Origin of the sequence: Saccharothrix sp. S26 (assembly GCF_021390395.1) — a bacterium.
In the GTDB taxonomy this organism is placed as follows: domain Bacteria; phylum Actinomycetota; class Actinomycetes; order Mycobacteriales; family Pseudonocardiaceae; genus Actinosynnema.
Window position 1 is genome coordinate 1 of the sequence record NZ_JAJUWT010000005.1, and the last position, 57671, is coordinate 57671.

Annotated in this window: 46 protein-coding genes and 1 pseudogene (1 of these 47 running past the window's edge); 26 read left to right on the top strand and 21 right to left on the bottom strand. The window is 73.1% G+C overall.

The genetic code is table 11. The features are described 5' to 3' along the window. Positions 1-123: 123 nt before the first annotated feature. Positions 124-735: an NAD(P)H:quinone oxidoreductase gene (gene wrbA / locus LZG04_RS09035; RefSeq protein WP_233815201.1), complete on the bottom strand. Its 612-nt coding sequence runs from the start codon at positions 733-735 to the stop codon at positions 124-126. 201 nt (positions 736-936) lie between these two features. On the opposite strand from wrbA, the gene sigJ reads away from it, so the two are divergent. The 7 genes from sigJ to LZG04_RS09070 all read left to right on the top strand — a co-directional run bounded on the left by sigJ (position 937) and on the right by LZG04_RS09070 (position 7607). Further along, a complete protein-coding gene (gene sigJ, locus LZG04_RS09040) occupies positions 937-1893 on the top strand; it encodes an RNA polymerase sigma factor SigJ (RefSeq protein WP_233815203.1) in 957 nt (318 codons plus the stop codon). Positions 1894-1971: 78 nt separating this feature from the next. Then, the gene (locus LZG04_RS09045) at positions 1972-3042 is read left to right on the top strand and encodes an acetylserotonin O-methyltransferase (RefSeq protein ID WP_233815205.1); all 1071 of its coding nucleotides are present in this window, start codon (positions 1972-1974) and stop codon (positions 3040-3042) included. Positions 3043-3166: 124 nt separating this feature from the next. Further along, positions 3167-3646, top strand: a complete 480-nt coding sequence (locus tag LZG04_RS09050; RefSeq protein WP_233815207.1) for a carboxymuconolactone decarboxylase family protein — start codon at positions 3167-3169, stop codon at positions 3644-3646. Between the two features lie 103 nt (positions 3647-3749). Beyond that, positions 3750-4646: an LLM class F420-dependent oxidoreductase gene (locus tag LZG04_RS09055; protein WP_233815210.1), complete on the top strand. Its 897-nt coding sequence runs from the start codon at positions 3750-3752 to the stop codon at positions 4644-4646. Between the two features lie 152 nt (positions 4647-4798). Then, the gene (locus LZG04_RS09060; protein ID WP_233815212.1) at positions 4799-5653 is read left to right on the top strand and encodes an SDR family NAD(P)-dependent oxidoreductase; all 855 of its coding nucleotides are present in this window, start codon (positions 4799-4801) and stop codon (positions 5651-5653) included. A 634-nt stretch (positions 5654-6287) separates the two neighbouring features. Continuing rightward, on the top strand, positions 6288-7076 hold the full coding sequence (locus LZG04_RS09065) for an alpha/beta fold hydrolase (RefSeq protein WP_233815214.1): 789 nt from the start codon (positions 6288-6290) through the stop codon (positions 7074-7076). 138 nt (positions 7077-7214) lie between these two features. Further along, positions 7215-7607 carry an STAS domain-containing protein gene (locus tag LZG04_RS09070; protein ID WP_233815216.1) on the top strand — a complete coding sequence of 131 codons (393 nt, stop codon included), beginning with the start codon at positions 7215-7217 and terminating at the stop codon, positions 7605-7607. Positions 7608-8224: 617 nt separating this feature from the next. Here LZG04_RS09070 and LZG04_RS09075 read toward each other — a convergent pair. Beyond that, positions 8225-10078, bottom strand: coding sequence for a DUF2264 domain-containing protein (locus tag LZG04_RS09075; RefSeq protein ID WP_233815219.1), 1854 nt, complete (start codon positions 10076-10078; stop codon positions 8225-8227). Between the two features lie 29 nt (positions 10079-10107). After that, positions 10108-12837, bottom strand: a complete 2730-nt coding sequence (locus LZG04_RS09080) for a Tat pathway signal sequence domain protein (RefSeq protein WP_233815221.1) — start codon at positions 12835-12837, stop codon at positions 10108-10110. A gap of 273 nt (positions 12838-13110) precedes the next feature. Between LZG04_RS09080 and LZG04_RS09085 the strand changes: the two genes are divergently transcribed. The 3 genes from LZG04_RS09085 to LZG04_RS09095 all read left to right on the top strand — a co-directional run bounded on the left by LZG04_RS09085 (position 13111) and on the right by LZG04_RS09095 (position 17086). Further along, on the top strand, positions 13111-14199 hold the full coding sequence (locus LZG04_RS09085; RefSeq protein WP_233815223.1) for a LacI family DNA-binding transcriptional regulator: 1089 nt from the start codon (positions 13111-13113) through the stop codon (positions 14197-14199). A gap of 247 nt (positions 14200-14446) precedes the next feature. Next, on the top strand, positions 14447-15787 hold the full coding sequence (locus tag LZG04_RS09090) for a glycoside hydrolase family 43 protein (RefSeq protein WP_233815225.1): 1341 nt from the start codon (positions 14447-14449) through the stop codon (positions 15785-15787). Positions 15788-15943: 156 nt separating this feature from the next. Further along, positions 15944-17086: a cytochrome P450 gene (locus LZG04_RS09095; protein ID WP_233815227.1), complete on the top strand. Its 1143-nt coding sequence runs from the start codon at positions 15944-15946 to the stop codon at positions 17084-17086. Between the two features lie 9 nt (positions 17087-17095). Here the strand turns inward: LZG04_RS09095 and LZG04_RS09100 are convergent, their stop codons facing one another. Together LZG04_RS09100 and LZG04_RS09105 are read right to left on the bottom strand one after the other, a co-directional pair. Continuing rightward, entirely contained in the window at positions 17096-18241 is a 1146-nt protein-coding gene (locus LZG04_RS09100; RefSeq protein ID WP_233815230.1) for an oxygenase MpaB family protein, read from the bottom strand. 169 nt (positions 18242-18410) lie between these two features. Next, complete coding sequence (locus LZG04_RS09105) at positions 18411-19559, bottom strand: Cmx/CmrA family chloramphenicol efflux MFS transporter (protein WP_233815232.1); 1149 nt, start codon at positions 19557-19559, stop codon at positions 18411-18413. Positions 19560-20043: 484 nt separating this feature from the next. On the opposite strand from LZG04_RS09105, the gene LZG04_RS09110 reads away from it, so the two are divergent. Then, positions 20044-20397 (top strand): hypothetical protein, encoded by a 354-nt coding sequence (locus tag LZG04_RS09110; protein WP_233815234.1) that lies wholly within the window; start codon positions 20044-20046, stop codon positions 20395-20397. A gap of 4 nt (positions 20398-20401) precedes the next feature. Here the strand turns inward: LZG04_RS09110 and LZG04_RS09115 are convergent, their stop codons facing one another. Further along, positions 20402-20584, bottom strand: coding sequence for an aromatic amino acid ammonia-lyase (locus LZG04_RS09115; RefSeq protein WP_233815237.1), 183 nt, complete (start codon positions 20582-20584; stop codon positions 20402-20404). A 279-nt stretch (positions 20585-20863) separates the two neighbouring features. Between LZG04_RS09115 and LZG04_RS09120 the strand changes: the two genes are divergently transcribed. Further along, complete coding sequence (locus tag LZG04_RS09120) at positions 20864-22345, top strand: cellulose binding domain-containing protein (RefSeq protein WP_233815240.1); 1482 nt, start codon at positions 20864-20866, stop codon at positions 22343-22345. A gap of 99 nt (positions 22346-22444) precedes the next feature. On the opposite strand, the gene LZG04_RS09125 is transcribed toward LZG04_RS09120, so the two are convergent. Next, positions 22445-23335, bottom strand: coding sequence for a hypothetical protein (locus LZG04_RS09125; protein WP_233815242.1), 891 nt, complete (start codon positions 23333-23335; stop codon positions 22445-22447). Between the two features lie 130 nt (positions 23336-23465). Between LZG04_RS09125 and LZG04_RS09130 the strand changes: the two genes are divergently transcribed. Further along, on the top strand, positions 23466-24323 hold the full coding sequence (locus LZG04_RS09130; RefSeq protein WP_233815244.1) for an aminoglycoside phosphotransferase family protein: 858 nt from the start codon (positions 23466-23468) through the stop codon (positions 24321-24323). 4 nt (positions 24324-24327) lie between these two features. Here the strand turns inward: LZG04_RS09130 and LZG04_RS09135 are convergent, their stop codons facing one another. Both LZG04_RS09135 and LZG04_RS09140 read right to left on the bottom strand, forming a co-directional pair. Continuing rightward, positions 24328-26310, bottom strand: a complete 1983-nt coding sequence (locus tag LZG04_RS09135; RefSeq protein WP_233815247.1) for an amino acid transporter — start codon at positions 26308-26310, stop codon at positions 24328-24330. 702 nt (positions 26311-27012) lie between these two features. Continuing rightward, positions 27013-28194 carry an MFS transporter gene (locus LZG04_RS09140; protein WP_233815250.1) on the bottom strand — a complete coding sequence of 394 codons (1182 nt, stop codon included), beginning with the start codon at positions 28192-28194 and terminating at the stop codon, positions 27013-27015. A gap of 141 nt (positions 28195-28335) precedes the next feature. Here LZG04_RS09140 and LZG04_RS09145 point away from each other — a divergent pair, with 141 nt between their 5' ends. The 4 genes from LZG04_RS09145 (at position 28336) to LZG04_RS09160 (ending at position 31463) form a co-directional block, all read left to right on the top strand. After that, the gene (locus LZG04_RS09145; protein WP_233815253.1) at positions 28336-28794 is read left to right on the top strand and encodes a MarR family winged helix-turn-helix transcriptional regulator; all 459 of its coding nucleotides are present in this window, start codon (positions 28336-28338) and stop codon (positions 28792-28794) included. A gap of 66 nt (positions 28795-28860) precedes the next feature. Beyond that, a complete protein-coding gene (locus tag LZG04_RS09150) occupies positions 28861-29637 on the top strand; it encodes a DeoR/GlpR family DNA-binding transcription regulator (protein ID WP_233815255.1) in 777 nt (258 codons plus the stop codon). Continuing rightward, positions 29634-30818, top strand: a complete 1185-nt coding sequence (locus LZG04_RS09155; protein WP_233815257.1) for an MFS transporter — start codon at positions 29634-29636, stop codon at positions 30816-30818. The genes LZG04_RS09150 and LZG04_RS09155 overlap by 4 nt, the downstream gene beginning before the upstream one ends. Before the next feature lie 24 nt (positions 30819-30842). Next, the gene (locus tag LZG04_RS09160) at positions 30843-31463 is read left to right on the top strand and encodes a DUF4062 domain-containing protein (protein WP_233815259.1); all 621 of its coding nucleotides are present in this window, start codon (positions 30843-30845) and stop codon (positions 31461-31463) included. Positions 31464-31641: 178 nt separating this feature from the next. On the opposite strand, the gene LZG04_RS09165 is transcribed toward LZG04_RS09160, so the two are convergent. Then, complete coding sequence (locus LZG04_RS09165) at positions 31642-32100, bottom strand: hypothetical protein (protein WP_233815262.1); 459 nt, start codon at positions 32098-32100, stop codon at positions 31642-31644. Positions 32101-32221: 121 nt separating this feature from the next. Next, complete coding sequence (locus LZG04_RS09170) at positions 32222-32497, bottom strand: hypothetical protein (protein WP_233815264.1); 276 nt, start codon at positions 32495-32497, stop codon at positions 32222-32224. On the opposite strand from LZG04_RS09170, the pseudogene LZG04_RS42945 reads away from it, so the two are divergent. Beyond that, positions 32424-32714, top strand: a pseudogene (locus tag LZG04_RS42945) (tetratricopeptide repeat protein); the annotation flags it as partial. The gene LZG04_RS09170 and the pseudogene LZG04_RS42945 overlap by 74 nt on opposite strands. Positions 32715-32831: 117 nt before the next feature. Here the strand turns inward: LZG04_RS42945 and LZG04_RS09175 are convergent. Next, positions 32832-33728: a DUF4231 domain-containing protein gene (locus tag LZG04_RS09175; RefSeq protein ID WP_233815267.1), complete on the bottom strand. Its 897-nt coding sequence runs from the start codon at positions 33726-33728 to the stop codon at positions 32832-32834. 110 nt (positions 33729-33838) lie between these two features. Beyond that, on the bottom strand, positions 33839-39514 hold the full coding sequence (locus LZG04_RS09180) for a CHAT domain-containing protein (protein ID WP_233815269.1): 5676 nt from the start codon (positions 39512-39514) through the stop codon (positions 33839-33841). Positions 39515-39582: 68 nt separating this feature from the next. Between LZG04_RS09180 and LZG04_RS09185 the strand changes: the two genes are divergently transcribed. The 3 genes from LZG04_RS09185 (at position 39583) to LZG04_RS09195 (ending at position 42538) form a co-directional block, all read left to right on the top strand. After that, entirely contained in the window at positions 39583-39981 is a 399-nt protein-coding gene (locus LZG04_RS09185; RefSeq protein ID WP_233815271.1) for a hypothetical protein, read from the top strand. Continuing rightward, positions 39978-40793: a hypothetical protein gene (locus tag LZG04_RS09190; RefSeq protein WP_233815273.1), complete on the top strand. Its 816-nt coding sequence runs from the start codon at positions 39978-39980 to the stop codon at positions 40791-40793. Before LZG04_RS09185 ends, LZG04_RS09190 begins: the two co-directional genes overlap by 4 nt. A gap of 92 nt (positions 40794-40885) precedes the next feature. Then, the gene (locus tag LZG04_RS09195) at positions 40886-42538 is read left to right on the top strand and encodes a glutamate--tRNA ligase (RefSeq protein WP_233815276.1); all 1653 of its coding nucleotides are present in this window, start codon (positions 40886-40888) and stop codon (positions 42536-42538) included. Between the two features lie 425 nt (positions 42539-42963). Here the strand turns inward: LZG04_RS09195 and LZG04_RS09200 are convergent, their stop codons facing one another. Beyond that, positions 42964-44403, bottom strand: coding sequence for an RICIN domain-containing protein (locus LZG04_RS09200; protein ID WP_233815278.1), 1440 nt, complete (start codon positions 44401-44403; stop codon positions 42964-42966). A gap of 317 nt (positions 44404-44720) precedes the next feature. Here LZG04_RS09200 and LZG04_RS09205 point away from each other — a divergent pair, with 317 nt between their 5' ends. From LZG04_RS09205 to LZG04_RS42390, 4 genes are all read left to right on the top strand, one after another. Further along, positions 44721-45095 (top strand): hypothetical protein, encoded by a 375-nt coding sequence (locus LZG04_RS09205; protein WP_233815280.1) that lies wholly within the window; start codon positions 44721-44723, stop codon positions 45093-45095. A gap of 61 nt (positions 45096-45156) precedes the next feature. After that, positions 45157-45783 (top strand): glyoxalase, encoded by a 627-nt coding sequence (locus LZG04_RS09210; protein WP_233815282.1) that lies wholly within the window; start codon positions 45157-45159, stop codon positions 45781-45783. A 138-nt stretch (positions 45784-45921) separates the two neighbouring features. Next, the gene (locus tag LZG04_RS09215) at positions 45922-47319 is read left to right on the top strand and encodes a family 43 glycosylhydrolase (protein ID WP_233815284.1); all 1398 of its coding nucleotides are present in this window, start codon (positions 45922-45924) and stop codon (positions 47317-47319) included. 16 nt (positions 47320-47335) lie between these two features. After that, on the top strand, positions 47336-48787 hold the full coding sequence (locus LZG04_RS42390; RefSeq protein WP_233815287.1) for a glycoside hydrolase family 43 protein: 1452 nt from the start codon (positions 47336-47338) through the stop codon (positions 48785-48787). 49 nt (positions 48788-48836) lie between these two features. Here the strand turns inward: LZG04_RS42390 and LZG04_RS09225 are convergent, their stop codons facing one another. The 6 genes from LZG04_RS09225 to LZG04_RS09250 all read right to left on the bottom strand — a co-directional run bounded on the left by LZG04_RS09225 (position 48837) and on the right by LZG04_RS09250 (position 55970). Next, on the bottom strand, positions 48837-50021 hold the full coding sequence (locus LZG04_RS09225; protein ID WP_233815289.1) for a glycoside hydrolase family 88 protein: 1185 nt from the start codon (positions 50019-50021) through the stop codon (positions 48837-48839). Between the two features lie 40 nt (positions 50022-50061). Continuing rightward, positions 50062-50748, bottom strand: coding sequence for a hypothetical protein (locus tag LZG04_RS09230; RefSeq protein WP_233815291.1), 687 nt, complete (start codon positions 50746-50748; stop codon positions 50062-50064). A 4-nt stretch (positions 50749-50752) separates the two neighbouring features. Beyond that, positions 50753-51661, bottom strand: a complete 909-nt coding sequence (locus LZG04_RS09235) for a carbohydrate ABC transporter permease (protein ID WP_233815293.1) — start codon at positions 51659-51661, stop codon at positions 50753-50755. Continuing rightward, positions 51661-52587: a carbohydrate ABC transporter permease gene (locus LZG04_RS09240; protein ID WP_233815295.1), complete on the bottom strand. Its 927-nt coding sequence runs from the start codon at positions 52585-52587 to the stop codon at positions 51661-51663. The genes LZG04_RS09235 and LZG04_RS09240 overlap by 1 nt, the downstream gene beginning before the upstream one ends. An 80-nt stretch (positions 52588-52667) precedes the next feature. Next, positions 52668-53972 carry an ABC transporter substrate-binding protein gene (locus LZG04_RS09245; protein ID WP_233815297.1) on the bottom strand — a complete coding sequence of 435 codons (1305 nt, stop codon included), beginning with the start codon at positions 53970-53972 and terminating at the stop codon, positions 52668-52670. A gap of 57 nt (positions 53973-54029) precedes the next feature. Beyond that, positions 54030-55970: a DUF2264 domain-containing protein gene (locus LZG04_RS09250; RefSeq protein ID WP_233815300.1), complete on the bottom strand. Its 1941-nt coding sequence runs from the start codon at positions 55968-55970 to the stop codon at positions 54030-54032. Between the two features lie 280 nt (positions 55971-56250). Here LZG04_RS09250 and LZG04_RS09255 point away from each other — a divergent pair, with 280 nt between their 5' ends. Continuing rightward, entirely contained in the window at positions 56251-57363 is a 1113-nt protein-coding gene (locus tag LZG04_RS09255; RefSeq protein ID WP_233815303.1) for a substrate-binding domain-containing protein, read from the top strand. Positions 57364-57366: 3 nt separating this feature from the next. Here the strand turns inward: LZG04_RS09255 and LZG04_RS09260 are convergent, their stop codons facing one another. Continuing rightward, positions 57367-57671, bottom strand: partial view of an SDR family oxidoreductase gene (locus LZG04_RS09260; protein WP_233815306.1) — the 3' portion only. Its footprint extends 466 nt past the window's final position; the window shows 305 of its 771 coding nt (coding positions 467-771); its start codon lies off the right edge, out of view; it ends in the stop codon at positions 57367-57369.

Below are 57671 nucleotides of genomic sequence, written 5' to 3' on the forward strand. Positions count from 1 at the left end.
TCAGCAGGTCGTCGGTTCTGACATAGAGTGCGGTCGCGAGGGTGTCAATGTCGGTCGTCACAACCCGTACATCGACACCCTCGCCCCACGTCTCCAGGCGTCCTAACCCTTGGAATCAATCATCTAGGAGGCGGCGCGGCCGGCCTTCAGGGCCGCGGCGGTCTCCGCCACGCGCTTGGCCTGGTAGCGGACCGCCTCCAGGGCCACGTCGTTGGGTGCCTCGCTGCCGCCGACGTGGGAGGCGCCGTAGGGGTTGCCCGACTGGAACTGGATCGGGTCGGTGTAGCCGGGGGGCACGATGATGCCGCCCCAGTGGTAGAACGTGTTGCCCAGCGCCAGCAGGGTGGACTCCTGGCCGCCGTGGGCGGTGTTGGAGGCGGTGAACGCCGAGTACACCTTGTCCGCGAGCTTGCCCGCGAACCACAGCGGACCGGTGGTGTCGATGAACGCCCGGAGCTGGCTGGAGGGGTTGCCGAACCGGGTCGGCGTGCCGAACAGCACCGCATCGGCCCAGTCGAGGTCGTCGTGCGCCGCCTGGACGACGTCGGCGGAGTCCTGCACGTGCTGGGCCCACGCCGGGTTGGACGCGATCGCCTCCTGCGGCGCCGTCTCGGCCACCTTGCGCACGCGCACCTGCGCGCCGGCCTTCTCCGCGCCTTCCGCGGCGGCCTGCGCCAAGGCGTGTACGGTGCCGGTGGCGCTGTAGTAGATGATGGCGACGTTCACGGATTCCATGATCGGTTCTGGTTCCTTAGGTTGATCGTCTGGGCGGTGCCGGAGCGCGCGGCCGGACGAGCGGGGACGGGTGGCCCCGACCCGGGCTGGAGCCGGTCTCCACCACTACGACGACGCGAGCCCTCGCTTTGTGAGGTGACGCGCGCCACTCGGTGCGTTGCCTCAGACTGGCGGGAGGCGACCGAGGGGGTTGGCGACACCATGAGCACGCACACCGAGCGGGAAGACGACGGGCTCGACCCCGGCCTGAGGGCGATCATGGGCGAGCGGCGCCTGTTGATCAACCTGGCCTACCGGCTCCTCGGCTCCCTGGCCGACGCCGAGGACGTGGTGCAGGAGACCTACGCCCGCTGGTACGCCCTGTCGCGGCAGGAGCAGGAGGCCATCGACTCCCCCGGCGCCTGGCTGACCAAGGTCGCCAGCCGCATCTGCCTCGACCAGCTCCGCTCGGCGCGGGCCCGGCGGGAGCGCTACGTCGGCGAGTGGATCCCCGAGCCGCTGCCCGACCACACCGAGTGGGTCGGCGGTCGACCGGGCGGCGCGACCGGCGACCCGGCCGACCGGGTCACGCTCGACGAGTCGATCACCATGGCGCTGCTGGTCGTGCTCGACGCGATGACGCCGGCCGAGCGCGTGGCGTTCGTCCTGCACGACGTCTTCCGCTACCCGTTCAACGAAGTGGCCGAGATCGTCGGCCGCACGCCCGCCGCGTGCCGCCAGCTCGCCACGTCGGCCCGCCGCCGCGTGCGCGCCGCGCAAACCCCCGACGCGGCGGCGGCACGGCGTGCGGACGTCGTCCGGGACTTCAGGCAGGCGTGGGAGGCCAAGGACATCGACGCGCTCATCGGCCTGCTCGACCCCGAGGTCGTGACGGTCGCCGACGGCGGCGGCCTCGTCAGCGCCGAGCCGCGCCCGGTCCGCGGCGGCGAGCGGGTCGCGCGCTACTTCGTGGACCTGCTCGACCGCGTGCCCGGCCTGACCGTCCTCGAGCGCACGGTCAACGGCCAGCCCGGGCTGGTGACGCAGCACGACGGCGTGACGGTGACCGTGATGGCGTTCGACGTGGCGGGCGAGGTGATCAAGCACATCTGGGCGGTGCGCAACCCGGAGAAGCTGCGGCCGTGGCCGGGTGCCGCCAAGCCGGCGCCAAGCCGCTGACCAGTCCGGGCCAAGTCCGGTGGCCGATGCTGCGACCCAACCGGCGGTGGACACAACGGACTCGAAGGATCGAGCTTGATGACGCCTGAAGCCACGCTCGCGAAGTTCCGCGAACACATGGTCGGACCCGCGCGTTTCATGAACCTGCTGTCCTGCTTCGAGCTCGGCGTGATCGACGCGCTGCGGGAGAGGCCGGGACTGGACGCGGTCGAACTGGGCCGCGTGGTCGGCGCCAAACCGGACGCCGTGGAACAGCTCCTGCACCTGCCGGTCAAGGAGGGCTTCGTCGCCTACGACCCGGCGACGGGCGGCTACTCCCTCGACGCGCTGGCGGACCTGCCCCAGGCCGACCTGGACCGCGTGCTCATCTTCATGGACCTGGTCAAGGTCACCATGCTCCGGCAGCTCTACTACCTCACCGAGAGCGTCAAGGCGGGCACGGTCGTCGGCCTCAAGGAGTTCTACGGCTACGAGGGCAACCTGTTCGGCGCGGTGGCCGAGCACAAGGACCTGCGCGAGTCGTGGGCCACGGCCATGGACGCGGGCACCGCCCGGGTCGACCCGTGGTTCTTCGACAACGTCGAGATCCCGGCCGGCGCGCGGGTGCTCGACCTGGCCGGCAACACCGGCCTCGGCGCGATCAACACCTACCGGCACAAGACGTCCCCCGGGCTGCACGTGACGACGTTCGACCTGCCCGAGAAGGAGCAGGAAGCCCTGGAGAACTTCCGGGCCAACGGCGTGGCCGAGCACTGCTCGTTCATCGGCGGCGACGTGTTCCGCGAGGTGCCGACCGGGTTCGACGTCGTGCTGATCCGGCACTTCCTGACCCTGTGGGACCGCAGCGAGGTGCTCAAGATCCTGCACAACGTCAACAAGTCGCTCGACGTCGGCGGCCAGGTCAGCGTCCTGGTGCCGGTGTACCAGGACGACGTCCGCGAGCACGACTCCCGTTCGGTCGACTTCTACCCGGCGTTCTTCCTGGGCTGCGCGATGGGCCAGGGCGGGCCGCAGAAGCTGTCCACGTGGAGCGGCTGGCTGGAGGAGTGCGGCTTCGAGGTGACCGAGGTGGTCGTCGAGAACCCGACCGACATCCCGGCGGACGCCCTGCCGCTGCAAGCCGTCGTGTCGGCGCGGAAAACCGCCTGATCGACCGCGCCGGCGGGACCGACGACCGCGGGCGGGTCGGACGTGGGCGCAGCGGCTCCTCACATCCGACCGCCCTGCCTCGTCGGAAGAGGTGTCAACACCGCACCAACCTGAGGAGCACACCGTGGAAGCTCGCCTGGACCTCTTCGGCAACCAGGTCGCGACCAAGGTCCTGAAGTACATCACCTCGGCGCACAACGTGGTCGCGAAGTCGAGCCTGCCCGCCGGGACGGCGGAGCTGATGAGGCTGCGCGCCAGCCAGATCAACGGCTGCGCGTTCTGCGTCGACATGCACACCAAGGAGGCCCTGCACGCCGGGGAGACGCCGGTGCGGCTGAGCCTGGTGGCGGCCTGGCGGGAGGCCACGATCTTCACCGAGGCCGAACGCGCGGCGCTGGAGCTGGCGGAGCAGGGCACCCGCATCGCCGACGCGGCGGGCGGCGTCACGGACGAGGCGTGGGCCAACGCCGCCAAGCACTACGACGAGGAGCAGCTCGCCGCGATGGTGGCGCTGGTCGCCATCATCAACGCCTTCAACCGCATCAACGTCATCACCCAGCTGCCCCACGCCGGCGACTACCACGCCGGCCAGGTGCTCCTCTGAGGACGAGGGCACGGCCGGGACCGCCGGTGCCGTCCCACCCGAGCAGCAGGACATCGACACCGGCGGACTCGACGTCCGCGACGGGAAGCAGAGGTTTGGAACAATGAAGTTCGGTGTGTTCTCCATGAACTCCGACGAGGGCCTCGACCCGCTCGAGCTCGCCCGCGAGGCCGAGGGGCTGGGCCTGGAGTCGGCGTTCGTGCCCGACCACAGCCACGTGCCGGTGACCCGTTCTATCCGCTTCGGCGCGGGCAACGAGCAGACCGTCAACATCGCCGAGCGCAAGGACCTCAGCGAGGGGTTCGAGGAAGCGGGCAGCGACATGCCCCGCGACTTCTACCGCAACCGCGAGCAGTTCGTGACGCTGACCGCGATGGCCGCGGTCACGTCGACCCTGCGCATCGGCACCGGGATCTGCCTGGTGGTGCAGCGGGACCCGATCTGGCTGGCCAAGCAGGTCGCCACCCTCGACCGGTTGTCGAACGGGCGGTTGATCTTCGGGGTCGGCATCGGCTCGCCGTGGAACCACGAGGAGATCCGCAACCACGGCGTCGAGTACCGCAAGCGGGTGTCGGTCATGGCCGAGCGGATGGAGGCCATGCGGCGGATCTGGACGCACGAGAAGGCCGAGTACCACGGCAAGTACGTCGACTTCGACCCGATCTACTCGTGGCCGAAGCCGGTGCAGCAGCCGGCGCCGCCGGTGTTCGTCGGCGGTGACGGCCCGACCGTGCTGGACCGGGTGCTGGCGTTCGGCGACGGGTGGATGCCCGGTCACCACGCCGACCCGGGCCTGTTCAAGGCGCGGGTCACCGAGCTGCGGGAGCGCGCGGCCGCGGCCGGTCGCGCGCACGTGGAGGTCACCGTCTTCCTCGCCCAGCTCGACTCGCTGGACGACTACCAGGAGGCGGGCGTCGACCGGGTCGTGGTGATGCTCCCGACCGGGGTGGAGCGGAAGTTCCTGAAGGACGTCGCGGACGCGATGTACAGCTCGTCCTGACCGGCGCGGCCGAACCCCCGTCGGGCGCAGGCCCGACGGGGGTTCGGCCGTGCGCGCGGACCTGTGGTCCAGGTCACGCGCGCACGCTGTCACAACGACGGGCTCTCCGGTGCCTTCATGTCGTCAACCCCGGACGGCAGGAGGAAGAGACAGTGGGCAAGACCTGGTTCGTCACCGGTTCGTCGCGCGGCCTGGGCCGCGAGTTCGTGAAGGCCGCCCTGGCGCGCGGCGACCGGGTCGCCGCGACCGCCCGGAGCACCGCGGGCTTCGCCGACCTGGTCGCCACCTACGGCGACGCGGTGCTGCCGCTGGAGTTGGACGTGACCGACAAGGCCGCCGTCTTCGAGAACGTGCGGCGGGCCGTCGAGCACTTCGGTCGCCTCGACGTCGTCGTGAACAACGCGGGCTACGCGCAGATCGGCGCGATCGAGGAGCTCGGCGAGCGGGAGCTGCGCGACCAGCTCGAGACCAACCTGTTCGGCGCGGTGTGGGTCGTCCAGGCCGCGCTGCCGCACCTGAGGGCGCAGGGGTCCGGGCACGTCGTGCAACTGTCGTCGGCGGCCGGGCTGGTGGCGATGCCGCTCGGCGGCGCGTACCACATGTCCAAGTGGGCCGTCGAGGGCTTCAACGAGGCCCTGGCCCAGGAGGTCGCCGAGTTCGGCATCAAGGTGACCGTGGTCGAGCCCGGCGGCTTCGCCACCCGCGACGGCAAGAACCCGGACCCGCTCGCCAACGGGCACCTGGCCGAGCGCAGCCCGGTCTACGACGGCCTGCGCCGCCGGCTCGCGGGTGCGATGGCGAACCAGCCCGCCGGGGACCCGGCCGCCGCGGCACAGGCGCTGCTGGCGCTCGTGGACGCCGACAACCCGCCGCTGCGCGTCCTGTTCGGCCAGGGGTTCTACCCGATGATCCAGCGGGCCTACGCCGCCCGGCTGAAGACGTGGGACGAGTGGCAGCACCTGTCGGCGCGGGCGCACGGCCCGCTCGAACCCGCGACCGGCGCCTGAGCCTCTCCTCCGGACCGTCACGCCCGACGCGGCACGCGCGCACCCGGCGACTCCCCGGGTGCGGCGGCTGCGGTCCTCGTGGCGCCGGTGCTGGTGGCGTCGCCCGCCCACCAGCCCGCCCGGCCCTGACGCACCCGTCAACTCCTGGCAACGGGTGCGCTACGGCAACACCACGAGCCGCTGCGGTGGACGTGGGCCACCCCTCCACCGCAGCGGGCGCGCGAACCCTCGTCCGGACCGCCACACCTCCGGTCGGGCACTGCCGTCCGCAACGTCCACCCCGGACCGTGCCCGAACGCTGACGTGACCGCCGCCCCGACCCGCCGCATCCCACGATCGGGTGAGACGGACGGCACTCCCGGACGGGAACACCGGGCCGCCCCGAGCCGTTGTGCCCAGTGGTCGGTGCGGTCCGTGTCCCCGGGCCTCACCTATCGCCTTCGCGGAACACCGTTCGGCTGGAGCCGCGTCGAGCCACTCGCCGAGAGGCGACCGCCGCGCCGACCCCTGAACCCGCCTCCGGCCGTCGCCTCCCCCAGCGCGGCCGGAGGCTGCTCGTGGTTCGGTCGCGCCGGTGCGGGTACGTCCCCGGCATGTGCGCCAAGATCCCCGACGTGACGCCGGCCGGGTGCCGATGAACCGGCCGGACGCGTTCACCGCCGAGTACACCGCCGCCGCGGGCACCCTCGTCCACGCGGGCGTGCTGGGACCGCGCGGCGCGCCCGAGGTGGTGTGCGTGCCCGGGCTGGGTTGCTCGCACCGGTACTTCCTGCCGCTGGCCCGACGGCTGGCACCCCACTCCCACGTCACCGCGGTCGACCTGCCGGGCTTCGGCCGCACGCCCGGTCCGCCCGAGCCGCTGGACGTGCGGGGGCTGTCCCTGGCGCTGGCCGACTGGCTGCGCGCCACGGGGCGGGGCGGCGCGCTGCTGGTGGCCAACTCCGGCGGCTGCCAGGTCGTCGTGGACCTGGCCGTGCACTCCCCCGACCTGCTCGGCCCGGCGGTCCTGGTCAGCCCCACGGTCGACCGGCACGCCCGCTCGCCGCTGCGGCAGGTCGCACGGCTGGTGGCCGACATCCCCCGGGAACGGCCCTCGCTCCCCTTCGTGGTCGGCCCGGACTACCTCGCCTGTGGCCCGCGCCGGATGGCCGCGACGTTCCGCCACCTGCTGGACGACCCGGTCGAGCGCAAGCTCCACCACCTGCGCACACCGGTCGTCGTCGCACGGGGCAGCCGCGACCCGATCGTGCCCCACTCCTGGGCGGCGGAGGTCGCGGCGCTGCTGCCGCACGGCAGGCTGGCCGAGGTGCCCGGCGCGGGCCACGCCCTGAACTACTCCGCCGCCGACGCCCTGGCCGCCGTCACGCTCCCGTTGCTGCGACGCCGGGGCACCGTGCCGTCGTGCGACCGCGGCGGCAGGTGACCTGCGCGGTTGTGGTTCGGCCGTCCGAGACGTACCGTCGGAGGTGTCCGACCGCCACACCACGTTGCGCGCGGAGCGACGAATCGAGTTGAGCAGAAGCTCGGTTGTTGGTTCTCGTACCAACCCGAGGAGTGCCCCATGGGCGAAACCTGCACCGACAGCACCGACACGACCACCCGGATCCACCACCACGGCGGCGTCGCCGTGGTCGAGGTGACCGGCGAGGTGGACACGGCCTGGGACGCGTCGATCCGGGCGGCCGTGGCCGACCAGCTCGACCGACGACCCGCCGGCCTCGTGCTCGACCTGACCAAGGTCGACTTCTTCGGCTCCACCGGCATCCAACTGCTGGTGGAAGCCGCCCTGCGGGCCCGCGAGCTGGGCGTGGCGCTGACCGTGGCGACCGACCGGCGCCTCGTCCTGCGCCCCCTGGAGATCACGATGGTGATCGGGATGCTGGACATCCGGCCCACGCTGCGGGACGCGTTGGCGGCCCTGCGGTCCGACGACCTGTCCACGTCCCACCGCTGACCCACGCACCGACCCCTCACCGCGCCCCTCGGAGGCGAGGTGAGGGGTTTTTCGTGCCTTCCCGAATGCCTCCCGCTCCCATCCACAACATCGCCTCACCCTGCCGCGCGACCCGTGGTGCACGATTCAACCCGCCGACTCGCCACCGTCGCAGGGTTCGCCGCCGAACACCTGCCTAACCGGTAACGAGCTTTCGGGACGGGACCGTGATGTCCGCCGCGCTGACGACCGGGGCGTTCGCACCGGCCGTCCACGCCGCGACGGCCCGGTACGAGGCGGAGTCCGCCACCTGCGAGGGGGACCATCGCGTCGAACCACTCGGGGTGCCACCGCGGAACTGCTCAACGACAGCCAGGGCGAGAAGCGGAACCCGACCAGCCCGACCACGACCGACAGCGTGCCGCGGCTGCTCACCATGGTGTAGACGGCCGCTGCGCGCCAGTCGCCGAAGATGTCGCCGTAGGGGGTGGGCGAGTTGCCCCGGCCGCTTCGACCGCGCCGTAGTCCGAAGTGCGGGCGCGGGCATGGCCGCCCCGCCCCGAACGAACATCGCCTGCCCCGCGCCAGGCCCGTCGTGCCCGCCCGGTCGCGAACCCCCGCGGCCGGGCGGGCACCGGTCAGGTCGAACGCTCGCAGGTCGGGACGTCACCCCAGCGGATCGTCACCGCCCCGTCGGGCAGCGCCAGCTCCACCAGGTCGTCCTCGACGCGCACACCGACCACCGGCGGATCGTCGCCCGCCACGGCGAGCCGGACGAGGCTGACGTAGACCGCCGTGCCCCCGGGATGGCTGTCGGCGATCACGTGAGGCGTGGCGGAGTGGCTGCCGAACGCGTTCGCGCCCTTCGCCGCCACCACACCCGCCCGCGTGAAGCCGTGCAGGGCGCGCACGGCGCTGGTCAGCCCGTCCGGACGCCGCGCCAGCGCGACGCCGTCGGCCGCACGCGTGTCGAGCGGCACCGGCGCCGCCAAGGCGTGACCACCGTCGCGCACCCGGCGACCGGTCGGCGCGGTGACCCGGTGGACCCTGATCTCGGCCGCGCCGCGCACCACCGACGCCGTCACCACGTGCACGTCACCGTCGCGATAGGCCGAGGCGGCGAAGCGGTCCCCCACCGCCAGCGGTTCGATGCGCCGGCGCGCGGACGCCGTGCCGTCCGGCGCGATGACGGCGAGCTGGTTGTCCACACCGCCGTGGTCCGGCCCGGTGTGGCTGGTGTAGCCGAGCCTGAGGTAGTGCGGGTCCGGCACGCCGTCCGCGGGCTGGACGCGATCGCGGTCGCTGCCGTGGTTGACCAGCCGCACGACGCCGTCCGCACGGGTGGCGTGGAGCAGCCAGCCCGGCGCGGGCATCGCCACGACCTGGTCGGCCAGCTCGACGGGCGCCGGTTCCTCGGGGTCGGTCCACACCGGGTGGTCGGGCGGCACGAGCAGGCCGAGGAACGCCTTGCTCGCCCAGTACGGCGACGCCGGGCCCGAGTAGTCCTGCACGACCGGCGGGAACGGCTCGTACCAGCCCGGGGTCAGCAGCCCCCGCGCGTCCGGGGCACCGCGGTCCGCGAAGTGGCGCAGCACGCCGCTCGCGATCCGCCGGGTGCGGCCGGGTGGCAGGGGCGACGCGCCGGTCAGCGCGCCCAACCACAGCGGCGCGACCGCGGCGAACCGGTAGGTCAGGGAACGCCCCTGGTGCACCGGCCCGCCGTCGGCGGCGAAGAAGTGCTGGTACTGCTCCAGGAAACGGCCCAGCCGCGCCGCGTAGAGCTGCTGCCGGGCGGTGTCGCCCGCCATCCGCGCCCACAGCGACGGGTACAGGTGCAGCGCCCAGCCGCAGTAGTAGTCGAAGTTCTTGCCCTTGCCGTCGGAGTACCAGCCGTCGCCGACGTGCCAGTCCTCGATCCGCGCCAGCCCGCCGGTGATCTCGTCCGGCTCGTGCGGCCCGCCGACCTCCGCCAGGAACTGCTCCACGACGACCCGGAACAGCACCCAGTTGTTGTCCGGCGTGCACTTGCCGACGAACCCGGCCAGCCACGCCACCACCCGTTCCCGCTCGGCGGCCGACAACCGGTCGAACAGCCACGGCCGCGTCTCGTGCAGCGCGAGTGCCACCGAGGCCGCCTCGACCAACTGCTGGGACATGTCGACCAGCGGCGGCCACGCGTACGGGTGCGCCGGATCGGTGCCGGCGACCAGGCCCCGCGCGTACCGCTCGACGAGCGCGGGCGGCACGTCACCGCCCGCGCCCGCGATCCGGAACGCGGCGAGCAGGAACGTCCGGGCGAAGCCCTCCAGCCCGTCGCTCACCACGCCCGCCCGGCTCGCCCGGCCGGGCAGCCGGTACTGGGCGAAGTCGTCCGTCGCGTACGGCTCCACGGACGCGAGCAGGTGGTCCGCGACGGCCTCCCAGTGCGCCCTGGTCCAGCCGGTGCGCGGGGACCGTCGCGGATCGGGCGGCGGGAACGCGGGGTGGTCCACCGTGGGTCCTCCTGCGGTGAGGTGCGGTGCTACGCCGGGAGGTGGTCGCCGACCAGGGCCAGGCACTGGACGGCGGCCAGGCCGTACTGGGCGGAGGCGTTGACCGAGGCGAAGGCCGCCTCGTCGACCGGCTTGAGCACGGCCGGGCCCTCCACCCACGCCGACGCGAACGCCAAGGACTTCGGGTAGCCGGCGTGCCCGGTGTCGAACTCCTTCCACGCCCGCGCGGCCAGGGCAGCGTCACCGAGCTTGGCCGCGGCGTAGGCGGTGAGCCGGGAGTGGGCCTGGCGCAGGTTGAGGCTGCCCCAGGACTGCCCGGTCTCGGCCTGCTGCTCGGCGGCCGTGCCGTTGTAGAGGCGGCAGTACTGCAACCACGCCCTGGTGAACGCCTCGTCACCGGTCAGCGCGATCAGCTCGCTGCACACCTCGACCAGGCCGAACACCGATCCGAGCGAGCCGACGCTCACGGCGGGCGGCGCGGGCGCGAACTCACCGTTGTCGAGGTCGTAGAGGCCGCTGCCCTGCGCGAACCCGTTGGGCATGGCGGCGATGGTGCGCATGCCGTTGAGGAGCTTCTCGCGGGCGACCGGGTCACCGCCGCGTTCCCACTCGGTCAGCCAGGCCAGCGCGAGGCCGCTCCAGTCGGTCCCGGTGCCGACGCTGAGCGCGTGCGGGTCCGGCTCGTACGGCCCGGTGCGGATCTTGCGGATCAGGTCCAGCGCCAGGAACGTCCGGTCGGCGTCCACGAGGTCGCGCATGAGGTCGCCGGTGCGCTCGTCGGCGGTGAGGAAGTACAGGAAACGGCGGTAACCCGCGTTGCTGATGCGCAACTGCTTGGCGCTGTCGGCCCAGTGCTGCACGCCGTGCCGCGTGCCGAGGTCCTGCCACTTGCCCAGGTGGTAGACGTCGACCTCGCCGGTGTGGCGGGTCATCGCCTCGGCGAAGCGGAACACCTCGGCCCGGCCGGTGCGCAGGTAGTGGTACCACAGCCACAGGTCGGTGGACAGCTCCGAGTTGTCCCACGCATAGCCGCCGACGTCGTAGCGCCACACGTGCCGGTCGGGGTCGTAGCTGTGCATCACGTCGCCGTAGTCCCAGAAGCCGTACCAGGACCGCTGCTCGACCTGCCCGCTGTGGTACTCGAACAGGAAGTCCAGCCGATCCTCGATGCGCGCCCTGGCCGGGGTCGAGCGGTCGACCGGCGACCAGTCGCCGAACACGCCGGCCGCGTGCAGGTGCGCCGGTGGCGCCACCACCAGCGGCGGCGTCCGCACCGCCTGCGCCAGCTCCGCGAAACGCGCGGCGGGCGGGGTCGCGTCCAGGGCCCAGAACAGCAGCTCGGTCGTGCGCGCGATGCCGTACGGGGTGCCGAAACCCGGCTCGTAGTCCTCGTAGGTGATCTCCAGGCCCTCCAGTTGCTCCGCGTAGGTGTCCTGGCCCAGGCCGTCGTGGTAGAAGCGCAGGTCCATCGGCCCGGCGTCGGGCGACCACAGCCACACCGTCACCTCGGCGGTGTCGCCCGCCGCACCACGGACGTCGAGCTGGGTGGGGTGCAGTTGCCAGAAGTTGCGCATGCCGAACGCGAACCCGCCGCCCGGACCGCCCACGTACCCGAGCCCGCCCGCGCGACCGGCCGAGTCGACCGGGATCCAGCCGTGCCCGGCCTCGGTGCGCTTGCGGATCTGGAAGCCGTCGGCGGTCACCTGGCGCAGCGAGTAGTCGCCGAAGGTGGGGATGAGGTGCAGCCGGGAGCTGACGCGCGTGTCCCAGGTGGCCACGGGCGGGGTGGCCCGGCCGGCGACCTGGGCCTGGCGGACCGCCGCGCCGGGGTCGCGGCGCAGGCCCGTGACGCCGCGCACCGCCTCGGCCAGCACGCCGTCGCCCGGACCGGCGAAGCGCACGTGCCGGTCGTGCGGCTCGTCGCGCATCGGCACCTCGAACCGGATGCCCAGGCCGCGGATGAAGTCCTCGGTCTCGTCGCCGTCGTAGACGAACGTGTGCACGGCGCGGATGCCGTCGCTGCCGGCGTAGAAGTACAGCCGCAGGGTGAACGGCAGCCAGGTCCGGTTGCCGTGCCGGTGCCCGCCCTCGACCTTGACCACGGCGCGGACCGGGCCGGTCTGCTCGACGGTCAGCTTCTCCACCCGGCCGGTGAACCGCTCCACCTTGGCCGAGCCGACCTCGTCGTCACCCGCCTCGCCCTGCCGCAGGCACACCAGCCGCCCGTTGCGCGCGATCTCGCGGTCACCCCGGAACAGGGCGCGGACCACGTGGTCGCCCTTCTTCGGCAGCACGCACCGCAGGACGCCCGTGCTCACCTCGACCTCGTTGCGGCCGTCCCGGACGGTCACGGCCGCCGCCGACGCGGCGGGCGTCCCGCCGGTGAGCACGTACTGCTCGGCCGGCGGCACGTCCGCGCCCAGGGCGTGCGCGGTCCACTTCAGCGAGCCGTCCGGCCAGTACGCCGTCGCCCACGACTGCACGGGCACCTGCTGCCCCGCCGCGGTCCGCAACGCGAACGCCTGGCCCTTCGGCACGGTGCCCTTCGGCCACGGGACGCCCCACGTGGACCCGCCCGCCAACTGCGGGGGCGCGCCGCCCTCCAGCCACTTGAGCGCGACACCGTCGTCGAGCCGGCCGCTCGCCGTCGCGGGCCACGTGTTCTCGACCGGTGCGGCCTGCGCCTCGCCGGGACGGCCGAGCTGGGTGGCGGCACCGACCGCCGCCGCGCTGAGCAGGAGGTTCCGTCGGGAGATCATCGCCATGAAGGGCTCCACAAGGGTGGGCGTCGCTCCGGGGATCGCGGTGCGTGTAACCGTTTACTGTCGGCTAGATCGCAACACCACCTGGGAAATGTGTCAAGACCGTGCGGGCTTGGTGGTATACGGTTACGCCGATCATCGGCCGAGGAGTGACCTGGCGGGTCGAGCACCGCACCCCGATCCCGGCGAGGTGATTTGACAGCCCGGCGGCCGGCCGGAAACATCGCGTGTAAGCGATTACGCGGGGTTGCACGGCAAGGTGGAGGCGGGATGGTCCGGCGCGCGGCGTCCGACAACGGGGAACCGCGACCGACGACGATCCGCGACGTGGCCGCGCACGCCGGCGTGTCCGTCGCGACCGTCTCCCGGATCCTGTCCGGGAACTACCCCAGCGCGCCCGCCACCCGCACCAGGGTGCTGCGGGCCGTCCGCGAGCTGGACTACGTCGCCAACGCCCACGCGCGCGGGCTGGCCGGCGCGAGCAGCCGCAGCGTCGCCATCATCGTCAACTCCGTCGTCTCACCCCACTACGCCCACGTGGCCCAAGGCGTGCAGACGCAGGCCGCGGTCGAGGGCAAGCTGTGCATCGTCGGCACCACCGGCGGCGACGCCGAGCGTGAGCTGGCCACCGTCCAGCTCATGCGCCAGGAGCACGCCGAGTGCGTGATCCTGGTGGGCAACGTCGTGGCCGACGACGCCTACCGGGAGCGCATGGTCGAGTACGCCCGCGCGCTGGCGCTCGCCGGTTCGCGGCTGGTGCTGTGCGGACGCCCGACGCTGGGCCCCGACGTGCCCGCCCTGGTGGTGGAGTACGACAACACCGGCGGCGCGCACGCCATCACCAGCCACCTGCTCTCGGCGGGCCACCGGCGCATCCTGTTCCTGGGCCGCCGTGACGGCTACAGCACGCAGGAGAGCCGCATCGCCGGCTACCGCAAGGCCCTGGCCGACCACCACGTGCCCCACGACCCCGGCCTGGAGGTCGAGGGCACCATGGAGCGCGGCGAGGGCTACCGCATGATCCGCGAACGGCTCGCCGCCGGGCCGCGCGACTTCACCGCCGTGTTCGCGGGCAACGACCTCATCGCCGCCGGCGCCCGCCAAGCGCTGCGCGAACACGGCCTGCGCGTCCCGGACGACATCTCGCTGGTCGGCTTCGACGACCTGCCGCCCGCCGCCGACATCGACCTCACCACGGTGCACGTGCCGCACGAGGAGCTAGGCCGCACCGCCGTGCGCATGGCGCTGCAACGCGCCCGCGACAAGTCGGGCGCACCCGAGCACGTCATGCTCGGCACCCACATCGTCATCCGCGACTCGGTCCGCCCGCTCATCCACGCCGACCCTCCCGCCCGGTAGCGGTCACCGGCCGACGGGTTCCGACCCGGCTCATCCACCACCGCCTCCGGTGCCGCCCTCCCCCTGGGGCCGCCGTGGCCACCTCGCGGGGATGTGAGCGCTAACAGGTTGCCGTCGCGAACCGCGAGACCGCACCTCGACTTGGTCTCATTACGCAAGGTCGACCCTTGAAAGATCGCCGCGCGGGCTGTTAGCGTTCACACGCCCTGTGTGGCACCGGTCACACCCGCCGTTCCGAGGAGAGACGATGACGTCCCCCCGCAAGAGGATCACCGCCGCGGCGGCGGTCCTGGTGACCGCGCTGGCGGCCTCCCTGCTGGTGCACCAGCCCGCCGCGCAGGCCGCCGGTCCCGTGCCGCACTACGTGATGACGGCGTTCACCAACAGCAGCGAGTCGAACATGTACGTCTACGACTCGGCGAACGCCACGAACTTCAGCCTCGTGCGCTCCAACGCCTACACGCCACCCTCGGGCCTGATCCGCGACCCCAGCGTCATCCGGCACACCGACGGCTACTACTACATCGTCTACACCACGGGCTGGACCGGGAACACGATCGGCTTCGCCCGCAGCGCGGACTACACGACGTGGACGTTCCTGCGCAACGTCACCGTCGGCCTCAACGGCTCCACCGGCAGCACGTGGGCCCCGGAGTGGTTCAAGGACTCCGACGGCAGCGTGCACATCGTCTTCTCCGCCTCCACCACCGGCACCGCGGGCCAGTTCCGCCCCTACCGGATCACCGCGACCAACAGCTCGCTGTCCGCGTGGACCTCGCCCGTCCCGCTGGGCATCCCGGCCAACTACATCGACAGCTTCCTGGTCAAGGTCGGCGGGACCTACCACAACTTCCTCAAGAACGAGACCACCAAGTACATCGAGCACGCCACCGCCACGTCGCTGAACGGGCCGTGGCAGTTCGTCGGCACCGGCAACTGGGCCGGCTGGGGCTCCGGCCTCGAAGGCCCGGCGCTCGTGCAACTGCCGGACGGCCGGTGGCGGATCTACTTCGACCAGTACGGCAACAAGCGCTACTTCTACGCCGACAGCGCCGACCTGAACTCCTTCGGCGCCAAGGTGGAGCTGCCGGGCCTGTCCGGCACGGCCCGGCACTTCACCGTGCTGCGGGAGAACGTCGGCGACAGCACGGCCGTGCCCACCGGCAGGCGTTCGCTGCGCTCGGCCAACTTCACCGACCGCTACGTCCGGCACCGCGACAACCTGGCCTACGTCGACCCGGTCAGCACCGCCACCGACCGGGCGGACGCGACGTTCACCGTGGTGGCGGGGCTGGCCAACGGCAACTGCTACTCGTTCGAGTCGGTCAACTTCCCGGGTTCCTACCTGCGGCACAACAACATGCGGCTGGTGTTGAACACCAACGACGGCTCGGCGGTGTTCCGCGCCGACGCCACGTTCTGCGGACGGGTCGGGCTCGCCGGCGGCGGCACCACGTCGTTCGAGTCCTTCAACTTCCCCGGCCGCTACCTGCGCCACTACAACTACGAGATGCGCCTGGACCTCAAGGGCTCGGACGCGGTGTTCGCGGGCGACGCGTCGTTCACGGTGACCACACCGCTGGGCTGACCGACGCCGAACGCCCGCCTGACGGATTGACGGTCGCGCGACCCGCTGGAAATACTGGCCCTTCCCCCACTCAGGGATGGTGCTCATGAGATTCCTGCACAGGATCCTCCGGCGTCGACGCTTCACCAGCACCGGCTACTACGCCTACCCGTCGGTGTGATCGGTTCCGCCCGGACCACCGTGCTGCGGTGGTCCGCGGCGGCGCGGTCCGGCGACGGGATCGTCGAGGTCGAGCCCGGGGTGTGGCTGGTCACCGATCCGGGCGAGACCGAACGGCTGCTGGCGAGCCGTGACGCGACCACCGCGAGGACCGGCGGCCGCACACCGCCCACCTCGTGGGGCCCGGACGGATTGGCCACCTGGATGGCGGTCCGAAGCGCGATGCGCCCCGTCCTGGCCGTGCCCGGGATCGCCGCGGCCGCGGACCAGGCCCGGCGGATCGTGGCCGGCACGCCGGCACCGGGTGAGGTCGACGCGGTGGCCTTGTCCGTGCGCCTGGTGTCCGCCGTCACCGCCCGGCACCTGCTGGGCGAACCGTCCGACGTCCTGCCCCCGTTGGTGGAACGCGAACTGGTCCTCGCGGGGCGGGCGCGCTCGCCGTTGGGCCGGCTTCGCCTGCGGCACGCCCAACGCGCCACCCGCACCGCCATCCTCGCGCACGTCCGGAACACCAGCTCCCCCGACGGCCTGCCGGCGGTCCTGGCGGAGCGGGGGTTCGACGAGCACACGGTGACGTCGGCCGTGCGCACCATGCTGCTGTCCGGTCACCACGTGCCGGCCACCGCGCTGGCCTGGGCGCTGCACGAGCTGGCCACCCACCCCGACGTCCAGCGCGACGCCCGCGCCGAGGCCCTGGCCCACGCCGGGCCGACGGCGGACCTGCCGCTGTGCCGTGCGGTGCTCCGCGAGACCCTGCGCCTGCACCCGCCGGTCTGGCGGCTGCGCCGTCGGCTCGTCGCACCGGTCCGCGACCTGCCGGCGGGCGCGGACCTGCTGTTCAGCCCCTACCTCAACCACCGCGCACCGGACCGCTGGTCCGAGCCGTCGCGGTTCCGGCCGCGGCGTTGGACCGGCGACTTCCGCCCGGCTCCCGGCACCTACCTGCCCTTCGCGCTCGGCCCGCGCACCTGCCCCGCGGCACGGCCGGCCCTCGCGCAGCTGACGGTCGTGCTCGCGGCCGTGCTGCGCGCCCACCACCTGGACCCGCACCGCGCACCCGTGCCGACCTTCGACGTCCTGCACGCCCCCCGCCGCCTCCGGCTGCGCCTGCGCCCGGTGGCGGCCGAGCCCCGCACGTGAGCGGGGTGGTCAGACCGGTTCCGCGGGCGTGACGACCGGGCACGTGCCGGCCGCCTCCCAGCGCTCGCGCAGGTCGGTCGGGATGCTGAGGGTGGTCGACTGGCCGTCGGTCAGGGTGCGGACGCTGCCGCCGAGCAGGAGGGCACCCGCCTTGTCCAGGATGGTGTTCGCCAAGGCGCTGTTGTCCTCCGAACGCTCCAGGGCGCGCACCAGGCGGGTGCCGGTCCGCACGACGCCGGCCCACGCGCGGGAGCGCGGCACCTCCATCCAGTCGGCCACCTCCGGGTCGACCACCTGGCGGATCATGGCCGCGATCACGCCGTCGAAGAGCTTGCCGGGGAACAGCTTCTCGTACGTGGTGAGCAGGTTGCGGGTCAACGTCACGCCTTCGGGTGACGGGCCGTAGGCCGCTCGCACCATGACGGCGTTCAGCTCGCGGGCGTCGTCGAGGGTTTCTGGCAGCGCCTGCACCGGGATGCCGAGCATGGCCCCGGTGACGCGCCAGACGTAGTAGTAGTCGGCGGCCTCCTGCTCGGTGACGGAGATGCCGATGCGCCGCATCCCCTCGATCACCTGCACGGAGAAGATGAGCAACGCGCCGACCATGTCCTGCTGGCAGACCGGGACGCCTTCGGCCTCGACGTCCCACCGGCCGGAGGCGGTGAGGAAGTGCCGGACGGCGGCGTGGATCAACCGGGTCTTCTGGATGGCAGGCACGAACGACCCGCCCGAGCCGAACGCGTCGCGCCCCATCATGTTCAGCACGAACTGCGAGGTCTCCGAGAGCCTGCGGTGCGGCTGGTTGAGGCCGTGGGTGAGGGTGAGGGCCCGCGAGGCGCGCGGCTGGGCGTAGCAGTTGACCATCGCGCCGAAGGTCAGCACGGAGGCGACGTGCACGCCGTCGTCCACGAAGAAGTCGTAGGCGCGCGCGACGCGGTCGGGGTCGGCCCAGTCCGGCGGGTTGTCCGTGGCGATCAGGAACTCGCGCACGACGGTGGGCAGGTCGTCCGGGATGGGCTGGTCGTTGGCGCGGAAGTGCGTCAGCACGCGGTTGACCTCGCCGACCCGGCCCGTCGCGATCAGCTCCGCGACGACGGCGTCGGCGAGCGGGTCGCCCTGGTGCTTCAACGCGTCCACCGCGGCGGTGTCGATCATGGTGTGTCCCCTCGCTGCCGGTGGCACCAGTCCACTCTCCGTCGCACACCGGCACTAGAGACACGATCAGGTGACACCTTCCGGCGGGACGTGCGCACGGTGGACTCTCCGCACTCGGCGGCCACCGTTCGGTGGCCGCCCGCGGACGTCGTGCGACCGGCGCCGACGGTCAAGCGCTCCGGCCGGGTCTGAACCTCAGCGCGACGAGCAGCGCGACCGCGACCAGCAGCGCGCTCGTCCACAACGGCCCGAGGTTCCCGGTGTGGAGCGTGGTGGCGGCGAGGAGCGGCCCGGCGGCCGCACCGACGTTGAGCGCCGCCGTGGCGTAGGAACCCGCCATCGTGGGTGCTCCGGCCGCCTCGTAGAGGACTCGCGTGATCAACGTGCCGCCCAACGCGAACGACAGCACGCCCTGCGTGAACGCCAGGACGAGCAGGGCGGCGGGCCGGTCCGCCAGCACGGCCAGCGCGACCCAGCCGAGCAGCAGCGCCGGACCACCGGCCGCGAGCACCAGGCCGGGCCGCCGGTCGGCCAACCGCCCGGCGGCCGTGACACCGGCGAACGACCCGAGGCCGAACAGCACCAGCACGACCGGCACCCACAGCTCGTCCAGCCCGGCCGTGCCGGTCACGACCGGGGCGAGGAAGGTGAAGGTGGCGAAGGTCGCCGCGTTCACCAGCGCGCCGAGCACCAGGACCAGGACCAGTCGGGGACGCCGGAGCTGCCCGAGCTCCGACCGCAGGGCGGGCCGTCCGGCCGCGCGTCCCCCTCCACCGGCCGCCGGCAGTCCGGTGAGGACGCCGAGGGCGGCGGGCACGCAGAGGAGGGCGACGGCCCAGAACGTGGCCCGCCACCCGAGCAGCGCGCCGAGCGCCGCGCCGCCGGGCACCCCGGCGATCGTGGCCGCCGTCGTGCCCGACAGCAACACGGCCAGCGCGCGTCCCTTGAGGTCGGGGCGGACCAGCGCGGCGGCGGTCGTCAGCGCCACGGCGAGGAAGCCCGCGTTCGCCAGCGCCGCGACCACCCTGGTCACCACCAGGACGGGGAAGTTCGACGTCAGCGCGCCGACGACGTGGGCGGCCAGGAACGCGACGACGAACCCGGGCAGGCTGAACCGGCCCGGCCGGTCACGGGCGAGCGCGGCCATCAGCGGCGCGCCGACGACCAGGCCGACCGCGAACGCCGACGTGAGCAGGCCGGCCGTCCCGACGCTCACGTCGAGGTCGGCGGCGAGGTCCGGCACGAGGCCGGCGAGCATGAACTCCGAGGTGCCCATGGCGAACACGGCCAGGGCGAGCAGGTACAGCGGGACGGGCATCGAGTGGGCTCCGAGGTGGGAGAAGCACGAGAAGGGACCTCTCGTCACCGCGGTCAGCGCCCGAGGCGCACCGGTCGCGGCCGCGCGCACGCGGCGTCACGGACCTGCGATCAGGGGTTCAGGGGGCTGACGGCGTGACCGAAAGCCCCCACCGTGTCCGCCTCGGGACTCGACATGGCGCCCACCCTAGCCGACCCCGTCGCCGGACCGGGTGTCGAACACCCGCCCGCGGCCTTCCCGGTGACGGGGAATTCGGCACCCCGCAGGTTCCGCCGCACCTCCGGCGAACCGGGCGGTCATCGACGCACCGGCCGCGTTCGCCCTAATCATCCCGCACGTCCGGGTCGGCTCGCCCGTGCCGCCGCGTGCCACCGGCCACCGCCGCCGGGCACCAGTCGACCGGGCGGCACCTGGCTGCTGTCACCGCCCTGATCAACAGGAGCGCGCAGGACCGGTGGGGCACGGGGCCGAGCGGGCGCGCCCGGTGAGCGGAGCCGAGTTGGCCGCGGCCCGTGCGGGCCGGCTCGACCACGACTACCTGCCCGGCCTGGGCGTCGCCTCGGTCCAGCCCTACCTCGACCGGTACGCCGAGCGGTCCGCCGCCGCACGGGCCGCGCTGACCTGGCGGGCGCTGCCCTACGGCGCGGACCCCGCCGAGCAGGTGCACTTCTTCCCGGCGACCGCGCCGCTGGTGGTGTTCGTGCACGGCGGCTGCTGGCAACTGCTGGACGAGTGGTCCTCGGCCTGCGGCGCGCCGGGGCTGGTCGCCGCCTTTGCGGCCGTGGGCCAGCCCCTCTCCCCGCACGCGCGGGTCGCTGCGGGCTTGACGTCCGATTGACCAGCTACAGGATCCGGTCGACGTACTCCGGCCGCACGCGCGTCGTCCCGCGCGCCATCGTGTTGGCCCGCAACACCAGCGCCAGGCGTGCCACCCGGTCCGACAGCGCGCTGGTCCTTCGACGGGCCCAACGCCTGGTTCCAGCCGTGGACCCGCTGCCGGCCGCCAACCGCCCCTGGACCGGCATTCGCGCTCCCCCGTCGTCTCACGCCACCGGGCTGGGAGGTGACAGATCCTGACACCGGGTCCGGTGCCGGGCCGGGCGTGCGGGATCGGACCCGGTCATCGGGTGACGGTGGCTCGCCCGGTAACGCGTGCGGGAAGTCCTTTCCGGACCTCCCGGTGCGGGCCGCCAATCGATACGCACCGCACCCGTACCCAGGTCGGCCCTTCTCGTGGCGCAACTTCTTCGCTACCGTCCGGGAGCGTTCCCAGAACCGTTGTCCCACGTCCCGTGGAGGATCAGGTGCACACCACGCGTCATCGTTCCCGGTCGGCGGTGGCCGGCGCGGTCGTCGCCGCGGTGGCCGCGGCCCTGACCGCCGCGACCGTCACCACCGCGCCCGCCCAGGCGGCCGTCGGCTGCCGGGTCACCTACCAGGTGGCCAACCAGTGGACCGGTGGTTTCGGCGCGAACGTGACCGTGACCAACCTCGGCGACCCCGTGCCGAGCTGGCGGTTGGCGTGGTCGTTCGCGGCGGGCCAGCAGGTCACCCAGATCTGGAACGGCACCGTTCGCCAGTCGGGTGCGCGGGTCGAGGTCGACAACGTGAGCTGGAACGGCAGCCTCGGCACCGGCGCGAGCGCCGGGTTCGGCTTCAACGGCTCGTGGACCGGCTCGAACCCGGTGCCCACCCAGTTCACGCTCAACGGCACCTTGTGCACCGGGACCACCAGCACGACGACCACCACCACGACGACCACGACTTCCACGCCGCCGGTGCCCGGTGTCCTCGACCGGGCGCACACCGTGGGCCGGGTCCGGGCCGCCGAGGGCGTCGCGCGGTACACGTGGCCGGGCATCTACTTCGAGAGCCGCTTCCGCGGTACCGGCGTCGGGATCGTGCTCAACGACGCCGCCAACGACTACGACGTCCAGGTCGACGGGACGACCGTCGCCTCCCTGGTCACGCCCGGCCGCGTCACCCGGTGGATCACCGGCCTGACCAACGCCGAGCACACCGTCCGGCTGGTGAAGCGGACCGAGAGCGCTTGGGCCGCCGGTGAGTTCGGCGGGTTCCTGCCCGCCGCCGGCGGCGCGATCCTGGACAAGCCCGCCGCGCGCACCCGCCAGATCGAGTTCATCGGCGACTCCCTGACCGCCGGCTACGGCAACCTGTCCACCACGCGCGACTGCTCGGCCAACGGCGGCGTCGACCGCAACACCAACACCGACCTCACGTTCGGCGCGCTCACCGCGCGCGGCCTGGGGGCCGACTACCAGGTCAACGCCCACTCCGGCCGGGGCATGGTGCGCAACTACAACGGCGGTGAACCGGACACCACCTTCCGCACGTTCTACGAGCGCGGCCTTCAAAACGTGCCCGGAGACGTGTGGCGCAACCCCGCCACCTGGCGGCCGCAGCTGGTCGTGGTCGGCCTGGGCACCAACGACTTCTCCACCGCCATCAACCCCGGCGAGCCGTGGACCGCCGACAGCCTGGTCGCCGCGTACAAGACCGCGTACCAGGGGTCCATCGACAAGCTGCGCACCCAGTACGGTCCCGACACGGTGATCGTGGTCAGCGCCACGAACCTGTTCGCCCAGACCGCCCAGCAGGTGGTGACCGAGCGCAACGCCCGCGGCGACAACCGGGTCCGCTTCTGGAACTACGACAACCCCGGCCTCGACCGCCTCGGCTGCGACTGGCACTTCTCCCTCGCCGACCACCGCCTGATCTCGGGCCTGCTCAACGACTACATCGCCACCCTGCCGCTGGACTGGTGACACCGCCCACGGGCGGTAGACGGTCAGCGTCGCCTGACCACCGACGTCGCTGAGCGTCCAGTCGTACGTGCACGTCCGCGTGCCGCCACGGCTTCCTCCCTATTCGCAACCAACACCGTCGTGGTCGGCGTCCAAGCGGTACTCGTCCGGTCCGATGACCTTGATCGGCCCGGTCACGTAGGCGGGACCGTCGCCCTTGCCCGGCTTGCAGTCGACGTCGCTCGCGATCGGCACGCACGGGTCGTAGCTGGGGTGGCAGCCCGGGTTCGGGGCGGGCGGCGGTGCCTCGGTCGTCGGGTTCGGCCGTGGTTCCGGCTGTGGCTGCGGTTGTGGCTGCGGTTGTGGCTGCGGTTGTGGCTGCGGTTGTGGCTGTGGCTTCGGTTCCGGCGAGGGCTCGGCGACACTGGTGGTCGGTGTGGTCGTGGTGGTGGTGGTGGTCGTCGTGGTGGTCGTCGTCGTTGTGGTGGTCCTGGTCGGCGCGACGGTTGTGGTCGTCGTGCGGGACGCGGTCGTGACCGGCCCAGCGGCCGAGTCCTTCGTGTACTGACCGGCGTCCACCACCGCGGCGATGACGACGATCAGGAACGCCACGACGCCGGCGGCGATCCACACAGGACGGTGCGACTTCTCCCCCGCCCGGTGTCGCGGCAGGAAGACCACGACTTCCAGACCGCGTCGGCCGACCGTGATCACCGCCTCGCACCCCGGCGTGTCACCGGCGTCGATCACCCGGCCCATGAGGTCGGCGTAACGCCGTGACGCCAGGTACGTCAGCTCGCCGACGCGCCGACCGTCCAACCGGACCTCGATCGCGTACTGGCCGCGGTACTCGCCCGAGGTGATGGTGCACCACGCCAGGGCGACCACGACGCGCCACTGCCCGCCCGGCGCGACGGGGTACCTCGCCAGCCACGCCTGGTGCGCCTGTACACCGGTCACCTCGACCGGGACCGCGGCCTCCAGCATGGACAAGCCTGATGTCGGGTCCATCGCGCACCCCCTTCGTCAGATGGATGCACTCACGTCATCGGCGCGGTTCGGGCGGCTGTTACCGCGACGGACGTCGGCGTGTGAGGCTGGGGTCATGCGGATGCACGCCGATCAGTTGACCGTGTCCCCGGTGACCGTGCGTCGCCTCGTGGACGCCCAGTTCCCCGAGTGGCGGGGCCTGCCCGTGACGCGGGTCGCGTCGGAGGGGACGGTCAACGCCATCTTCCGGGTCGGCGAACGCCTCGCGGCCCGGTTCCCGCTGCGGCCCGGGGACGTCGAGCCGGTGCGCCGGTCGTTGGAGTCCGAAGCAGAGGCGGCCCGCGAACTCCTGGGCCGCACGCGGTTCCGGACGCCGGAGCCCGTTGCGATCGGGGAACCCGGTGAGGACTACCCGCTGCCGTGGTCGGTGCAGACGTGGCTGCCGGGGGTCGTGGCCACGGCCGAGGACCCGGGCGGTTCGGTCGCGTTCGCGCTCGACCTGGCCGAGTTCATCCGGGACGTGCGGGCGATGGACACGCGCGGGCGGGCGTTCGGCGGCTCGGGCCGCGGCGGTGACCTGCGGTCCCACGACGGGTGGATGGAGGTGTGCTTCGAGCGCAGCGGACGGCTCCTGGACGTGCCGGGGTTGCGCCGGCTGTGGCACGAGCTGCGCGACCTGCCGCGGCACGACGACGACGTGATGACCCACGGCGACCTGATCCCCGGCAACGTGCTCGTGGCCGGGGGCAGGCTGAGCGGGGTCATCGACGTCGGCGGCCTGGGGCCCGCGGATCCCGCGCTGGACCTCGTGAGCGCGTGGCACCTGCTCGAACCGGGGCCGCGGCGGGTGTTCCGCGACGCCCTCGGGTGCGACGACCCGCAGTGGCAGCGCGGCCGGGCGTGGGCGTTCGAGCAGGCGATGGGGCTCGTCTGGTACTACGTCGAGAGCAACCCGACCATGAGCCGGTTGGGCCGGCGCACCCTGGCACGCGTCACGGCCGACACCTGAGCCGTCACCCGCCGACGTGGATGCGGGGACGGCGGGCTTCGTCCCGTTCGTGGGTGCGGATGATCTCGCGGACGACCGGGGCGGTGTCGCCGCGGCCCAGCAGCAGGTAGCGGAACAGGTGGCCCACCGGGTTGCCCTCACTCCACGCGAAGTGGCAGTGCGGCAGGACGCCGGTGGTGTCGCGCAGGACGAGCAGGATCGCCGCGATGGCGTTGGGCGCGGCCGGGCTGCCGGCGCGCAGCACGCGGTGCCCGCCGACCTCGACACCGCGCACCTTGAGCACGTCGCTGAAGTCCGACGGGTCCACCACGTCGATCTCCAGGAACAGCACGTCGGCCTGGCCGGGCACCGGGTTCGCGCCGCGCTGCTCGGCTTCCTTGTCCGCGTACTCCGCGGCGTCACCCGCCTGGCGGCGGTTGGCGATGATGGTGAGCGCGCCGTCGTGGGCGATGGAGTCGGCGATGAACCGGCGCGCCTCGTCGTCGAACTCGATGTGGTCGGCACGCAGCTCGGTGGTGCGGGTGACGCGGGAGACCAGCGAGACGGCGATGATGCCGACGATGAAGAAGAACGAGATGGTGATGCCGTCCGGCTTCTCGATCACGTTCTCGACCAGCGCGTACAGCATGATCAACGTGAGCGCGGTGAACGCGATCGCCGGGCCCTTGCGGCCACGCCGCGCGCACGACAGCGTCACGGCGGCCGACGCGGAGACCATCATCGCCAGGATGCCGGTGGCGTACGCGCCCGCCTGGGCGTTGACGTCGGCGCGGAAGACGATCGTGATCAGGACGCACACGGCGGTGTAGACCAGCACGACCGGCCGCACGGCGCGGGCCCACTCCGGGGCCATGCCGTAGGAGGGCAGGTAGCGCGGCACGATGTTGATCAGGCCGGCCATCGCGGACGCCCCCGCGAACCACAGGATCAGGATGCTGCTGATGTCGTAGGCGGTGCCGAGCCACTCGCCGAGCAGGTCGTGCGCGAGGTAGGCCAGGGCGCGGCCGTTGGCCTGCCCGCCGGGCTGGAACTGCTCCACCGGCACCAGGACCGTGGTCACGAAGCTGGTCGCGATCAGGTAGACCGACATGATGACCGCGGCGGTGGTGAGCAGCTTGCGGGTGTTGCGGATGCGGCCGGCCAGCCGCTGTTCGGGCGTCCGGCCGTCGGAGGCCACCAGCGGCATCATGCTCACGCCCGTCTCGAACCCGGACAGGCCCAGCACCAGCAGCGGGAACGCCAGGATCGCCGGGCCGACGACACCGGCCGGCCCGCCTCCGCCGGCGGTCAGGGCGTCCAGCCAGCGGTCCAGCGCGACCGGCTCCGACACCACCTCCACCACGCCCGCCACCACGACCACCGCGTTGAGCAGCAGGAACACCGCGACGAGCGGGATGGCCACACCGACGGCCTCGCTGAACCCGAGCAGGAACACCCCGCCCAGGACCAGCAGCAGCACGACGGTGACCAGCACCTCCTGGCCGTGCAGGAACTCCGGCGTGCGCGGGTTCTCCAGCGCGTGCACCGACGCGTCGGCGGCGGACAGCGTGATCGTGATGATCCACGACGTGGCCACGAAGCCGAGCAGGACCAGCACGAACAGCTTGCCCCGCCAGAACGGCAGCAGGTCCTCCAGCATCGCCACCGAACCCTGGCCGTGCGGGCTCTCCTTGGCCACGCGCCGGTACATCGGCAACATCCCGAACAGCGTCAGCGCCACGATCAGCAACGTCGCCAACGGCGAGAGCGCGCCGGCGGCCAACGCGGCGATACCGGGCAAGTAGGACAAGGTGGAGAAGTAGTCCACCCCGGTCAGGCACATGACCTTCCACCACGCCGTCGGCTCGGCGTGCTGGTCGGAGCCCGCGGGCCCGACCGGCTGCACGCGGTGCTCCAGCAGCCAGCGCCCCAGCCGGGAGGAGGGCGCGGACGGTCGGACCGGGCTGTCCACCCGTGCCGGTACCACGCCCGGTGGCGTGTCGGTCATGCCGGCTGTTTCCTTCGCGGTGGGCGTCCCCTGGTCGGTCACACGGGGAGTCAACCCGGCCCGAGCCGGATCCGCCGCTCCTGGCGACGTAAAGATCGCGCTAAGACGCCTGCCGCGCTCGTCACACGGTGCGGTGGAACCCCGGCCGGGCGGCGGGGTTCCACAGGCCGTGTGTCGCCGTGTCGAGCGGACCTGCCCGCACGCATGCTCGCCCTACCGTCCACCGCAGACACGTGCGGTGTGACCGGAGGAGATCATGATCCGCGAGACGACCCGGCTCGCGCCGGCCGTCGTGCTGCTCGCGGGCACACCGGCGAGGGCGACCACCGCCACCTGCCAGTGGGCGGTTCCTGCAGCACCACCCGTTCCTACCCCGACCTGGTGAACCGGGATCCGGCCGAGTTCCCGCCTGGCGGGGAGGTGGAGCCGGCCGACTCCTGCTGCGGCGGCGCGGGGATCCGGCACATCGCGCAGGCCGAGCAGGTGGAGCGGGCCGGTCTGGGCGGCGACACGGACGTCGTCACCATCGGCGTGGGCGGCAACAGCCTGCGGCACGTGCGTCCGGCTCGGCCTGGGCGGCGGGTCGTGGCGCGTGCACTACCAGAACCCGCCGCAGGGCGAGGAGGACATCGACGCCGGGTACGCCCGGATCGAGCGCGAGTACGCCGGCCCGCCGAGCAGAAGTGGTCGAGGGCATCCGCGTCAGCTGAGCGCGCCCGCGAGGGCGCGTTCGGCCGCCTTGGTGCGCCGGTCCAGGTGGGCGGCGACGAACGACAGCACCAACGCGGTCCCGGACAGCACCGCGCCGACCCAGTTCGGCGCGGTGTAGCCGAGACCGGCGGCGATGGCGGTGCCGCCGAGCCAGGCGGCCAGCGCGTTGCCGAGGTTGAACGCGCCGATGTTCGCCGCCGAGGCCAGCGTGGGCGCGGCGGCCGCCTGGTCGAGCACCCACTTCTGCAACGGCGGCACGGTCGCGAAGCCGAGCGCGCCGATCAGCGCCAGCGTGATCGCGGCGAGGACCCGGTCGTGCGCGGTGACCGTGAACAGCAGCAGGGTCGCCGAGAGCGCGCCCAGCGAGACGAACAGCATCGGCATCAGCGCGCGGTCGGCGAACCGGCCGCCGACCAGGTTGCCGACGAACATGCCGACGCCGAACAGCACCAGCAGCCACGTCACCGCGCCGGGCGAGTAGCCGGCGACCTCGATCATCATGGGGGTGATGTAGGTGATCGCGGCGAACACCCCGCCGTAGCCCAGGACGGTCATCGCCATCGCCAGCCACACCTGGGCGTTGCGGAAGGCGGCGAACTCCGTGCGGACGGTGACGCCCCGCGGCCGGCCGGTCTCGGGCACCAGCTTCGCGACGCCGAGCAGCCCGACCACGCCGAGCGCGGCGACGAGCCCGAACGTGACCCGCCAGCCGGTCGCCTGGCCGATCATGGTGCCGCCGGGCACGCCCACGACGGTCGCCAGGGTCAGGCCGGTGAACATCAACGAGATGGCGGACGCCTTCTTCTCCGGGGCGACGAGCGCGGCCGCGACCACCGAGCCGACGCCGAAGAACGCACCGTGCGCCAGGGACGCCACGACCCGGCCGGCCAGCATCACGGCGAAGACCGGCGCGACCGCCGAGAGCGCGTTGCCCACCACGAACAGGCCCATCAAGGCCATGAGCATCTTCTTGCGGGACACCCTGGTGCCCAGCACGGTCAGCAGCGGCGCGCCGAGCACGACGCCGAGCGCGTAGCCGGTCACCAGCCAGCCCGCCACGGGGATCGAGACCCCGAACTCCCCGGCGACCTCGGGCAGCAACCCCATGATCACGAACTCGGTGGTGCCGATCCCGAATGCCCCGATGGCCAGGGCCACGAGCGCGAGAGGCATGAGCGGAGCCTTCCAGTTGATGAGCCAGCGCGGATTAACCGCGTCAGACGTTAATTGCGCACGCGTTATATGCGCAAGCGCGGGTAGTGGTAGAGTGAGCGGCGTCGCAGGGGTGCGCCGCCCGTCGGCGAGGAGGCCGTCATGACCGCAACCAGTCCGTCGCTCACCGCGCTGGCCACCGGCTGGTGCGCGCTCTCCGCGCTGCACGGCCGGATCGAGTCCCGGGTCGAACGGGCCCTCCAGGCCGCGCACGGCCTGAGCGCGCGTGAGTTCTCCCTGTTGGAGGTGCTCAGCCGCCAGCACGACGGCGAGGGCGGCCACCTCCAGATGGGCCAGGTCTCGGCGTCGGTCGTGCTGAGCCAGAGCGCGACCACCCGGCTCGTGACGCGCCTGGAGGACCGCGGGCTGCTGTCGCGCTACCTGTGCCCCACCGACCGCCGCGGCATCTACACCGACGTCACCGAGGCCGGCCTCGCCCTGCTCGAAGCCGCGCGCCCCACCCACGGCGCGGCGATGAGCGAAGCGCTGGACGAAGCGCGCCACGAACCCGAGCTGCGGCCGTTGGTCGAGGCCGTCGAGGCGTTGAGCACCGCCGGCTGACCCGCGAAAGCGATCGTAAGCACAAACCACTTGTTCGAACGCACATAATTTGCGACGGTTGCTCCCGTGAAGAGCGCCGACCGCCACCGGGTGATCATCGAACGGCTCCGCTCCGGCGCTCAGGTCGCCGTGGCGGAGCTGGCCGCGGCCACCGGCGCGTCGGAGATGACCATCCGACGCGACCTCGACCTGCTCGCGGCGGGCGGCGTGCTGCGCCGGGTGCACGGCGGCGCGGTGCCGCTCAGCCCCGCGGGCGTCGAGCCGCCGTTCACGGCACGGGCCACGACCGCGAGCGACGCCAAGCGCGCCATCGCCGCGGCCGCCGTGGAGCTGATCCGCGACGGCGAGACGCTCGTGCTGGACAGCGGCACGACCGCGGTCGAGGTGGCCAAGCTGCTGCGCGGCCGCCCGGTCACCGTGATGCCGCTGTCGCTGCACGCGGTGCGCGAGCTGCTCGACGCGCCCGAGGTGAGGCTGCTGCTGCCCGGCGGTGAACCCAGGCCGGGCGAGCTCGCCCTGGTCGGGCCGCTGGCGCTGGCGTCGCTGCGGGCGCTGCGCTTCGACGTCGCCGTGCTCAGCCCGTGCGCGTTCGACCTCGACGCCGGGCTGACCGCGCACAACCTGGCCGACGCCGAGGTCAAGCAGCAGGCGATGGCCGTGTCCGGGCGCACGGTCGTGCTCGCCGACAGCACGAAGTTCGACCGGACCGCGCTCGCCCACGTCTGCCCCGCCGACCGGCCCGACGTGCTGGTCACCGACACCGAGACCCCCGCCTCCCTGCGCGATGAGCTGACCGCACGCGGGGTGCTCGTGCACGTAGCCGAACGACTGGAGACCCTGTGACCACCCCCCTGCCACGTGCCGCCCGCGTCGCGACGTGGATCTACTTCACCCTCAACGGGTTCGCCGTCGGCCTGTGGGTGGTGCACATCCCGAACGTCGAACGCGCGACCGGCATCTCGCACAGCGCCCTGGGCGGGCTGCTGCTCGTGCTCGGCGGCGCGGCGTTCCTCGGCATGCAGGTCGCGGGGCCGCTCGCGGACCGGTGGGGCCAGCGCAAGCTCCTGCCCGCCGCCGGCGTGCTGCTCGGCACGGCCCTGTTCTTCCCCGGCCTGGCCACGTCCTGGTGGGCGCTGGGGCTGGCCCTGCTGTTCTTCGGCTTCGGCAACGGCACGATCGACGTGGCCATGAACTCCCACGCCGTGGTCGTCGAACGCGCCTACCCGCGGCCGATCATGGCGGCGTTCCACGCGATGTGGTCGATCGGCGGCGCCATCGCGGCGGTCGTGGGCGCGCTGACGCTGCGCGCCGACGTGCCGACAGCGGTGACGTTGGGCGCGTGCGGCGTGTTCACCATCGTGGTGTCGCTGCTGACCGGCCGGTTCCTCATGGACGGCCGCCCCGAGCCCGACGAGGCCGCGAAGGGCACCCCGGCGGCGGCCAAGCCGTCGACCAAGCTGGTGTGGCTGCTGGGTGCCATCGCGTTCGCCATGATGCTCGCCGAGGGCGTCGCCAACGACTGGGCCGCGCTGCACGCCGAGGACGTCCTGGGCACGACCACCAGCACGGCCGCGTTCGCCTACGGCTCGTTCGCCGTGGCGATGACCGTCGGCCGGTTCGCCACCGACCGGGTTTCCGCGCTCGTCGGCCCCGTCGCGATCGTGCGGTACGGGGCGGCGCTGGCCGCGTTCGGCCTCACGCTCGTGGTGTTCTCGCCGTGGGTGTGGTTGGCGTTCACCGGCTGGGCGCTGTTCGGCCTGGGCCTGTCGGGCAGCGTGCCGCAGCTCTTCTCCGCCGCGGGCAACCTGGACCAGCGCTCCTCCGGCGCGCTGATGGCCCGCGTCGTCGGCCTGGGCTACGTGGGCCTGCTCGCGGGTCCGGCGCTGATCGGCGGCCTGGCCCACTGGATCCCGCTGAACATGGCGTTCCTCGTGCCCGTCGTGTTGTGCCTGCTGGCGGTCGGGTTCGCCAACGTCCTCGCGCCGCGCCCGGCCCCGAGCGAGGAGCCCGTCGGGTCGCGGTGACCCGCCTCGTCCGAGAAGTGCGGGGTGCGCGGCCCCTGCGATGCTGATCGCGCGCGACCGCCTCGACGGGTCTTCATCAGCCACACCTCGGAACTGCGCGAGTTGCCCGCGGGCCGGTCGTTGGTGGACGCGGTGGAGTCGGCGATCAGCCGCGCGGGCGACGCGGTGATCGACATGGCCTACTTCGCGGCACGGGAGGACAAGCCCGCGCAGGTGTGCCGCGAGGCGGTGCTCAAGGCCGACGTGTACGTGCTGCCGGCCGGGTTCCGGTACGGCTCGCCGGTGCGCGACCGGCCCGAGCTGGAGTACGAGGTCGCGGGCGAGGCGGGCATCCACCGGCTGGTGTTCCTGCTCGACCAGGACGCGCAGAGGCCCGCCCGGCTGTTCCCGGACCGCGAGCGCGGCTCGCGCCAGGACCGGTTCCGGGCCCGGCCGGCCGAGGTCGGCACGATCGCGGCGGTGTGGTCCCCGGCGCAGGCGGAGACCGCGGTGCACCAGGCGTTGACCGAGCTGAAGGTGGACCGCGCGCACCCGGCTGTGGAACCTGCCCGCGCCGCTGTCCCGGTTCACCGGCCGCGAGGCCCTGCTGGCATCGGCTGCGGCAGGAGCCGACCGGCCACCTCCGCGTTGCCCTGCTCGGCATGAGCGGCATGGGCAAGACGACGACCGTGCTGGAATACGCGCGCGGTTCGCCGCCGGGTACGACGTCGCCTGGTGGGTGCCCACGGGCACGCCCGAGCTGGTGGTGAACCACCTGGCGGAGCCGGCGCGGGCGTTGCGGGTGGCCGAGCCGTCCGACGGCGCCGGCGCGGCCGTGGCCTGATTATCCGGTGCCCTGCGCGCGCAGGACCGGCGGCTGCCGGTGTTCGGCAGCGCCGAGGACCCGGCGGCGTTGCGCGGGCTGCTGCCCGGTGGCGCGGGGCACGTCGTGACCACGACCCGCGACCCGGACTGGCGCGACCTCGCCGCGGCGGTGCCGGTCACCCCGTTCGCCCGCGCCGAGTCGGTCGCGTTGCTGTGCTCGATGGCCCACCACCTCGACGAGGTGGACGCGGGCCGGGTCGCCGAGGCGCTGGGCGACCTGCCGCCGGCGGTGGACCAGGCGGGGGCCTTGTTGGCCGACACCACGCTGGACGCGGACAGCTACCTCGCGCGGTCGCGGGTCGAGGCGGACAAGGCGTTGGGCGGCGGCAGGGGCGTCGGTGGCTGCCCCACCTCGGTCGCCGCGTCGTGGTCCGAGGCGTTCGACCGGCTCGCGGACCAGGACATCGCGGCGTTCCAACTGGTGACGCTGCCCGCCTGGCTCGCGCCGGAACCGGTGCCGTTGGCGTTGGTCGCCCGGCACCACGACCTGCTCCCCCGCCGCCGGCGGACCCGGCGACGTTGCGGTCCGAGCTGCGGCGTCAGGCGATGGTGCAGCCGGAGCGGGACAGCGTGCGGCTGCGCACCGTGCCCGCCACGCTGCTGCGGGCGCGGGCGGACGGCACGGCCGGGCCGTTGTTGGGCCGGCCGACCACGGCGGTCCTGCCGCTGTGCGCGGCGGTGCCCCAGGGCGGGGGCGGCGACCCGGTGGTCCGGTCGACGTGGCGGCAACTGCTGCCGCACGTGCCGGCGGTCACCGACCCCGACCGGGACCTGCGGCTCGTCGGCCACGACATCGCCTGGCTGCTGGACCGCACGGCCACCTACCTCAACCGGCGCGGCGAGCCCGCGCAGGCGCTGCCGCTGCGACGACGGGCGCACGACCTGGGCCGCGAGCTGCTGTCGGACCGGCACCCGACCACGTTGGCGGTGGCCGACAACCTGGCCGCCGACCTGCGCGGGGTCGGTGAGCACGCCACGGCGCGGGAGTGGGACGAGAGCACGTGGACCCGCCGCAGGCTCGTGCTCGGCGAGGACCGCCCCGACACGCTCGTCTCCGCGGTCAACCTGGCCCGCAGCCTGTGGGACGTCGGGGAGCGGGACCGCGCTCGACCACGACACGCCGGCTCGACCTCGGCTCGTGACCGGGCGTCACGACGTGGCGCGGGTGCGGGACGCGCGCCACATGGTGTGCTCCCGGCTGATCGCCTCCTCCGCGTCGGCGACCTCGGCGGCCCACGCCGCTTCGTCGGCCACCAGCGCGCACCGGTCCTTGACGATGCCGAGCTCGGTCGAGGCGTAGGCGTAGGCGCGGGCCAGGGTGGAGTACTGCTTGGTGCCCGCCCACGCCGCGCCCGCCGCGATGAGCGCGGCCGCGACCCCGGCCAGGTCGAAGCCGATGTAGCCGAACGCGCGGGCGAACGCGGCGATGATGCCCGCGAACGCGAACACGTACAGCACCCTCTGCGACTGGCCGGCGCGCCGCTCGTTGACGGTGGCCTTGGCCGCGTACCAGGTCTGCTGCTCGGTGATGCGGTCGGCGATGTAGGTGCGCTTGCGCGTGGCCAGGTCCGCCCGGCGCAGGTCGCGCATGGCCTGGCTGACGGTCGGGCGGTCGGGCGGGGTGATGCCGCTGTTGGGGCCGTCCTTGAGCAGCGCGCCCATCTGCTGGATGAACCGCAGCTCGACGGCGCGCTCGTCCTCGCCGAGCGGGAACGGCGAGCCGCCGACGGCGAAGCGCCAGCCCATGCTCTTCGCGGACTCGGCCAACGCCCGCCCGTCGTACCACTTGGTCTCCGGCGAGCTGCCGCGGAAGTGCTGCTCGACCAGCAGCATGACCAGCAGCGCGACACCGGTGCCCACGGCGGCGACGTCCACCCGGCCGACCTTGAACGCGAACACGCCGCACACCGCGGCGAGCACGGCCAGCACCAACCGCGCCCGCAACGCGCGGAGGTAGTCCCGCTGGCCGCGCAGGGACATCGCGTCGGCCACGTGGAACAACCCCGGTAAACCGTCGTCGGTCAACGGCTTCTCGGTGGTCGACATGTGCTCTCCGTTCACCATGTGCTGACCGCGTATCGACGCGGCTGTCGGAAAGGGTTACCACGCCGTCGAGGCGTCACCCTGATGCCGTAACGCGAGGGGGCGGGTCGGGATCATGCTCCCGAGTGGACGTACGGCGCCCAGCGGGTCGGGTCGCGCGGGTCGGCGTCACGCAGCGCCCGCACGGTCCGGTGCAGCACGCGGGCGGTGTCGGCGAGGTCGAGGCCGTCCCCGTCGACCAGGGCGCTGTAGACGGACGTCGCCACGTCGACCGCGGTCCGGTCGGCGACCGTCCACAGGGTCGCGACCACGTGCCGGTAGCCCGCGAGCTGGAGGGCCGCGGCCAGGTGGATGGCCTCGTCGGGCAGGGTGGCCCCGCCGACGGCGGTGTGGCAGGCCGACAGGTACGCCAGCTCCGCGTGCGCGAGGTCGAGCCCGGCCACGTCGAGCACGGTGAGCGGCTTGTCCCACAGGTACAGCGCGCCCGTGGACGGGTCGCGCAGGTCCTGCGCGCCGTGGCAGGCGAAGTGCGCGTACGCGTGGGTGCGCAGGTCCTCGGTGACGGCGGCGTGCGTGGCCGCCTCACCGACGCGCAACGTGTGCGCGCCGGGCAGCGCGCGGGCGAAGAACTCGGCCTCGGCGCGGGCTCCGGGCAGCGGGCTCAGCGCCACCTCGCCGGGCGGCGGCTCCGGCAGGCTCACCGCGAGCAGCCGCCGGTCCGCGGTCGCCGGCGCGTCGGCCTGGCGGGCCCGGGCGAGCGCGCGCAACGTCGGCGTGTAGGAGGAGACGACGCGGTCGAGCACGGTCCGCCCGGCCGGGGTGTCGGCCGGGTCGTGGTAGCCGGCGGCGTGCAGCGGCAGCAGGGTCAGCAGCCCGGTGGGGCACCACCACACGCGCTCGCCGTCGTGCAGGCCCAGGTGGTCGAGCACCGGTCCGGCCACGACGTCCCACAGCCACTCCAGCGTCACGTGCAGCGTCTGCTTCGCGCCGGTGCGGGTCAGGTCGCCGGGCACCGCCGGGCGGCCCAGCACGCGCAACGCGCGCAGGTAGGCGGTGGCGCGGCGGGAGGTTTCCGACGCCGTCAGGTCCGGCAGCGGGATGTGCTCCACCGGGCCCTCGCGCCGCACGACCAGCGCGTCGCACCGCACGTCGTCGACGTTGACCAGCACCACCGGCCCGTCGGGCAGGCCGTCGCGCAGTGTGGCCAGCGGCGGCACGCGCAACAGGTGCTCCAGCCCCGGCAGCGCCCGTGCCCGCGCGAGCAGCCGGTCCCACTCCTGCGCCAACCGGATGCGGCGGTCCCGGTCGCGGCGGGCGGCGTCCGGCGGGAGGCCGGTGGGCAGGGCGGGCGTCAGGCCGACCGGCGCGTCCGCGGCCGCCATCTCCGCGGCCACGCTGCGCAGCCGGTCGTGCAGCGCCGGGTCCCGCGCCCGCAGCACCGACGCGTCGTCGCGGGTCTGCAACGCCTGCGACCACAGCACCGAGCGGCCGCGTTCGAGCAGCTCCACCGCGAGCTCCACCTCGCCCGCCTCCAGCGCGGCCGCCGCGCCCGCCGAGGCCACGCCCTCCCAGCGGTCCAGCCGCCGTTCCCGCGCGCCGCGCTCGACGCCGTGCCAGACGGCCTGCGGCAGCAGGGCGGCGGCCACGCCGAACCCCTCGACCGCCGACGGCCAGTCCGCGTGCCGCGCGGCGAGGAAGGCCCAGGCCAGGGCGGCGGACGCGCGCACCACCGGGGTGGCGGAAGGGGATTCGACGGCGGCGCGGCAGGCGGTGACGGCGTCGTCGTAGTCGGTGGCGACGCGGTGGCGGTCGTGGCGCAGGCCCAGCACCAGGCCGAGGGTGAGCCAGGCCGACGCGCGACGCGGGTCGTCCGCCGGGATGGTGTCGGCAGCCTGCCTGCTCTGCTCGACGGCCTCGGTCACGTCGTCGGCCCCGCCGCGGCGGTCGTAGCGGGCGCGCAGCACCGACGCCAGGTTCAGCCGGTGCATCGGCAGCGAGGCGTGCGCCGGGTCGGTGATCGCCACGGCTTCGCGGAGCAGGTCGACGGCCCGGTCGAGGTCGTCGCCGCCCGACCGCGCCTGGCCGCGGCTGAACCGCATCATGGCCAGGCTCGACAGCAGTTGCCCCTGGAGCGGGTGGTCCGGCGGGCACCGCCGGACCGACTCGGACGCGGCCTCGATCGCCGCGTCCAGGTCGGCCGGGTCGTGGCGTTCGAGGAAGCGGATCTGGAGGGCGACGGCGAGGTTGAGCAGGCAGGTGGGCGCGGTCGCCTCGGACGCGGTGTCGACCGCGGCGCGGGCGACGACCACGGCCTCGTCGACGTCCGCCGTGGAACCCAGGTGGCGTGCCCTGGCGCACAGCGCGTTGCCGAGGTTGGTCAGCATGATCGAGCGCAGCGCGCTGTCCTCGCTGCGGTCGGCGGCGGCGCGCATGACGTCGATCCCCTCGTGCAGGTCGGTGATCGCGCCGGCCCGTTCGTAGCGGGCCCACAGGGCCGTGCCCAGCCCCATCAGGTGCAACGGCATGAGGAAGTGCCCGCCGGGCAGTTCGCCGACGGCGCCGCGACCGAGGTCGACCGCCGCGGTGAAATCGGCGAGGTCGCCGGTGTGCTGTGCGCGGACCAGCAGGGTGTTGCCCAGCGCCGCCGACGCCGACGCCCGCTCGGGCGGCTGCAACCCCGGCAGGGCCAGGGCGCGCCGGGCCACCGCGACGGCTTCCTCCAGGTCCCCCGGGTCGGAACGGCGCAGGTACCGCACGCGCAGCGAGTTCGCCAGCTCGGACAGGGCGGCCGCGGTGAGCCCGGTGCCCGCGGTGGTCGTGGCGGCGGCACGGCGGTGCGCGTCGACGGCCTCGTCGATCACGGCCGGGTCGTCGGTCCGCTCGAACCACTGGGTCAGCAGCGTGCCGAGCAGCACGAGCAGGGTGGCGTGCTGGGCGTGGTCCGGCGCGGTCGTCCGGACACCGGTCCGGGTGGCCTCGATCGCTTCCGCGAGCACGGCCGGGTCGCCGGTCTCGTTGTAGCGCAGCTGCAACGCGCGCCCGAGGTGCAGCCGGACGGCGAGGTGGCCCGACGTGCCGGGCCCGAAGTCGTCCTTCGCCGCGCGCAGCAGCTCGACGGCCTCGTCGCGCGCCTCCGGGGACGGCGACCACTGCGCGCGCGACAACAACGCGAGCGCCAGTTGGAGGCGCAGCGCCACCCGCACGTCGCCCGGTGCGGCCTGGGTCATCCCCTCGCGCAGCACGGCCACCGCCTCTTCCCCGTCGGCGGCCACGAAGTGGTGCGCGAAGCGCAAGGTCAGGGCCAGGCCGAGGTGCAACCGGCACTCGGCCAGCCCGGGGTGGGCACCGGTCGCGCCCGCCACGGCCGCTCTCAGGTCTCCGATCGCCCGTTCGAGGTCGGTCGGGTCGCGGCGCAGCTCGTACCGGCCGGAGCGCAGGGCGGCGGTCTTCGCGGTCAACGCGAGCGCGTCGACGTGCCCCGACGGCATCGCGGCCAGCGCCTGCCCCGCCTCCCGCAGGATCTCCTCGACGGCCTCGTCCAGGTCCGCCGAGGCGCCGTGGTGCTGGACCTGCTGGTGCACGACCAGGGCGAGGTTGTTCAGCAGGGAGCCGCGCTCGTGGCCCGTCGCGGCGGGCAACGCCGACCGCAGCGCGGCGGCGGCCTCCGCCAGGTCACCCGCCGCGCCGGTGAGCAGGTAGCGCTCGATCAGCAGCTCGCTCACCGTGAGCGACGCCGTCACACGGCGGCCGCCGGCCACCGCCATCGCCTCGCGGGAGACGTCGACGGCTTCGGCGAGGCCCGCCGGGTCGCGCGCCGCCTTCGCCGCCGAGCCGAGCGAGACGGCCAGGGCGTTGAGCGCGTCGGCCCGGTGCGGGACGTCGGACGGCGTGCGGTCGACCGCCGCGCGGCCCAGTCGCACCGCTTCGGCGACGTCGTCCGGGTCGCCCGCGATGACGAAGCGCAGTTGCCGCACCACCGCGCCGGTGGTCCACACCCGGGGTGCCCCGGCGTGGTCGGCGGGTAAGAGCGCGGCGGCGCGGTCCACCGCGATCACCGCGCGGTCGAGGTCGGCGGGCTCGCCGGTCAGCTGGAACCGCGCGGTGCACGCGGCCGCGAGCTGGTGCAGGTGACTCGCGCGATCGGCGTCGTCGACGGCCAGCGGCGCGATCGCGCGCAGCACCGCGATCCGCTCGTCGAGGTCACCGCGCCGCCCGGTGCGCTCGAACCGCTGCCGCAGCAGGTTCGCGTGGTGCCACAGGTGCTCGGCGCGCAGCACCTGGTCGGGGATGCCGGTGCGGACGGCTTCCCGTGCCGCCTCGACCGCCGCGTCCAGGTCGCGGTCCGCGCCCGAGAGCCGGAACCACTCCCGCGCGACCTCCGCCAGCTTGAGTCGGGCCGCCATCAGGACGTGGTGGTCGGCCTCCGCCACGACCTCCCGCAGCAGCCGCGTCGCCTCTTCCAGCACGGCGGTGTCACCGGTCTGCCCGTACCGCGCGGTGAGCACGTCGGCCAGCGCGAACACGGCCGTGACGCGCCGGGCCGGTTCCGCGCCCTCGGCCGACAGCGCCGCGCGGGCCGCCCGCTCGGCCGCCGGGTAGTCGTCGTGCGCCGCGCGCCGCACGAGACCCAGCGCCTGGTCCACCTCGTGCCGCAGCGGGTGCCCCTCGGGCACGGCGGCGTCGGCGGCGGCGGCCAGCCTCGTCGCCTCGGCCAGGTCGCCCTCGTCCGCGGTGCCATAGGCGCGGGCGTGCAGGAGCCGGAGCACGAGCCCGCCGATGTGCTTGAGCAGCGGGACGGGGGCGGCCTCCTCGGGGTCGGCGGACAACAGCCGCGCGGTGAGCCGGACGCTCTCGTCGATGTCGGCGACGTCGGCGGCCTCCCCGGTCCGGACGAACCTGATCTTGAGGGCCTCGGCGAGCAGCAGGAGCGCGACGGGGTGGTCGGGGTGACCCTCCGGGCACGCGGTGAGGACTTCGCGGGCCACCTCGACGCACTCGTCCAGCTCGGCGGGCGGACCGCCGCGTTCACCGCGCAACGCCAGCGTCGTGCCGAGGGCGAACAGGTACCGGAGCCGCTCGTCGTCCTCCAGCGGCACGGTCCGCGCCGGGCGCAGGAGCCCGGTCGCCTCGTCGAGGTCGGCCTCACGGCCCAGGATCTCGAAGCGGGTGTGCAGCGCCAGGCCGAGGTTGAGCCCCACGGCCGGCACGAGCGGGTGATCGGCGGGCGCCAGGGCGGCCCTGCCCACCTCGACGGCCTCGTCCAGGTCGGCCACCGCGCCGCCGCGCTCGTGCCGCGCGCACAGCAGGAGGAGCAGGTTGTACCGGTGCACGGTGACGTCGGGGCCTTCGGTGCTCCGCAGGGCGGCCCGGCACGCCCGCACCCCGAGGTCGACCAGCTCCGGGTGCCGGGTCACCAGGCCGCCCCGCGCGATCACCGTCGCGTAGAAGCCACCCACCTCGTCGAACGACAGCACGGGGGCCTCGGGGTTCTGCTCGCGCCACTCCAGCACGGGCTGCGGCACGGCGTCCGGCGCGTGCGCGGCGAGCGGACCGCACAGCGTCAGGACCGCGTCGAGGTCCGCGCCGGCGAACTCCGGCCGCAGGGCGCTGTAGCGGATCCAGTGCAGCGCCGCCAGGGTGGTCACCACCTCGGGACCGACGTCCCCGTCGACGGCGGGCAGCGCCAGCCGGGCGGCCTGCGCCAGGGCGTCGGGTCCGAGCACGTCGGTGGGATCCCCCGTCTGGCGCCACCGCGCGATGCGTTCGTCCAGGGGGATGACGTCCCGCATGTCCACCGACCTCGTGTGCTCACCCGCTACGGTTCGGACCGGTATCCAGCGTGGCACAAGGGGGAGGCGTGGCGGTGGAACTCGACGAGGGGCAGGCGCTGGTGCTGTGGTGCCTGCTGCTCCCCGAGCTGCGGCGCGCCGCGGCGGTCGGCGGCTGGTCCGACCGGCTCGACCGCGCGGTGGCCCGGGTGCGCGACGGCGGGTCGGCCCTCGACGCGTGCCGACAGTTCGACCTGGTCGCGGGTGACGGCCCGGACGACGCGGCCCGCGGTGTCGGCGAGCCGTCGGTGGTGACCAACGCCTACCCCGACCCGCGCGGGCCCCGGCCGCCGAGCACCGGTCGCGGCGAGTACCGCTGCCCGCGCGGGGTCTGCGGCCGGCACGACCGCCGTGACGACGAGGGCCGTCCCCCGGTGTGCGCGTTGTTCGACGACGAGCCGATGCTGCCCGCCGGGTCGACGCGGTGAACCCGTTCCTGCAGTCGCTGGGCGGCAAGCTCGCCGAGCGGTGGGTCACCACGCTCGTGCTGCCCGGCGCGTTGTTCGTCGCCGCGGCCGTGTACGCGGTCCGGCTCGGCCACCGGCGCGCGCTGGACGTCGTGCGGGTCGGCAACGACCTCGTCGCCGCGTTCCCCCGGCTGCCGGTCGCGGTCGTCACCGTCGGCCTGCTGCTGGGCGCGGCGGCCGCCGCGTTCGCCGCGCAGGCGCTGGGCGGGCTCGCGCGGGCGGTGTGGGTGAAGCCGTGGCGCGGACCGGCCGCCTGGCTGGCCCGGCCGGTGGTCGCGGTGCGCGGGTGGCGGTTCGACCGGGCGGCGGCCCGGGCCGGGGTCGACCCGGTGCCCGCCTACCGGCCGCAGCGGGCCACGTGGATCGGCGAGCGGTTCCGGCTGCTCGACGCGCGGGTCGCGGCGCAGTACCAGGGCCTGCGCCTGGGCCCGCTGTGGCCGCGGCTGTGGCTGCTGGTGCCCGAACCGGCGCGGCTGCCCGTGCAGGCGGCCGAGACCCGGTTCCACGCGGCGACCACGCTCGTCGGCTGGGGCCTGCTGTACGCGGCGCTGGGCTGGCGCTGGTACCCGGCCGCGGTGGTCGGCGTCGGCGTGGCGCTGGTGGGCTGGCGTCGGGCCCGCACGGCCGCCGCCGCGCTCACCGACCTGATCGAGGCGACCGTGGACACCCACCTCGACGTGCTCGCCACGGCGTTGGGCCACCCGTTGCCGCCGACCGGGCCGACCCGCGACCTGGCCGCGCGGCTCAACGACCGGTTCGCCAAGGGCGAGTAGACCGGCTCCGGCGTCGGCTCGTCGGGCGCGCCGTCCGCCGGTTGGTAGCCTCAGGGCCTTCCGCCCACCCGTTGTTGGAGACCGTGACACCGATGCTTGACCGCGCCGAGATCGACGCCCTGTTCCCCGCCGACCTGCCGGAGCCGGGCCACTGGGAACAGCGCTACCCGGCACGGCGGCTGCCCGAGGGGGCCGAGGTCACCCGGTTCGGCCCCTCCCCGACCGGGTTCGTGCACATCGGCGGCGTCTACGCGGCGATGATCGACCGCGACGTGGCCCACCGCAGCGGCGGCACGTACGTGCTGCGCGTCGAGGACACCGACCAGGCCCGCGAGGTGGAGGGCGCGGCCGCGCAGTTCGCCAACGCGTTCGCCTACTTCGGCCTGCCCGCCGACGAGCACGACGAGGTCGGCGACTACGGCCCCTACTACCAGTCCCGGCGCGAGGAGATCTACCTCACCTACGCCCGTGAGCTGCTGCGCGAGGGCAAGGCGTACCTGTGCTTCGCCACGCCGGACGAGCTGGCCGACATCCGGGCCCGCCAGGACGCCACGAAGATGCCGCCCGGCTACTACGCGGGCTGGGCGCTGTGGCGTGACCGCGACCCCGCCGAGGTGCGGGCCAAGCTGGCCGAGGGCGCGCCGTACGTGGTCCGGTTCCGCTCGCCGGGCGTCGAGGCGCGGGCGAAGTTCCACGACGTGATCCGGGGCGAGCTGGAGCACGAGGACAACCGCAACGACGTGGTGATCCTCAAGTCCTCCGCCAACGAGGTCCGGCTGCCCACCTACCACTTCGCGCACGCCGTGGACGACCACCTCATGCGCACGACGCTGGTGATCCGCGGCGAGGAGTGGATCTCCTCGGTGCCGCTGCACCTGCAGCTGTTCGCCGCGCTCGGCTTCGAGGCACCCCGCTACGCCCACATCGCGCCGCTGATGAAGCAGATCCCCGGCGGCAAGCGGAAGCTGTCCAAGCGCAAGGACCCCGAGGCGTCGGTCGACTTCTACATCGAGCAGGGCTTCCCGGCCGAGGCGGTGCTGTACTACCTGCGCGGGCTGGCCAACGGCCGGCTGGCCGAGGTGCCGCCGGCCGAGGCGCTGGACGCGCCGATCCGGCTGGACGAGTGCGGCGTCGCCGGGCCGCTGGTGGACCTGGTGAAGCTGGAGGACATCTCCGCCGACCACATCGCCACCCTGTCCGGCGAGCAGGTCCTCATCGCCGTGCGCGCCTGGGCCGTCGCGCACGACCCGGACCTCGTGCCGGTGCTGGACGCCCGCCGCGACCTCGCGTTGGCCGCGCTGGCCGTGGAGCGGGGCGACGACGTGCCCAACCCGCGCAAGGACCTGCGCAAGTGGTCCGGGTTCCGGGAGGCGTACGGGTTCTTCTTCCCCGAGCTGTTCACGCCGCTCGACGTGACCGGGGAGCAGTTCGCCGGCCTGGGCGTGGCCCCGGAGCTGGTGCGCGCGTTCGCGGCCGACTTCGCCGAGTCCTACCGGCCGCTGGCGGACTCGGGGGAGTGGTTCGACCAGATCCGCGACCTGGCCGCCAAGCACGGTTTCGCGCCCAAGCCGAAGGACCTCAAGCAGAACCCGGACGCCTACCCGGCCGGCGGCTCGATCCGCGAGGCCTCGCAGATCATCCGGCTGGCCCTGACCGGCTCCACCCGCAGCCCCGACCTGCACGCGGTGGCCACGACGCTGGGCGAGGACGAGGTGCTGCGCCGGGTGCGCGCGATCGCGAACTGACCACGAGGGTGGGCCGGCGGGATGTCGCCGGCCCACCCAGCATCGCCGGCTGACCGCGCGGTACACCGGCCGGACCCCAGCCCGCCGGCGCACCCGCGCCCACTCGCCGCACGAACACACGAGCCGGACCCGTGCCAGACCCCGCTGGCATGCCCATCACGACTGACCGCGCGGGTACGCCGGACCGACACACATCGGCGCACCCGCGCCATCGCCCGCTCACCGCACGGGCGGGCCGGCGGGATCTCGCGCGAGGTCTCGCCGGCCCACCCGCACACGCCAGCCGGAAATCGCGTGAGTCCGCTTGCGCCGTCGCGGACTCACTGCGCGAATCCCGGCCGGACCACGCCCCGCCGGCGCCACTCACCACACGAGCACGCCGGCCGGACCCCGCACGAGACCCGGCCGGGCGTGTCGCGTCACCGTCAGACCCGGGTGAGCTGGAACTGCTGGTTCTGCCCGCCGTTGCACGGGTACTGCTTGAACTGCACGTTGTCCTGCGAGCTGCTCGGCAGGTCGAGGCACTTGCCCGAGTGCCGCGCGACCAGCCGCGACCAGCCCGACCCGGCGTCGACCAGCGACCACTGCTGGTTCTGGCCCGAGTTGCAGCTCCACTGCACGACCGCCGCGCCGTCAGCGGTGCTGCTGTCACTGACGTCCAGGCACTTGCTGGAGTGCCGGGCGATCAACTGGTAGTAGTTCCCGCCCGCGGACTGCAGGCGGAACTGCTGGTTGCTGCCGCTGCCGCACGGGTACTGCATGAGCGCCGCCCCGTCGGCCCCGCTGGCGTTGGCCACGTCGAGGCACTTGCCGGAGTGCCGCACGGTGATCCGGTTGTAGGTCGACGCCACCGCGCCGACCGTGCCCGCCGCCGTGTCGATGACGATCTGACCCGCGTTCGACAGGCTCATGGTGGTGTTGTCCGGGAACGCGATCGGCAGCCAGACGTAGCTGGAGTCGCCGACCGGCCCGCCCCACGCGCCGGCCCAGCGGTCGCCCATGTAGAGGTACGAGGTCGCCTGGGTGCCCTGGATCGGCAGCACGTACGCGGGCTGCGAGCGGAACGTGGTGGAGTCACCCACGTTCTGCATGGCGCTCCACGGGCCGGAGACATTGGTCGCGGTGGCGTACTTGGCCTGGTTCGGCGACCAGCCCGTGGCCCCCGAGGTGAGCATGAAGTACACGCCGTTGCGCTTGAACAACGCCGGCGCTTCGCGGTGCCCACCCGGCCACGGGTTGCCGACCAGCTGCGCGACGCCGCGGTAGTCGGCGTTGAGGCGGTAGATGTGCAGGTCGTAGTTCTCGCGCGCGGCCGAGATCATGTAGGCCGTGCCGTCGTCGTCCTTGAACAGCGTGATGTCGCGGGACATGTGGCCCAGCGGTCGGAAGCTGCCCTGGTAGGTGTAGTTTCCGTCCACTGTGGACGAGTACGCGACGGCCGCGCGCGCCTGGCCGTAGTCCTGGCCGTTCTCCCAGTGCATCCACATGACGTACTGGCCGGTGGAGGCGTTGTAGATCACCTTGGGGCGTTCCACCCAGGACGTCCGCAGTTCCGCGTGGCTGTTCTGGGTGAGGACGTTGTTGCGGAACTCCCAGGTCTTCAGGTCCGTCGACCGGTAGACCGACACCGCGCGGAACAGGTTGTCCGGGTGCCGGTTCTCGCCGAACCAGTAGTAGTAGGCACCGACCTTGATCACCCCACCGCCGTGGGCCTCGACGAGGTTGCCGCCGGTGTCGGTGAACTGCACGCCGACATCCACGGTCACCGGCGCGGCCTGGGCCGTGCCGGGGGCCAGCAGGGCGGCCAGGCCGACGACCGCGGCGGTCAGCACCGCGCGCCACCGCCTCGGGGACAAGCGGGACATCTGGACTCCTTTGTCCGGCCCACGAACGGGGAGGAGCCAGCGACCGGCGTGGGCCGGGTCGGCGCGCTGGCACGTCCGGGGTGGTGCGACCGGCCGCGGCGGATCGGCCGACTCGGGCACCGCGTGACCGGCGGACGCCGGTCGTGCGGCGGGATGTTTGCGCAAACATCGACGTGTCGGAGCCCAGTGTGTGAGCCGGGTCGTGCGGGTGTCAAGGGTGCGACGACGGCGCAGCGGACCGCGTTGCGCCGAGCGGAGCAGCGGCCGGCCCGCCGTGCCGGGGCAGGGCCCGGGACTGCGACGCTTCCCGACCATGCGTGAGGTGGGCAACGGGTCGCTACCGGCTGGTCCACGAGCTGGGCCGGGGCGGCATGGGTGCGGTCTGGCTCGGGCAGGACACCGTGCTCGACCGGGACGTCGCGGTCACCGACCACCAGAAGGAGGCGCCGTACCCCTCAGCGCAGGCGCTGGCCAAGCGCGCGACCGAGGAGTGCACCCGCGTCTTCCTCTCCGACAGGGTGATCGGCGCGGACAAGGAGACCACCCTGCGGTTCTGGGTGGTGATCCCCACCGCCGAGGCGTGGAAGCTGCGCACCACCAACGGCCACCGCACCTCCGACCGGACCTCGTCCTGCTACGTCGGCCGGGCGGACGGCGCGAAGCTCACCGAGCCGGTCATGACCGAGGACTGACGCGCGGACCGGTCAGGAATCGAGAAGCACCGGCCCGAGGCCCGCGCCTAGCGTTGCCGGCATGGCACACATCGACTCCGTCACCATCGAAGCAACCGACACCGCGGCGGCCGAACGCTTCTGCGCCGACGCTTTCGGCCTCGACGCCCCGCTGCGCTTCCGCGCCGCGCAGGAGCCCACCGCCGGCTTCCGCGGGTTCACCATGGCGCTCACGGTGGCGCAACCGTCCACCGTCGACAGCCTCGTCGGCACCGCCCTCGCCGCCGGGGCCACTGCGCTCAAGCCCGCCGCCAAGTCGCTGTGGGGCTACGGCGGCGTGGTGCAGGCACCGGACGGCACGATCTGGAAGGTCGCGACCTCGGCGAAGAAGGACACCGGTCCCGCCACCCGGCGGATCGACGAGGTCGTGCTCCTGCTGGGCGTCGCGGACGTGGCCGCGAGCAAGCGGTTCTACGTCGAGCACGGCCTGACCGTCGGCAAGAGCTTCGGCCGCGTGTACGTCGAGTTCGCCGCCGGGTCGAGCCCGGTGAAGCTCGCCCTGTACCGCCGCCGCGCGCTGGCCAAGGACGTCGGCGTCTCCCCCGACGGCAGCGGGTCGCACCGGATCGCGATCAACGGCGACGCCGGCACCTTCACCGACCCGGACGGCTTCGCCTGGCACGCCGTGTCACCCGCGTCCGCCGGCTGACCGGCAGCACGGGCACAGCTCCCTTGATGTTAGCGCAAACATGCCACATACTCGCCCCAGCAAGACCAGCAGGAGGTAAAGCTCTCGCCCGATGTGAACGCTCACCAAGCCCCGACCGATGAAGATCGGAGCTCCTAGATGCCACGACGGTCCAGCACGCTCGCGCTGGTGCTCCTCGTGACCGCCTCGACCCTCGCGCTCCCGGTGTCGCAGGCCTCGGCCGCCACCATGCCGACCGGCGCGCGGTCGCTCGAGTCGGTCAACCTCCCCGGCCGGTTCGTCCGGCACCAGGACTACCTGGGCAGGCTCGACCCCGTCACGTCCGGCAGCACGGCGCAGGTCAAGCAGGACGCCACCGTCACGGTGGTCAACGGCCTGGCCTCGCCGTCCTGCCACTCCTTCCAAGCGGCCAACGGCATGTTCCTGCGGCACCGCGACTACCGCGTGCGGCTGGAGGCGAACACCGGCACGGCGCAGTTCCGCGCGGACGCGACGTTCTGCGCCGTGGCCGGGTCGGTCACCGGCTCGGTGTCGTTGGCCTCGTTCAACTTCCCGGACCGCCGGGTGCGGCACCGCGACCACGAGCTGTGGCTGGACACCTACCAGGACACGGCGCAGTTCCGCGGCGACAGCTCGTTCCGCCTCACCGCGCCCTGGACGCCGAAGACCGCCAAGGGCCCGGTCATCCCGGGCCTGTTCGCCGATCCGCACATCACCCACTTCAACGGCCGCTACTACCTCTACCCCACCACGGACGGCTACGCGAGCTGGGCTTCCCCGTACTACAAGGCGTTCTCGTCCACCGACCTGGTGAACTGGACCGACCACGGCGTGATCCTGGACCACGGACCGGACGTGTCGTGGGCCGACGACTCGGCCTGGGCGCCGGCCGTCGTGGCCAAGAACGGCCGCTACTACCTGTACTTCAGCGGCGGTGCGACCTCCGGCGACACCGGCAAGCACCTGGGCGTGGCGGTGTCGGACTCCCCCACCGGACCGTTCCGCGACGCCCTCGGCAAGCCGTTGATCCGGGCGGGCGCGTACTCGGGCCAGGCGATCGACCCTATGGTGTTCACCGACGACGACGGCCAGTCGTACCTGTACTGGGGCAACGGCAGCGCGTACGTCGTCCCGCTCAACGCCGACATGGTCTCGTTCGACCCGGCGAAGGTCCGCACCATCACGCCCAGCGGCTACCGCGAGGCGTCGTTCGTGTTCAAGCGCAACGGCACCTACTACTTCATGTGGTCGGAGAACGACACCCGCGACGAGAACTACCAGGTCGCCTACGCCACCGGCCCGTCACCGCTCGGCCCGTGGACCAAGCACGGCGTCGTGCTCCAGAAGCGCTTGGAGCTGGGCATCAAGGGCACCGGTCACCACTCGGTGGTCAAGTCGCCCGACAGCGACACCTGGCACGTGGCCTACCACCGCTTCGCCGTGCCCGCGGGCAACGGCACCAACCGGGAGGTGACCGTCGACCGCATGACGTTCACCGCCGACGGCCGCATCGCCCCGATCGTCCCCACCCTGTGATCAAGGGAGATCACCTGTGATCGGAACTGCCCGCAGGATCGGCGCGCTCGTCGCCGCCGTGGTCCTGCTGTTCACGTCCTGGTCGGTCACGACCGAACGGCGAGCCGAGGCGCTGGAGCCGTTCACCGGCTACCTCATGGCGCACTTCACCGGCGAGTCCGCGACCGGCGAGCAGATCTACCTCGCCCACAGCCGTGACGGGCTGCGCTGGACCGACCTCAACAACGGCGCTCCCGTGCTGCTGTCGACCGTCGGCACGCGCGGTGTGCGCGACCCCGCGCTGGTCCGCTCCCCCGCGGGCGACCGGTACTGGATCATCGCCACCGACCTGCGCATCGCGTCCGGCACGTCGTGGTCGGACGCGGCCAACAACGGCAGCAAGTCCCTCGTCGTGTGGGAGTCCACCGACCTGGTCAACTGGTCCGCGCCGCGCCTGCTCAACGTCGCGGGAGGCATCTCCGGCGCGGGCAACGCGTGGGCGCCGGAGGCGATCTACGACCCGTCGTCGGGTGACTACGTCGTCTACTGGGCCACCAACGCGACCCTCAACGGCGTCAAGAAGCACCGCATCTACTACGTCCGCACCCGTGACTTCCGCACGGTGACCTCGCCGGTGCTCTACATCGACCGCGGCGCGGGCCAGGGCATCATCGACACCCAGATCATCGAGTCGCCGGGCAGCGCGGGCGGCTACCGCTACTACCGGGCCTCCGCCGACGGCCACATCACCATCGAGGGCAGCAACTCGGTCCTGGGTTCGTGGACCACGATCGGCAACCTGTCGCACATGGGCATCTCCAACGGCACCGGCGGCGGCAACGTGGTCGAGGGCCCGATGTGGATGCAGTTCAACGGCCGCGCCGAGTGGGCGCTGTGGCTGGACCAGTACGCCACCGGCCGCGGGTACATGCCGATCACCTCGACCAACCTCGGCAGCACCCGCAACTTCACCACGCGCACGGACTACAACCTCGGCGGCACCCGCAAGCGGCACGGCTCGATCCTCAACCTGACCGCCGCCGAGGAGAGCCGGGTGCTGGCCAAGTGGGGCTCCAGCGCCCCGGTCAACCGCATCCAGTCCTACAACTTCCAGGACCGCTACGTCCGCCACGCCGACTTCGACGTGCGCATCGACCCGAACGTCAGCCCCGCCCAGGACGCCCAGTTCCGCGTGACGCCGGGCCTGGCGGGCACCGGCACGGTGTCGTTCCAGTCGGTCAACTACCCCGGCTACTACCTGCGGCACGTGAACTACGACTTCGTGCTCGCCGCCGACGACGGTTCCGCGACGTTCAAGGCCGACGCGTCGTTCCGCCAGGTGGCCGGGCTCGCCTCGTCGTCGTGGTCGTCGTTCCAGTCCTACAACCACACCGACCGCTACATCCGGCACTACGCCTACCAGCTCAGGCTCGACCCGATCACCGACGCGACCGGGCGCGCCGACGCCACGTTCCGGCTGACCGGCTGACACCGCGGCGGGGGTGGGCGCACCACGCGCCCACCCCCGCCGCGTCACGTCACCAGTGGCTGCGCCAGTCGGGCCGCAGCCGGCGCGACAGGGCTTCCAGGTAGAAGTAGTCGCCCCACAGGTTCCCCTCGTCGACGCCCACGTTCTTGGGCTTGTCGTACACGCCGTGCAGCAGCAACGCGGTGGACGCGCTGTCGTGCGCGGTCGAGTACGAGGTGGCGAGGGTGGTCAGGATGGCGTCGGCCTCGGCGCGGTAGCGCGAGGCGGTCCCGGCGTCGTCCACGTGCTCGGCGAGCTCGTACAGGCCGCTCACCGCGATGGCGGCGGCCGACGAGTCGCGCTCCTCCCCGCTGCCGTCACCGAAGACGAGGTCCCAGTAGGCCACGCGGTCGTCCGGCAGGCGGCTGAGGAAGTAGTCGGCGCAGCGCCGGGCCGCGTCGAGGAACGACGGCTCGCCCACGTGCCGGTAGCCCAGGGCGAAGCCGTAGATGCCCCACGCCTGCCCGCGCGCCCAGCACGAGCCGTCCTGGTGCCCCTGCTCGGTCGCGCCGCGCAGCGGCTCGCCGGTCGCGGTGTCCCAGTAGAAGGTGTGGAACGTGGTGCCGTCCGGCCGGATGATGTGCCGCCGCAGCTGCTCGGTGTGCCGGACGGCGGCCTCGCGGAACGACGGTGTGCCGGTCGTCTCGGCCGCCCAGTACAGCAGGGGCAGGTTCATCAGGCTGTCGATGATCGTGCGACCGCGTTGCACGGGGTCGGTCAGGTCGCCCCACGCCTGGAGGATGCCCGCGGGTTCCAGGAAGCGGGCCATCAGGTGGTCGGCGGCCTTCAGCGCGGCGTCACGGGCGCGCTCGTCGCCGAGCAGCCGCCACGGCGTCACGCACGACAGGGTGTAGAGGAAACCCAGGTCGTGGGTGTCGAGGTCGACGCCGCGGGTGACGCGGTCGGCGAAGCTGTCGACCTGGTGGCGCGCGGCGCGCAGCACGGCGTCGTCGCCGGTGCCCTCCCAGACCAGCCACAGCATCCCCGGCCAGAAACCGGTGGTCCAGCCGACGTTGGCCCCTTCGGGTTGGCCGTCGCGGGGTGTGCGCGGCCGGTAGGCGCCCGCGGTGGTGGTGTCGTCCGGGTACCAGGCGGTGAAGTCGGCGATGTTGCCCCGAACGGTCGCCACGGCGGCGTCCCAGGCCACGGCCAGGTGGTCGGTGGTCGGTGCGGCGCGGTCTGCTTCCGCGGACATGGATCTCCCTCAGGACGGGTGACGGGAACGGCGACGCGGGTCAGCGCGTCGCGACGGCACGCGGGTCGGAGCCCGACCCCGAGCCGGCGCGCAGGGGTCGCAGGGTCGCGCGGCTGCCCACCCAGACGACGTAGCAGGCCGGGCCGGTCAGCAGCGCGAGCGCGGGCACGGGCAGCGCCGCGACGGCCGCGGCCAGCACCCACAGCGCGGCCAGCGACACCGCGGTGAAGTGCGGGCGGCGCAGGGCCAGGAACAGGCACGCCCGCGCGAGCCGGGCGACGGGCACGTCGGGGTGCTCGACCACGCCGGTGAGCGTCACCAGCGCGGTCGCGGCGGTGAGCAGCGCCAGCACGGCCAGCACGGGGATGGCGACGGCGCCGACGGGCGTGCCCCAGGCCGCGCGGGCGTCCACGGCCAGCACGAGCAGCGCGAACGTCGCCACGCCGGCCACGGCGAAGGCCCGGCGGGCGTGCCGCCGCCACGCGCGCAGGTAGCCGCGCACGACCGGCGCGGTGTCGTCGCCCGCGGTGGAGCCGAACGCGGCGTGGGCGGCGGCCACGGCCGGGCCCAGCGACGGCGCGGTCAGCACCAGCGCTGGCCAGGTGGCCGTGACCGGGGTGAACAGCAGCACGGCCAGGAACGGTGCGCTCGCGGCGACCACGAGCAGGCTGGTGGCCAGCAGCGCGTAGGCGGTGCCGAACACCCGGTTGTAGACCTCGTACCTCATGGCGTCACCCCTTCAGCCCGCTGGTGGCGATGCCCTGGACGAAGTACTTCTGGCCCAGGAGGAACACCACGGCGATGGGCACCACGGACAGCACCGACCCCGTCATGATCAGGGCGTGCTCGGCGTTGTACTCGCTGACGAACGACTTGAGCCCGAGCTGGATGGTCCACAGGTCGGGGTCGCGCAGGTAGATCAGCGGGCCGAGGTAGTCGTTCCAGGTGGTGACGAAGGTGAGCAGGGCGAGGCTGGCCAGCGCGGGCACCGACAGCGGCAGCATGATGCGGAAGTAGATGCCGTACTCGCTGAGGCCGTCGACCCGGGCGGCTTCGCACAGCTCGTCGGGGATGGTCAGGTAGTACTGGCGCATCAGGAACACGCCGAAGGCGCTGAACGCCTGCAAGGCGATGATGGACCAGGGCGTGTTGGTCAGGCCGACCTCGGACATCATGATGAACTGCGGGATCATGTAGGCCTGCCACGGCACGGCGATGGTGCCGATGTAGACCAGGAACAGCAGGTTGCGGCCGGGGAAGCGGGCCTTGGCGAAGCCGTAGGCGGCGAAGCTGCCGGTGAACAGCTGCAACAGGGTCACGACCACGGACAGGAACACGGTGTTCTTCAGCCAGGTCAGCATGTCCGAGATCCGCCAGATCTCGGCGTAGTTGCCCCACTGCGGCGAGTCGGGCAGCCAGGTCACGGGGATCGAGAAGACGCCGCTGTTGGTCTTGAGCGACGACGAGATCATCCAGAAGAACGGCAGCAGCAGCCCGGCGGCCGCCACCGCGAGCACCGCGTACCCCAGCACCCGGCCGAACGCGGGCAGCCTCCCGCCGCGCCGGCCGGGGGGCGCGTCGGGGGCGGTGGGCGGGAGGTCGGGGGTGGCGAGGTCGGGCAGGGTGTGCGGGGCGGCCATCAGGCGTTCCTCCTGCGGTTGACGGCGAACTGCACGACCGTGACCGCCATGCAGAGCGCGAACAGCACGACGGAGATCGCGGAGGCGTAGCCGAACCGGTTCTCCACCAGGCCCTTCTGGTAGATGTACTGCGACAGCACGAGGGTGGACTGGCCGGGGCCGCCGTTGGTCATGACCAGGATGAGGTCGAAGACCTTGAAGCTGCCGATGGTGAGCATGACCGTGACGAAGAACGTGGTGGGGCGCAGGCAGGGCAGGGTGACGTTGCGGAAGCGCTGCCAGGCGTTCGCGCCGTCGATGCGGGCGGCCTCGTGCAGCTCCGGTGGCACGGTCTGCAACCCGGCGAGGAAGAGCAGCATGTAGTAGCCCATCTCGCGCCACACGCCGACGATGATCACGGCCGGCATGGCCCAGTCCGAGGAGGCGGTCCAGCCGGGCGGGTCGTCCACGCCGAACAGGCCCAGGACCTGGTTGATCGGACCGGCGTCACGGCTGAACAGCAGGTTCCACGCGATGGCGATGGCCACGATCGAGGTGATGTAGGGGAAGAACGCGGCCGTGCGGAAGAACGCCACGCCGCGCAGCTTGCGGTTGAGCAGCAGGGCCAGGCCCAGGGACACCGCGAGGGTGAGCGGGATGTGGAACGCGGAGTAGTACAGGGTGTTGAGCAGTGCCCGGTGGAAGCTGGAGTCGCCCAGCAGGCGGGTGAAGTTGTCCAGCCCGATCCACTTGGCCTTGCCGAAGACGTTCCAGTTGGTGAACGAGACGTAGAACAGCGCGACGACCGGGCCCAGGGTGAGCAGGCCGAAGCCGAGGAAGTTCGGCAGGACGAACGACACGCCCTGCAATGACCGGCGTGCCCGGTACCACCGCTTCGCGCGGTCCGCCCCGGTCCCGGGTGGACCGCCGACCGTCGTGGTGCTCATCGGCTCTCCGTGCTCCTGCGTAGGTGGTGTGCTGGTGGTGGCGCGGGCCCGGGGTGGTCGGCCGGGCCCGCGCCGGGTGGTCACTTGGATTCCAGGACCTCGTTGCGCGCCCGTTCGCCCGCCTTGGCCAGGGCCTCGTTCACCGGGGTGCTGCCGGACATGATCGCGGAGTGGGTCTCCTGCAGGATGTTCTGCAACGCCGCCGTGTGCGGTGAGACGGGGTTCTCCGCGCGCGTGTCGTGCGTGGTGAAGGAGAACCGGGACAGCTCGTCACCCGGGATGCCCTCCACGCCGAAGTACGCCTTGGTCACCGGTTCGGTCAGCGTCGCGGGCGTGATGCCGATGGACGCCAGCGCGGTCGCGCCGCCCTCGCCCGCCACGAAGGTCAGGAACTTCTTGGCCGCCGCGGCCTTGCCCTCGTCGATCGCGGCGTTGATGCCCAGGCCGGTCGGGTCGCCGAACGTGACCGGCTTGTCCTTCGACGACGCGTCGCGCTGCGGCGCGGGCGCGAAGCCCCACTGGAACGGCTGCGCGTCGCCCTTCTTCTGCTGTGCGATGAGCGTCGCCACGTACCAACTGCCCATCAGCATCGTCGCGGCCTGCTGGGTGCCGAACTGCGCCTGGTACTGCAACGTGTTCGTGGTCGCCGTGCCGTAGTCCACCTGCGCGCCGGCCTGCTGCTGCTTCAGGGCGCGCTCGTAGTAGGGCGCGAGGTAGCCGTAGTCGCCGCTGTCGAGGTCGGCGCCGGGCGTCTGGGCCAACGCCAGGCCCTGCACGGTGGACTGCCAGGTGTGCTGGTAGGCCGCCTTGGCCTGGGAGCCCGCGGTCTTCAGGCCGGCCGCCAGGTCCGCCACCGCCTTCTCGTACTCCGCCCAGGTCCACGCCTCGCTGGGCGGCGTCACGCCGGCCGCGGCGAAGAGGTCCTTGTTGTAGTACAGGTACCAGGAGTCCTGGCGGTAGGGCACGGCGTAGGTGACACCGTCCACTTTGTAGTTGCCGAGACCGTTGACCCCGTCGCCGAGGCCGCTCGCGACGTCGGAGACGTCCAGCAGCTGCTCGCCCGCCTGGTAGGTGATGAAGTTCTTCAGGTTCTTCAGCACGTACAGGTCGGGTGCGCTGCCCGCGGCCAGGTCGGCGGTGAGCTGGGTGTCGTAGTTGGCGGCGTCGTACTCCTTGAACTCGATCTTCACGTCCGGGTTCTGCGCCTGGAACGCCTCGGCGAGCTTGGCGAACTCGGGCGTGGTCTTCATGCTCCACGCGCTCATCGTCAAGGTGACCGGGCCGCCGCTGTCGGCGGGTTCGTCGGCGCCGCAGGCGGTGGCGGTGAGCGTGAGGGCGGTGACGGCGGCCGCGATGGCGGTCCACTTCGGATGGCGGTGTCGCATGTCCTTCACTTCCTGGTCGAGCCTCGGGGAGACGGGGGATGTGGCGGGTGCCGCCGGTCAGGGCAGCGCGACGCGGGTCCGCGCGCCGTCGGGCCACCGGGTGGCGACCCAGGTCGTCGATCCGCCGGAGGTGAGCCGGACCTCCGGTTCGGCGGACCACGACCCGTCGGTGCGCGTCAGTTCCAGCAGAGCGGCGCACCACTCGCCGGGCACGACGGGGCACCGCGCCCACGGGACCGCGGCGAGAGGGCCCAGCGGGCTCGCGTCGTCGTGCGTGGACAAGCCCGAGCCGGTGGTCGGTCCCAGGAGGACGACGAGCCTGGACCGCGTGCCGTCGGCGACGACGGCACCAGGGGTCTCGGTGGGCTGGGCGTCGGCTCCCGCGACGGGCCAGCCGGACAGCCGCAGGGCCGCGGGCGGGCGGTCCTCGGCGACGGCGTCCACCCGGACCAGGCGGACCTCCCACGGTCCGCGGACGAGCGAGTGCACGGTGACCGTGCCGGCGTCGTGGTGGCGGCCGGTCCAGCCGGAGCCGTGCCCCTGCTGGGCCTCGTCGGGTTCCAGCCAGCGCACGACGCCGGACGAGGACCCGACGGCCACGGCGACGCCGTCGGCGTCGACCACCCGGACCGACCCGACGGCCATGCCGGACCGGTGTGACGCCCGGCCGTCAACGTCGAGCAGCACGACGGCCTGGTCGTGCGGATCGGCCCAGCTTTCGCGGTCCAGCAAGGGGCTGGTCGCGGTGGAGTAGCCGAGGCGGGCGTAGAGCGGGGAGTCGCCCCTGGTGTCGCCCGGTGCCGCGTGGTCCGTGCCGTGGTTGACGACCCGGACGACGCCGTCCGCGGCCGTGCCGCTGACCAGCCAGCCCGGAGCTGTGACGGCCCGCACGTAGTCGGCCCGCTCCACCGGCAGCGGCAGTTCCCCGGCGGCCCACACCGGGTGGTCGGCGGGCAGGGCCAGGCCGAGCATGCCCTTGACCGCCCAGTACGGCGAGCCGGGGCCCGAGTACGCCTGCGCGATGCGCGGCCACCGGCCGTGCCAGCCCAGCGGCAGCAGGCCGTGCTCGTCGAGCGCGCCGCGGTCGAGGAAGTGGCGCACGACGCCGGTCGCGGCCCGGCGCAGCACACCGGGCGGGGTGGACGGCACCTCGGCGAGGACGCCCGCCCAGAACGGCGCGGCGGCGGCGAACCGGTAGGTCAGGCTGCGGCCCTGCACCAGCGGCGAGCCGTCCGCGCCGACGAGGTGGACGGCGTCGAGCAGGAAGCGGTCCAGCAGCGCGGTGTCGCGTTCCCGGCGGGCCTCGGCGAACCCGGCCGAGCCCGGCATCCGCGCCCACAGCAGCGGGTAGACGTGCAGCGCCCAGCCGACGTAGTGGTCGAACGCGCGCTCGTGGCCGTCGGCCATCCAGCCGTCCTCACGCAGGAAGCCGTCGTGGGTGGCGAGGTCCTCGGCGACGTCGTCGGCCGACCAGGGCCCGCCGACCGAGCGCAGGAACGCCTGCACGACCAGCCGGAACCACACCCAGTTGATCCGCGGGTAGGTCGGGTCGCCCACGGCGGGCGCCAGGTAGTCCACGACCCGCTCTCGCACGCCGGCGTCGAGCCGGTCCCACAGCCACGGGCGGGTCAGGTCCAGGGCCAGCGCCAGCGAGGCGGCTTCGACCTTGGCCTGCGGGTGCTCGTCCAGCCGCACCCAGCGCTCCGGGGAGCGGGGGTCGGTGCCGGCCGCGATGCCCTCGGCGTAGAACTCGGCCAGGCCGTCCGGGTCGGCCCCGTGCTCACCCGCGAGCCGGAACCCGGCGAGCAGGAACGTGCGGGCGAAGCCCTCCAGGCCGTCCACGTCGGTCCCGTAGCCGCCCGCCGGTCCGGGCAGAGTGATCCGCGCGTGCCCGGGCGACGAGAACGGGCGCACGGCGCGCAGCATCGCGTCGGCGGCGCCCGCCCAGTCCTCGCGGGTCCACCCGCCCGGCGCGGTCGGGGATGCGTCTGCCCTCAAGAGGGGTTCCGGCGGCATGTGACTGTCCTTCAGCGTCGAAGGCGTTCGATCAAAAGATGCACAGTTGCTTTCGTTTTTGATCGCTTTGGCTGTCAAGTAGTAAATACGTGCAGGAGCGATCGTGTCAAGACTCACACGAACACTCAGCCGCCCGGAACGGCCCGGCCTGTCGGCGTCCGGCGTCACGGCGGCCCGCCCACATAATTGGGTCACGATCAACGACAGGAGGACGCGCGGTGACGAGAGCGCGCACGGGGACGGCGCGGCCGAAGGCGGTCGCGTGGTGAACCCCGAGTCCCGCACGCTGGCGGCCAAGAGGCGCGCGTCCATCCTGGAGGCGCTGCACCGCGACGGCATGGTCCGCATCTCCGACCTCAGCGAGAAGATGGGCGTCACCGCCGTGACGCTGCGCCGCGACATCGCCCACCTCGACGGGGAGGGCCTGCTGCGCCGGGTGCACGGCGGCGCGACGCTCCCCACCGCCGAACTCCTGCCGCCCGGCGTGCAGCCCTTGGAGGTCACCCCGGAGCCCTCGTACCCGGGTGCTGCGGGCATGTTGGTCCCCTCGCTCGACTACTACTGGCCGGAAGTGGTCCGCGGCGCGGAAGAGGAAGCCTCCGCCCACGGCCTGCGCATCCTCCTGCGCGGGTCGTCCTACGGCAGCGCGGACGACCGGCCCCAGCTGGAGCGGCTGCTCGACAACGAGGACGTGTGCGGGCTCATCGCCGCGCCGAGCCTGACCGCGCCGTCCGCGGCGGCCACGATCGAGTGGCTGAGCACCATCGACACGCCGGTCGTGCTCGTCGAACGGGTCGCCACAGTCGGCCCGCGCCAGGCCGTGGTGGAGTCCGTGGTGTCCGACCACGCGCTGGGCGCGGCCATGGCCGTGCACCACCTCGTGTCGTTGGGCCACCGCAAGGTCGGCGTGGTGACCAGTGCGAACAGCCCGACGTCACCGCACGTGCACCGCGGTTGGCTGGACGCCTGCGCCGAGACCGGGCTCGACCCGCGGTCCACCGTGGACACCGCCGTCCCCGCGCCCGGCACGCCGGGGTGGGACACCGCGCTGGACGAGGTGCTCGACGGGGTGGCCTCCACCGGCACCACGGCGGTGCTCGTGCACGCCGACAGCGAGGCGATGGCCCTGGTGCAGCGCGCCGAGCAGCGCGGCGTGCAGGTGCCGTCCGAGTTGTCGGTGGTGGCCTACGACGACGAGGTGGCGGCGTTGTTCACCCCGCCGCTCACCGCCGTGCGCCCGGCGCGGCGCTCGATCGGGCGGGCGGCGGTGTCGCTGCTGGCCGCCCGCCTGCACGACCCGGACCGCCCGGCGCACCGGGTGGTGATCACGCCCTCGCTGCGGGTGCGCGGCTCGTCGGTCCCGCCGCCCGGCTGACCGTCACCGGGCCAGCCAGCCGCCGTCCACGGGCAGCACGACGCCGTGGACGTAGTCCGCCGCGCGGGAGCACAGGAACAGCACCGCGCCGGCGACGTCCTCCGGCTCGGCCCAGCGCCCGGCCGGGATGCGCTCCAGGATCGAGCGGTTGCGGTCGGGGTCGGCGCGCAGGGCGTCGGTGTTGTCGGTGCTGACGTAGCCGGGCGCGACGGCGTTGACGTTGACGCCCCGGTGGGCCCACTCGTTGGCCAGCGCCTTGGTCAGCCCCGCCACGGCCGACTTGGACGCGGTGTAGCCGGGCACGGTGA

What these genes read in the sequence shown, in the direction of transcription:
- wrbA (WP_233815201.1), bottom strand. Translation starts at nt 735, where the DNA reads ATGGAATCCGTGAACGTCGCCATCATCTACTACAGCGCCACCGGCACC.
- sigJ (WP_233815203.1), top strand. Translation starts at nt 937, where the DNA reads ATGAGCACGCACACCGAGCGGGAAGACGACGGGCTCGACCCCGGCCTG.
- LZG04_RS09045 (WP_233815205.1), top strand. Translation starts at nt 1,972, where the DNA reads ATGACGCCTGAAGCCACGCTCGCGAAGTTCCGCGAACACATGGTCGGA.
- LZG04_RS09055 (WP_233815210.1), top strand. Translation starts at nt 3,750, where the DNA reads ATGAAGTTCGGTGTGTTCTCCATGAACTCCGACGAGGGCCTCGACCCG.
- LZG04_RS09065 (WP_233815214.1), top strand. Translation starts at nt 6,288, where the DNA reads ATGAACCGGCCGGACGCGTTCACCGCCGAGTACACCGCCGCCGCGGGC.
- LZG04_RS09070 (WP_233815216.1), top strand. Translation starts at nt 7,215, where the DNA reads ATGGGCGAAACCTGCACCGACAGCACCGACACGACCACCCGGATCCAC.
- LZG04_RS09080 (WP_233815221.1), bottom strand. Translation starts at nt 12,837, where the DNA reads ATGATCTCCCGACGGAACCTCCTGCTCAGCGCGGCGGCGGTCGGTGCC.
- LZG04_RS09085 (WP_233815223.1), top strand. Translation starts at nt 13,111, where the DNA reads ATGGTCCGGCGCGCGGCGTCCGACAACGGGGAACCGCGACCGACGACG.
- LZG04_RS09090 (WP_233815225.1), top strand. Translation starts at nt 14,447, where the DNA reads ATGACGTCCCCCCGCAAGAGGATCACCGCCGCGGCGGCGGTCCTGGTG.
- LZG04_RS09100 (WP_233815230.1), bottom strand. Translation starts at nt 18,241, where the DNA reads ATGATCGACACCGCCGCGGTGGACGCGTTGAAGCACCAGGGCGACCCG.
- LZG04_RS09105 (WP_233815232.1), bottom strand. Translation starts at nt 19,559, where the DNA reads ATGCCCGTCCCGCTGTACCTGCTCGCCCTGGCCGTGTTCGCCATGGGC.
- LZG04_RS09115 (WP_233815237.1), bottom strand. Translation starts at nt 20,584, where the DNA reads ATGCCGGTCCAGGGGCGGTTGGCGGCCGGCAGCGGGTCCACGGCTGGA.
- LZG04_RS09125 (WP_233815242.1), bottom strand. Translation starts at nt 23,335, where the DNA reads ATGGACCCGACATCAGGCTTGTCCATGCTGGAGGCCGCGGTCCCGGTC.
- LZG04_RS09135 (WP_233815247.1), bottom strand. Translation starts at nt 26,310, where the DNA reads ATGACCGACACGCCACCGGGCGTGGTACCGGCACGGGTGGACAGCCCG.
- LZG04_RS09140 (WP_233815250.1), bottom strand. Translation starts at nt 28,194, where the DNA reads ATGCCTCTCGCGCTCGTGGCCCTGGCCATCGGGGCATTCGGGATCGGC.
- LZG04_RS09145 (WP_233815253.1), top strand. Translation starts at nt 28,336, where the DNA reads ATGACCGCAACCAGTCCGTCGCTCACCGCGCTGGCCACCGGCTGGTGC.
- LZG04_RS09175 (WP_233815267.1), bottom strand. Translation starts at nt 33,728, where the DNA reads ATGTCGACCACCGAGAAGCCGTTGACCGACGACGGTTTACCGGGGTTG.
- LZG04_RS09180 (WP_233815269.1), bottom strand. Translation starts at nt 39,514, where the DNA reads ATGCGGGACGTCATCCCCCTGGACGAACGCATCGCGCGGTGGCGCCAG.
- LZG04_RS09195 (WP_233815276.1), top strand. Translation starts at nt 40,886, where the DNA reads ATGCTTGACCGCGCCGAGATCGACGCCCTGTTCCCCGCCGACCTGCCG.
- LZG04_RS09200 (WP_233815278.1), bottom strand. Translation starts at nt 44,403, where the DNA reads ATGTCCCGCTTGTCCCCGAGGCGGTGGCGCGCGGTGCTGACCGCCGCG.
- LZG04_RS09210 (WP_233815282.1), top strand. Translation starts at nt 45,157, where the DNA reads ATGGCACACATCGACTCCGTCACCATCGAAGCAACCGACACCGCGGCG.
- LZG04_RS09215 (WP_233815284.1), top strand. Translation starts at nt 45,922, where the DNA reads ATGCCACGACGGTCCAGCACGCTCGCGCTGGTGCTCCTCGTGACCGCC.
- LZG04_RS09225 (WP_233815289.1), bottom strand. Translation starts at nt 50,021, where the DNA reads ATGTCCGCGGAAGCAGACCGCGCCGCACCGACCACCGACCACCTGGCC.
- LZG04_RS09230 (WP_233815291.1), bottom strand. Translation starts at nt 50,748, where the DNA reads ATGAGGTACGAGGTCTACAACCGGGTGTTCGGCACCGCCTACGCGCTG.
- LZG04_RS09235 (WP_233815293.1), bottom strand. Translation starts at nt 51,661, where the DNA reads ATGGCCGCCCCGCACACCCTGCCCGACCTCGCCACCCCCGACCTCCCG.
- LZG04_RS09240 (WP_233815295.1), bottom strand. Translation starts at nt 52,587, where the DNA reads ATGAGCACCACGACGGTCGGCGGTCCACCCGGGACCGGGGCGGACCGC.
- LZG04_RS09245 (WP_233815297.1), bottom strand. Translation starts at nt 53,972, where the DNA reads ATGCGACACCGCCATCCGAAGTGGACCGCCATCGCGGCCGCCGTCACC.